62 protein-coding genes (2 of these 62 running past the window's edge) are annotated in these 53154 nt (G+C 63.3%); 23 read left to right on the forward strand and 39 right to left on the reverse strand.

The window, feature by feature from the left end:
• Positions 1-56, reverse strand: the start of a protein-coding gene (gene dnaJ / locus BMY84_RS11160; RefSeq protein ID WP_093083869.1) for a molecular chaperone DnaJ. The gene continues 1093 nt to the left of window position 1, outside the view; the window shows 56 of its 1149 coding nt (coding positions 1-56); it begins with the start codon at positions 54-56; its stop codon lies beyond the left edge, outside the window.
• A 65-nt stretch (positions 57-121) separates the two neighbouring features.
• A complete protein-coding gene (gene dnaK / locus BMY84_RS11165; RefSeq protein WP_093083870.1) occupies positions 122-2020 on the reverse strand; it encodes a molecular chaperone DnaK in 1899 nt (632 codons plus the stop codon).
• A 172-nt stretch (positions 2021-2192) separates the two neighbouring features.
• Between dnaK and BMY84_RS11170 the strand changes: the two genes are divergently transcribed.
• The 4 genes from BMY84_RS11170 to BMY84_RS11185 are packed head-to-tail and all read left to right on the forward strand — an operon-like array spanning position 2193 to position 3712.
• Entirely contained in the window at positions 2193-2660 is a 468-nt protein-coding gene (locus tag BMY84_RS11170; protein WP_093083871.1) for a copper chaperone PCu(A)C, read from the forward strand.
• Complete coding sequence (locus tag BMY84_RS11175) at positions 2657-3130, forward strand: vgr related protein (RefSeq protein ID WP_093083873.1); 474 nt, start codon at positions 2657-2659, stop codon at positions 3128-3130. Before BMY84_RS11170 ends, BMY84_RS11175 begins: the two co-directional genes overlap by 4 nt.
• 40 nt (positions 3131-3170) lie before the next feature.
• On the forward strand, positions 3171-3416 hold the full coding sequence (locus BMY84_RS11180) for a type II toxin-antitoxin system ParD family antitoxin (RefSeq protein WP_093083874.1): 246 nt from the start codon (positions 3171-3173) through the stop codon (positions 3414-3416).
• Complete coding sequence (locus BMY84_RS11185) at positions 3413-3712, forward strand: type II toxin-antitoxin system RelE/ParE family toxin (RefSeq protein ID WP_093083876.1); 300 nt, start codon at positions 3413-3415, stop codon at positions 3710-3712. Before BMY84_RS11180 ends, BMY84_RS11185 begins: the two co-directional genes overlap by 4 nt.
• Before the next feature lie 56 nt (positions 3713-3768).
• Here BMY84_RS11185 and sdhA read toward each other — a convergent pair whose 3' ends face one another.
• The 3 genes from sdhA to sdhC are packed head-to-tail and all read right to left on the reverse strand — an operon-like array spanning position 3769 to position 6355.
• A complete protein-coding gene (sdhA, locus tag BMY84_RS11190; protein WP_093013493.1) occupies positions 3769-5571 on the reverse strand; it encodes a succinate dehydrogenase flavoprotein subunit in 1803 nt (600 codons plus the stop codon).
• Positions 5571-5960: a succinate dehydrogenase, hydrophobic membrane anchor protein gene (sdhD, locus tag BMY84_RS11195; protein ID WP_093083877.1), complete on the reverse strand. Its 390-nt coding sequence runs from the start codon at positions 5958-5960 to the stop codon at positions 5571-5573. Before sdhD ends, sdhA begins: the two co-directional genes overlap by 1 nt.
• Positions 5960-6355, reverse strand: a complete 396-nt coding sequence (gene sdhC, locus BMY84_RS11200) for a succinate dehydrogenase, cytochrome b556 subunit (protein ID WP_056683652.1) — start codon at positions 6353-6355, stop codon at positions 5960-5962. Before sdhC ends, sdhD begins: the two co-directional genes overlap by 1 nt.
• Positions 6356-6554: 199 nt before the next feature.
• Between sdhC and BMY84_RS11205 the strand changes: the two genes are divergently transcribed.
• Genes BMY84_RS11205 through BMY84_RS11215 form a run of 3 tightly spaced genes read left to right on the forward strand, consistent with a single transcriptional unit; the run spans position 6555 to position 9660 of the window.
• A complete protein-coding gene (locus BMY84_RS11205) occupies positions 6555-7889 on the forward strand; it encodes a methyl-accepting chemotaxis protein (protein ID WP_093084069.1) in 1335 nt (444 codons plus the stop codon).
• A 51-nt stretch (positions 7890-7940) separates the two neighbouring features.
• Complete coding sequence (locus tag BMY84_RS11210) at positions 7941-8933, forward strand: 50S ribosomal protein L11 methyltransferase (RefSeq protein WP_093083879.1); 993 nt, start codon at positions 7941-7943, stop codon at positions 8931-8933.
• 22 nt (positions 8934-8955) lie between these two features.
• On the forward strand, positions 8956-9660 hold the full coding sequence (locus BMY84_RS11215) for a dienelactone hydrolase family protein (RefSeq protein ID WP_093083880.1): 705 nt from the start codon (positions 8956-8958) through the stop codon (positions 9658-9660).
• A 10-nt stretch (positions 9661-9670) separates the two neighbouring features.
• Here BMY84_RS11215 and ruvC read toward each other — a convergent pair whose 3' ends face one another.
• From ruvC to BMY84_RS11250, 7 genes are all read right to left on the reverse strand, one after another.
• Complete coding sequence (ruvC, locus tag BMY84_RS11220) at positions 9671-10162, reverse strand: crossover junction endodeoxyribonuclease RuvC (RefSeq protein ID WP_093083882.1); 492 nt, start codon at positions 10160-10162, stop codon at positions 9671-9673.
• Complete coding sequence (locus BMY84_RS11225; protein ID WP_093083883.1) at positions 10159-10560, reverse strand: endonuclease domain-containing protein; 402 nt, start codon at positions 10558-10560, stop codon at positions 10159-10161. The genes ruvC and BMY84_RS11225 overlap by 4 nt, the downstream gene beginning before the upstream one ends.
• 49 nt (positions 10561-10609) lie before the next feature.
• Entirely contained in the window at positions 10610-11353 is a 744-nt protein-coding gene (locus tag BMY84_RS11230) for a YebC/PmpR family DNA-binding transcriptional regulator (protein WP_093083885.1), read from the reverse strand.
• A gap of 73 nt (positions 11354-11426) precedes the next feature.
• Complete coding sequence (locus BMY84_RS11235) at positions 11427-11918, reverse strand: arsinothricin resistance N-acetyltransferase ArsN1 family B (RefSeq protein WP_093083887.1); 492 nt, start codon at positions 11916-11918, stop codon at positions 11427-11429.
• Positions 11918-12244 (reverse strand): heavy metal-binding domain-containing protein, encoded by a 327-nt coding sequence (locus tag BMY84_RS11240; protein WP_177203984.1) that lies wholly within the window; start codon positions 12242-12244, stop codon positions 11918-11920. Before BMY84_RS11240 ends, BMY84_RS11235 begins: the two co-directional genes overlap by 1 nt.
• Positions 12245-12388: 144 nt before the next feature.
• Positions 12389-12631 (reverse strand): DUF2312 domain-containing protein, encoded by a 243-nt coding sequence (locus BMY84_RS11245; protein WP_056683669.1) that lies wholly within the window; start codon positions 12629-12631, stop codon positions 12389-12391.
• 41 nt (positions 12632-12672) lie between these two features.
• Positions 12673-12972: a DUF1244 domain-containing protein gene (locus BMY84_RS11250; protein WP_093083888.1), complete on the reverse strand. Its 300-nt coding sequence runs from the start codon at positions 12970-12972 to the stop codon at positions 12673-12675.
• Positions 12973-13077: 105 nt separating this feature from the next.
• On the opposite strand from BMY84_RS11250, the gene pyk reads away from it, so the two are divergent.
• Positions 13078-14535: a pyruvate kinase gene (gene pyk / locus BMY84_RS11255; RefSeq protein WP_093083890.1), complete on the forward strand. Its 1458-nt coding sequence runs from the start codon at positions 13078-13080 to the stop codon at positions 14533-14535.
• A gap of 204 nt (positions 14536-14739) precedes the next feature.
• Here the strand turns inward: pyk and ykgO are convergent, their stop codons facing one another.
• The gene (ykgO, locus tag BMY84_RS11260) at positions 14740-14865 is read right to left on the reverse strand and encodes a type B 50S ribosomal protein L36 (protein ID WP_004210176.1); all 126 of its coding nucleotides are present in this window, start codon (positions 14863-14865) and stop codon (positions 14740-14742) included.
• Positions 14866-15079: 214 nt separating this feature from the next.
• Here ykgO and BMY84_RS11265 point away from each other — a divergent pair, with 214 nt between their 5' ends.
• Positions 15080-15697, forward strand: a complete 618-nt coding sequence (locus BMY84_RS11265) for a hypothetical protein (RefSeq protein ID WP_093083891.1) — start codon at positions 15080-15082, stop codon at positions 15695-15697.
• Entirely contained in the window at positions 15694-16824 is a 1131-nt protein-coding gene (locus BMY84_RS11270; protein ID WP_093083893.1) for a M14 family metallopeptidase, read from the forward strand. The genes BMY84_RS11265 and BMY84_RS11270 overlap by 4 nt, the downstream gene beginning before the upstream one ends.
• Positions 16825-16866: 42 nt before the next feature.
• Here the strand turns inward: BMY84_RS11270 and BMY84_RS11275 are convergent, their stop codons facing one another.
• The 7 genes from BMY84_RS11275 to BMY84_RS11300 form a co-directional block, all read right to left on the reverse strand.
• Positions 16867-17145, reverse strand: a complete 279-nt coding sequence (locus tag BMY84_RS11275) for a DUF2218 domain-containing protein (RefSeq protein WP_093083895.1) — start codon at positions 17143-17145, stop codon at positions 16867-16869.
• Positions 17146-17148: 3 nt separating this feature from the next.
• Positions 17149-17835, reverse strand: coding sequence for a PadR family transcriptional regulator (locus BMY84_RS11280; RefSeq protein ID WP_371262411.1), 687 nt, complete (start codon positions 17833-17835; stop codon positions 17149-17151).
• An 89-nt stretch (positions 17836-17924) separates the two neighbouring features.
• Positions 17925-18101 carry a hypothetical protein gene (locus BMY84_RS29715; protein ID WP_177203985.1) on the reverse strand — a complete coding sequence of 59 codons (177 nt, stop codon included), beginning with the start codon at positions 18099-18101 and terminating at the stop codon, positions 17925-17927.
• Between the two features lie 27 nt (positions 18102-18128).
• Positions 18129-19370, reverse strand: a complete 1242-nt coding sequence (locus tag BMY84_RS11285; RefSeq protein WP_093083896.1) for a threonine synthase — start codon at positions 19368-19370, stop codon at positions 18129-18131.
• A gap of 162 nt (positions 19371-19532) precedes the next feature.
• Complete coding sequence (gene grpE, locus BMY84_RS11290; RefSeq protein WP_093083898.1) at positions 19533-20087, reverse strand: nucleotide exchange factor GrpE; 555 nt, start codon at positions 20085-20087, stop codon at positions 19533-19535.
• Entirely contained in the window at positions 20084-21127 is a 1044-nt protein-coding gene (gene hrcA, locus BMY84_RS11295; RefSeq protein ID WP_093013549.1) for a heat-inducible transcriptional repressor HrcA, read from the reverse strand. The genes grpE and hrcA overlap by 4 nt, the downstream gene beginning before the upstream one ends.
• Positions 21128-21158: 31 nt before the next feature.
• On the reverse strand, positions 21159-21668 hold the full coding sequence (locus BMY84_RS11300; protein WP_093083900.1) for a DUF6438 domain-containing protein: 510 nt from the start codon (positions 21666-21668) through the stop codon (positions 21159-21161).
• Positions 21669-21802: 134 nt separating this feature from the next.
• Between BMY84_RS11300 and rph the strand changes: the two genes are divergently transcribed.
• Positions 21803-22519, forward strand: a complete 717-nt coding sequence (gene rph, locus BMY84_RS11305; protein WP_093083901.1) for a ribonuclease PH — start codon at positions 21803-21805, stop codon at positions 22517-22519.
• A gap of 127 nt (positions 22520-22646) precedes the next feature.
• Positions 22647-23276, forward strand: a complete 630-nt coding sequence (gene rdgB, locus BMY84_RS11310; RefSeq protein ID WP_093083903.1) for an RdgB/HAM1 family non-canonical purine NTP pyrophosphatase — start codon at positions 22647-22649, stop codon at positions 23274-23276.
• On the opposite strand, the gene BMY84_RS11315 is transcribed toward rdgB, so the two are convergent.
• Together BMY84_RS11315 and BMY84_RS11320 are read right to left on the reverse strand one after the other, a co-directional pair.
• The gene (locus BMY84_RS11315) at positions 23273-24043 is read right to left on the reverse strand and encodes a hypothetical protein (RefSeq protein ID WP_093083904.1); all 771 of its coding nucleotides are present in this window, start codon (positions 24041-24043) and stop codon (positions 23273-23275) included. The two genes, rdgB and BMY84_RS11315, sit on opposite strands and share 4 nt — an antisense overlap.
• Before the next feature lie 66 nt (positions 24044-24109).
• The gene (locus BMY84_RS11320) at positions 24110-24814 is read right to left on the reverse strand and encodes a CAP domain-containing protein (protein WP_093083906.1); all 705 of its coding nucleotides are present in this window, start codon (positions 24812-24814) and stop codon (positions 24110-24112) included.
• On the opposite strand from BMY84_RS11320, the gene hemW reads away from it, so the two are divergent.
• Positions 24813-25988: a radical SAM family heme chaperone HemW gene (gene hemW, locus BMY84_RS11325; RefSeq protein ID WP_093083908.1), complete on the forward strand. Its 1176-nt coding sequence runs from the start codon at positions 24813-24815 to the stop codon at positions 25986-25988. The two genes, BMY84_RS11320 and hemW, sit on opposite strands and share 2 nt — an antisense overlap.
• A 186-nt stretch (positions 25989-26174) precedes the next feature.
• Here hemW and BMY84_RS11330 read toward each other — a convergent pair whose 3' ends face one another.
• From BMY84_RS11330 to BMY84_RS11375, 10 genes are all read right to left on the reverse strand, one after another.
• Positions 26175-27896: a M56 family metallopeptidase gene (locus BMY84_RS11330; protein WP_093083909.1), complete on the reverse strand. Its 1722-nt coding sequence runs from the start codon at positions 27894-27896 to the stop codon at positions 26175-26177.
• Positions 27893-28261, reverse strand: a complete 369-nt coding sequence (locus BMY84_RS11335; protein WP_093013573.1) for a BlaI/MecI/CopY family transcriptional regulator — start codon at positions 28259-28261, stop codon at positions 27893-27895. The genes BMY84_RS11330 and BMY84_RS11335 overlap by 4 nt, the downstream gene beginning before the upstream one ends.
• Positions 28262-28586: 325 nt before the next feature.
• Positions 28587-28781, reverse strand: coding sequence for a hypothetical protein (locus BMY84_RS11340; protein WP_093013576.1), 195 nt, complete (start codon positions 28779-28781; stop codon positions 28587-28589).
• A 31-nt stretch (positions 28782-28812) separates the two neighbouring features.
• Entirely contained in the window at positions 28813-29751 is a 939-nt protein-coding gene (locus BMY84_RS11345; protein WP_093083911.1) for a right-handed parallel beta-helix repeat-containing protein, read from the reverse strand.
• Between the two features lie 199 nt (positions 29752-29950).
• Positions 29951-30244 carry a type II toxin-antitoxin system RelE/ParE family toxin gene (locus tag BMY84_RS11350; RefSeq protein WP_093083912.1) on the reverse strand — a complete coding sequence of 98 codons (294 nt, stop codon included), beginning with the start codon at positions 30242-30244 and terminating at the stop codon, positions 29951-29953.
• On the reverse strand, positions 30241-30501 hold the full coding sequence (locus tag BMY84_RS11355; protein WP_093084072.1) for a CopG family ribbon-helix-helix protein: 261 nt from the start codon (positions 30499-30501) through the stop codon (positions 30241-30243). Before BMY84_RS11355 ends, BMY84_RS11350 begins: the two co-directional genes overlap by 4 nt.
• Positions 30502-30559: 58 nt before the next feature.
• Positions 30560-33160: a methionine synthase gene (gene metH / locus BMY84_RS11360; RefSeq protein WP_093083914.1), complete on the reverse strand. Its 2601-nt coding sequence runs from the start codon at positions 33158-33160 to the stop codon at positions 30560-30562.
• A gap of 119 nt (positions 33161-33279) precedes the next feature.
• Positions 33280-34326 (reverse strand): homocysteine S-methyltransferase family protein, encoded by a 1047-nt coding sequence (locus tag BMY84_RS11365; protein ID WP_093084073.1) that lies wholly within the window; start codon positions 34324-34326, stop codon positions 33280-33282.
• A 140-nt stretch (positions 34327-34466) separates the two neighbouring features.
• Positions 34467-35378, reverse strand: a complete 912-nt coding sequence (gene metF / locus BMY84_RS11370; RefSeq protein ID WP_093083915.1) for a methylenetetrahydrofolate reductase — start codon at positions 35376-35378, stop codon at positions 34467-34469.
• On the reverse strand, positions 35375-36346 hold the full coding sequence (locus BMY84_RS11375) for an ArsR/SmtB family transcription factor (RefSeq protein ID WP_093084075.1): 972 nt from the start codon (positions 36344-36346) through the stop codon (positions 35375-35377). The genes metF and BMY84_RS11375 overlap by 4 nt, the downstream gene beginning before the upstream one ends.
• Here BMY84_RS11375 and BMY84_RS29065 point away from each other — a divergent pair.
• The 3 genes from BMY84_RS29065 (at position 36345) to BMY84_RS11385 (ending at position 37139) form a co-directional block, all read left to right on the forward strand.
• Positions 36345-36578, forward strand: coding sequence for a hypothetical protein (locus BMY84_RS29065; RefSeq protein WP_143075026.1), 234 nt, complete (start codon positions 36345-36347; stop codon positions 36576-36578). The two genes, BMY84_RS11375 and BMY84_RS29065, sit on opposite strands and share 2 nt — an antisense overlap.
• Positions 36575-36790: a circumsporozoite protein gene (locus tag BMY84_RS11380; protein WP_093013587.1), complete on the forward strand. Its 216-nt coding sequence runs from the start codon at positions 36575-36577 to the stop codon at positions 36788-36790. Before BMY84_RS29065 ends, BMY84_RS11380 begins: the two co-directional genes overlap by 4 nt.
• A 91-nt stretch (positions 36791-36881) precedes the next feature.
• Entirely contained in the window at positions 36882-37139 is a 258-nt protein-coding gene (locus BMY84_RS11385) for a hypothetical protein (RefSeq protein WP_177203986.1), read from the forward strand.
• Between the two features lie 68 nt (positions 37140-37207).
• Here BMY84_RS11385 and BMY84_RS11390 read toward each other — a convergent pair whose 3' ends face one another.
• Positions 37208-37642, reverse strand: a complete 435-nt coding sequence (locus BMY84_RS11390; RefSeq protein WP_093083917.1) for a glycine zipper 2TM domain-containing protein — start codon at positions 37640-37642, stop codon at positions 37208-37210.
• A 189-nt stretch (positions 37643-37831) separates the two neighbouring features.
• Between BMY84_RS11390 and BMY84_RS11395 the strand changes: the two genes are divergently transcribed.
• On the forward strand, positions 37832-38827 hold the full coding sequence (locus BMY84_RS11395; protein ID WP_093083918.1) for an esterase-like activity of phytase family protein: 996 nt from the start codon (positions 37832-37834) through the stop codon (positions 38825-38827).
• A 45-nt stretch (positions 38828-38872) separates the two neighbouring features.
• Here BMY84_RS11395 and BMY84_RS30410 read toward each other — a convergent pair whose 3' ends face one another.
• Positions 38873-39271: a helix-turn-helix domain-containing protein gene (locus tag BMY84_RS30410; RefSeq protein ID WP_256215216.1), complete on the reverse strand. Its 399-nt coding sequence runs from the start codon at positions 39269-39271 to the stop codon at positions 38873-38875.
• Entirely contained in the window at positions 39271-39777 is a 507-nt protein-coding gene (locus BMY84_RS30415; RefSeq protein WP_256215217.1) for an AraC family transcriptional regulator, read from the reverse strand. The genes BMY84_RS30410 and BMY84_RS30415 overlap by 1 nt, the downstream gene beginning before the upstream one ends.
• A gap of 177 nt (positions 39778-39954) precedes the next feature.
• Here BMY84_RS30415 and BMY84_RS11405 point away from each other — a divergent pair, with 177 nt between their 5' ends.
• Positions 39955-40686 carry an SDR family oxidoreductase gene (locus BMY84_RS11405; RefSeq protein ID WP_093083920.1) on the forward strand — a complete coding sequence of 244 codons (732 nt, stop codon included), beginning with the start codon at positions 39955-39957 and terminating at the stop codon, positions 40684-40686.
• Between the two features lie 226 nt (positions 40687-40912).
• Here BMY84_RS11405 and BMY84_RS11410 read toward each other — a convergent pair whose 3' ends face one another.
• The 3 genes from BMY84_RS11410 to BMY84_RS11420 form a co-directional block, all read right to left on the reverse strand.
• Positions 40913-41713 (reverse strand): LytR/AlgR family response regulator transcription factor, encoded by an 801-nt coding sequence (locus BMY84_RS11410; protein ID WP_093083921.1) that lies wholly within the window; start codon positions 41711-41713, stop codon positions 40913-40915.
• Positions 41710-42822 carry a sensor histidine kinase gene (locus tag BMY84_RS11415; RefSeq protein ID WP_093083923.1) on the reverse strand — a complete coding sequence of 371 codons (1113 nt, stop codon included), beginning with the start codon at positions 42820-42822 and terminating at the stop codon, positions 41710-41712. The genes BMY84_RS11410 and BMY84_RS11415 overlap by 4 nt, the downstream gene beginning before the upstream one ends.
• Before the next feature lie 209 nt (positions 42823-43031).
• Entirely contained in the window at positions 43032-43514 is a 483-nt protein-coding gene (locus tag BMY84_RS11420) for a winged helix-turn-helix transcriptional regulator (RefSeq protein ID WP_093083924.1), read from the reverse strand.
• A 111-nt stretch (positions 43515-43625) separates the two neighbouring features.
• On the opposite strand from BMY84_RS11420, the gene BMY84_RS11425 reads away from it, so the two are divergent.
• The 4 genes from BMY84_RS11425 (at position 43626) to rplL (ending at position 49934) form a co-directional block, all read left to right on the forward strand.
• Positions 43626-45731, forward strand: a complete 2106-nt coding sequence (locus BMY84_RS11425; protein ID WP_093083926.1) for a RelA/SpoT family protein — start codon at positions 43626-43628, stop codon at positions 45729-45731.
• A 177-nt stretch (positions 45732-45908) separates the two neighbouring features.
• Entirely contained in the window at positions 45909-48650 is a 2742-nt protein-coding gene (locus BMY84_RS11430) for a type I secretion C-terminal target domain-containing protein (RefSeq protein WP_177203987.1), read from the forward strand.
• Positions 48651-48974: 324 nt separating this feature from the next.
• Complete coding sequence (gene rplJ, locus BMY84_RS11435) at positions 48975-49490, forward strand: 50S ribosomal protein L10 (protein WP_093083929.1); 516 nt, start codon at positions 48975-48977, stop codon at positions 49488-49490.
• 69 nt (positions 49491-49559) lie between these two features.
• On the forward strand, positions 49560-49934 hold the full coding sequence (gene rplL / locus BMY84_RS11440; protein WP_093013634.1) for a 50S ribosomal protein L7/L12: 375 nt from the start codon (positions 49560-49562) through the stop codon (positions 49932-49934).
• 438 nt (positions 49935-50372) lie between these two features.
• Here rplL and BMY84_RS11445 read toward each other — a convergent pair whose 3' ends face one another.
• Positions 50373-51812: a porin gene (locus BMY84_RS11445; protein ID WP_093083930.1), complete on the reverse strand. Its 1440-nt coding sequence runs from the start codon at positions 51810-51812 to the stop codon at positions 50373-50375.
• A gap of 142 nt (positions 51813-51954) precedes the next feature.
• Between BMY84_RS11445 and BMY84_RS11450 the strand changes: the two genes are divergently transcribed.
• On the forward strand, positions 51955-53154 hold the 5' portion of the coding sequence (locus tag BMY84_RS11450; RefSeq protein ID WP_093083932.1) for an ABC transporter substrate-binding protein. Its footprint extends 297 nt past the window's final position; the window shows 1200 of its 1497 coding nt (coding positions 1-1200); the start codon lies at positions 51955-51957; its stop codon lies beyond the right edge, outside the window.

Here is a 53154-nt window from a genome sequence, read left to right on the forward strand (position 1 = left end):
CCGTCAGCGGTGCGCTCGACTTCGAGCAGTTCGTAATAATCAACTTCGGTAGTCATAGAGGCCCCCGCCCGCTTCGCCCGTCACTGGCGCTGATAGCGCAATGACGGGCGATGGGCATAGCTTACGCCTTGTTGTCGTCCACTTCGGAGAATTCGGCGTCGACGACATCGTCATCAGCCTTGGGCGCGTCGGCGCCCGGAGCCGCCGCATTGGCCTGCTCCTTCTCGTAAATGGCCTGGCCGAGCTTCATGGCGACCGTGGCGAGTTCCTGCGCCTTGGCCTTCATGGCTTCGGCGTCGCCGCCTTCGATCGCAGTCTTGGTTTCGGCGATCGCGGCTTCGATCTCGCCCTTCAGCGAGGCGTCGACCTTGTCGCCATGTTCGGCCAGCTGCGCTTCGGTCGTGTGGACCAGGCTTTCGGCATTGTTCTTGGCTTCGGCCGCTTCACGACGCTTCTTGTCGTCTTCGGCAAAGCGTTCGGCATCCTTGACCATCTGGTCGATGTCGGAGTCGCTAAGGCCACCCGACGCCTGGATGCGGATCTGCTGTTCCTTGCCGGTGCCCTTGTCCTTGGCGGACACATTGACCAGGCCGTTGGCGTCGATGTCGAACGTGACTTCGATCTGCGGCACGCCGCGCGGCGCGGGCGGGATGCCGAGCAGGTCGAACTGGCCGAGGATCTTGTTGTCCGCCGCCATTTCACGCTCGCCCTGGAACACGCGGATGGTCACCGCCTGCTGATTGTCGTCGGCGGTCGAATAGACCTGCGACTTCTTGGCCGGGATGGTGGTGTTGCGATCGATCATGCGGGTGAACACGCCACCCAGCGTTTCGATGCCCAGCGACAACGGGGTCACGTCGAGCAGCAGCACGTCCTTGACGTCGCCCTGAAGCACGCCGGCCTGAATGGCGGCGCCCATGGCGACGACTTCGTCCGGGTTCACGCCGGTATGCGGTTCCTTGCCGAAAAATTCCTTCACGGCTTCGCGCACCTTGGGCATGCGGGTCATGCCGCCGACCAGAACGACTTCGCTGATCTCGCTGGCCGAAACGCCCGCGTCCGCCATCGCCTTCTTGCAGGGTTCCATCGTGCGCTTGATGAGATCCGCCACCAGACGCTCCAGATCGGCGCGGGTGATGGTCTTCACCAGATGCTTGGGACCATTCTGGTCAGCGGTGATGAAGGGCAGGTTGACCTCGGTCGTCTGGGCCGAGGACAGCTCGATCTTCGCCTTTTCAGCGGCTTCCTTCAGACGCTGGAGGGCCAGCTTGTCCTTGGTGAGGTCGATGCTTTCCGCCTTCTTGAAGTCGGCGGCCAGATATTCCACCAGCTTGGCGTCGAAATCTTCGCCGCCCAGGAAGGTATCGCCGTTGGTCGACTTCACTTCGAACACACCGTCGCCGATTTCGAGGATCGAAATGTCGAAGGTGCCGCCGCCAAGGTCATAGACGGCGATCGTCTTGCCATCCTGCTTGTCGAGGCCATAGGCCAGCGCCGCCGCGGTCGGCTCGTTGATGATGCGCAGCACTTCCAGACCGGCGATCTGGCCGGCGTCCTTGGTCGCCTGACGCTGGGCGTCGTTGAAGTAGGCGGGAACGGTGATGACCGCCTGCGTCACGGTTTCGCCCAGATACGACTCCGCCGTTTCCTTCATCTTCTGAAGGATGAACGCGCTGATCTGCGACGGGCTATATTCCTCGCCACCGGCCTTGACCCAGGCGTCGCCGTTCGGGCCCTTCGCGATGTCATAGGGGACGAGTTCCATGTCCTTCTTGGTCATGGGATCGTCAAAGCGGCGGCCGATCAGGCGCTTCACCGCGAAAATCGTGTTGTCCGGATTGGTGACTGCCTGGCGCTTGGCCGGCTGACCGATCAGACGTTCGCCATCTTTGGCGAAGGCGACGATCGAAGGAGTCGTGCGCGCCCCTTCCGCATTTTCGATGACCTTGGGCTTACCGCCGTCCATGACAGCGATGCAGCTGTTGGTGGTGCCCAGATCGATCCCGATAACTTTTGCCATCTCTTCCTCTTGTAACCCCAAATATTCAGCGGTTGACGGCCCAATACCTCACTAAAGCGCCAAGGCAAGGCCGGTTTGCAAGGGGGGATATAGGCGCGGTTCCGCTTGGCACAAGACGCTGGGACGATTAGCTAGTGGATAGACCGGAAACGAGACAGTTATGGAGTATCGGATGCGCGCCCGCTTTGCCCTCTTCGCCCTGGCCGCGCCGTTGGCGCTCAATGCCTGTGGCGACCCGGCCCCGACCTATATCGATCAGGCCTGGGTGCGGCTGTCGCCCAACAAGGATGCACCCTCGGCCGGCTATTTCGTGGCCCATGGCGGCGACGCAGGCACGCAATTGCGCGGCGTGATGACTGATTATGCGCTGAAAGTGGAAATGCACGAAACCGTCAGCAAGGACGGGATGACGACGATGGAAGCGATCGACAGCGTCGACATTCCGGCCAAGGGTCAGGTCAGCTTCGCGCCGGGCGGCAAGCATCTGATGATCTTTGGCGTCAATGATACGGCGATCAGCCGGGGCAAGATGCAGATGACCTTTCTGCTGGCCAATGGCGACCGGTTGCTGGTGGACGCGGTGATCCGCAAGCCCGACGGCACTGCGCCCAAGCCCGCCGATAACGCCGCCGCGCATTGACCAGCCGACCGCTTACCGGACAGGAAGTTGCGCTGGCCGGGTCGATATTCGGCCGGGCGATCGATTATGGCCGGGTGCGGGTGCATGAACGCAAATGGTGGCCATTCCAGCCGAAGGGCGTGACCATGGCGCCGGATGGCGACCTGTGGTTCCATCCGGAAGGCGGCCTGTTTTGCGCGGACTTCTGCGAAAGTCCGCTACATATTCAGGGGCATTTCATCCATGAGATGACCCATGTGTGGCAGGCCCAGCGATCGGGCAAATATTGGCTGCCGCTGATGCGGCACCCCTTCTGCCGCTATGCCTATGACCTTGTGCCCGGCAAACCGTTCGACCGCTATGGCATCGAGCAACAGGCGGAGATCGTGCGGCACATATTCCTGCTGCGACAGGGCGTTGCGGTGAAGAGCAAGCCGGGGCTGGCGGCCTATACGGGACTGCTGCCGTTCGATCGGTCCGTTACCGAGTGACAGCATTGAAGGCGCCCCGTTTTCTTGATAGCCTACTGCCATGAACGGCAAGTCAGCGCAGGTCGTGCTGGACGACCATTTTTGGGAATTTGCTGAACGCGAGGTCAGCGAGGGTCATTATGGCTCGACAAGCGATGTTATTCGCGCTGGCCTGAAATTACTGGAAAGCGAAAGGCTGAAGCTCGAAGCGTTGCGCGCCGCACTGATCGAGGGTGAGGAAAGCGGACCGGCTGAAGATTTTGATTTTGATAGCTGGCTGGAGCAGCGCTTCCCGGACATCAAATGAGCCGTCGCAAATTGGTCTATCTGCTTACGGCACTTGATGACCTCGACCGGATCGGCCGCGAAAGCGACGCCTTGTGGGGCCGAAGACAAACGCGAACCTATTTGCGATCCATTCGAGATACCGCCAAAAACCTCCTGGCTTTCCCCGGAACCGGAACAGACTGTTCCGATATCCGAGCCGGCTATCGGCGAAAGCGCGCAGGCGTGCATCACATCTTCTACCGATTGACGGGAGACGAAGTTCAGATCGTGCGCATCCTGCACGAACGTCAGGACGCAGCCAGCCAACTGCAATGAAAAAGGGCGGACCCTGCGGCCCGCCCCTTCTGTCTCTCCACCTGTCAGCGCGTCGCTTAGTAAACGCGGGCCTTGGGCTTCACATATTCCGCTTCGTCGGTCATCGTATAGTCGTGGACCGGACGATAATCGAGCGTCACCTTGCCGCTCGATCCACCCCAGCCTTCGAACCAGCTGATGGTGTGCTTCATCCAGTTTTCGTCGTCGCGGTTCGGGAAATCCTCATGCGCATGGGCGCCGCGCGATTCCTTGCGGGCTTCGGCGCCTTCCATCGTGCAGATGGCCTGGCTCATGAGGTTGTCGAGTTCCAGCGTTTCGATCAGGTCGGTGTTCCAGATCAACGAACGGTCCGTGACCTTCACGTCCTGAAGCCGCTTGTTGACGGCCTGCATCTGGGTGACGCCTTCGGCCAGCAATGCGCTGTCGCGGAACACGGCAGCATGCTTCTGCATGGTGCGCTGCATGTCCATACGGATGTCTGCCGTGGGCGTCGAACCCTTCGCATTGCGATAATGGTCGAGACGGCTGAGCGCCAGATCGGCGGCGTCGGCCGGCAGCGCCTTGTGCGGCGCGTTGGGCTTGAGGTTGTCCTTGAGGAACAGGCCGGTGGCGCGGCCGAACACGACAAGGTCGATCAGCGAGTTGGAGCCAAGGCGGTTCGCGCCATGGACCGACACGCAGGCCGCTTCGCCGACCGCGAACAGGCCGGGCACGATCACTTCCGGATCGTCGCCCTTCTTGGTGACGACCTGACCATGATAGTTACAGGGGATGCCGCCCATATTATAGTGGACCGTCGGGGTCACGGGCAGCGGCTGGCGGGTCAGGTCGACACCGGCAAAAATCTTGCCGCTTTCGGTGATGCCCGGCAGGCGTTCGGCCAGCACCTTGGGATCGATATGGTCGAGGTGAAGGAAGATATGATCCTTATGCTCGCCCACACCGCGCCCTTCGCGCATTTCCATCGCCATGGAGCGCGACACGACGTCGCGCGACGCCAAATCCTTCGCCGAAGGAGCATAGCGTTCCATGAAACGCTCGCCTTCGGAATTGGTCAGATAGCCGCCTTCGCCACGCGCACCTTCGGTGATCAGCACGCCCGCGCCATAGATGCCGGTCGGATGGAACTGCACGAACTCCAGATCCTGCAGCGGCAGGCCCGCGCGCAGCACCATGCCGCCGCCGTCGCCGGTGCAGCTATGGGCCGACGTAGCCGAGAAATAAGCGCGGCCATAGCCGCCCGTCGCCAGCACGACCGCATGCGCCTTGAAGCGATGGATCGAGCCGTCTTCCATGCAGATGGCGATGACGCCACGGCACTCGCCATTTTCCATGATCAGGTCGATGGCGAAATATTCGATGTAGAAGTCCGCGTCGTACTTCAGCGACTGCTGATACAGCGCGTGCAGCATAGCGTGACCGGTACGGTCGGCCGCAGCGCAGGTGCGCTGCACCGGCGGGCCAGCGCCCATATTCTGCATGTGGCCGCCGAACGGACGCTGATAGATGGTGCCATCCTGATTACGGCTGAACGGCACGCCGGCATGTTCCAGCTCGATCACGGCGGCAGGCGCTTCACGCACCATATATTCGATCGCGTCCTGGTCACCCAGCCAGTCCGACCCCTTGACGGTGTCGTACATGTGCCAGGTCCAGTGGTCCGGCGAATTGTTGCCCAGCGAGGCAGCAATGCCGCCCTGCGCCGCGACGGTGTGGCTGCGGGTCGGGAACAGCTTGGTGATGCAGGCGGTCTTCAGGCCCGCTTCGGCGCTGCCCATGGTCGCGCGCAGGCCGGAGCCACCAGCACCCACCACGACGGTATCGTAGGTGTGATCGATGATCTTATAGGCTTCGGTCATTACTTGACGATCCCGATGAAGGCGATCTTGGCGATCGCGAAGACGCCCGCGGCCGCGCCGCCAAAGGCATAGAAGTTGAGCAGCAGCATGGAGAGGAAGGCCAGACCCTTGTCATGGACATAATCCTCCAGCATCACCTGCATGCCCAGACGCAGGTGCATGAAGATGCTGACCACCATCAGCATCAGCGGCACCGCGACCAGCGGATTGTGAATCCAGTTGACCACGCTCTCATAGTCGAGGCCGGGCAGGCTGAGCAGGCTGAAGATCAGCCACAGCACCAGCAGCAGATTGCCGACGGCGCTATAGCGCTGCGCCAGCCAGTGATGCGCGCCATGCTTGGCGGAGCCGAGGCCGCGAACGCGACCGATGCCAGTACCGGTACCCATCAGAGCGCCTTTCCGAAGATGGTGAGCCAGACGAAGCCGGTCGTGAGCAGCGACAGGATGAAGGTCGCGATCGACCACATCTTGTTGTTCTTCAGCTCATAGCCGGCGCCCATGTCGAGCACGAAGTGCCGCAGGCCCGAGAAGAGATGCTGGAAAAAGAACCAGGAAAGGCCGATCATCACCAGATAACCGATCGGCGAAGTCGCACACTTCACGAAGGTCGCATAGGCCTCCGGACCGGTCGCGGCGGCCATCAGCCACCAGATGAGGCCCAGCGCGCCAGCGGTCGCCAGACCGTTGCCCGTCACGCGGTGCATGATGGAGACAGCCATAGCCGGCCCCCATTTCCAGATCGTCAAATGCGGCGAGAGTGGCCGGCTGGTGGAACGCGCCATGTCTACCCTAGTCCTTAGATACTTGTCCCTGAGTCCGCTCCCCTTAAGAGCGAAGCGGCCATAGGGCAAGTCGAGGAAAGCGACAGAAAGTTGCTGATGCTTTCGTGGCCACAATCGCACAGCCATAAGAAGTGATTAACCAACCCGCGCTATGGATGACCGGCAACCCGATCATGTTACCAGCAGGGGCCGTTCCTTCATGCCGTCCACCCTTCCCTCCGCCAACACCACGTCGGACTATCTGGCGGAAGTCGATCCCTCCGGCGCGATTGCCCGTACGGCACGCGAAATCGGCGAGCTGATCAGCGATGATCTCGGCAGTGTCGGCGCGATTTTCTTCACCACCTATATGCAGGAAACGGGGCTGCAACAGCAGTTGAACGGCGCCATCATCCGCCGGATCGAGGCGGAAGCCGGCAAATATGTCGAGGAAAAGCTGCTGCATTTCGCCGATGGCCGCTGGGCCGCGTCGGCCGCGGACTGCGTGCGCCATGCCCGCAAGCATGGCGTATCGGTGCGGGCCGTGCTCAATGCCGTCGCCACCGCCAATGCGCGCGTGTCCGACCTGATCTGGGAAAAGTGCAAGAGCGACGATGCGCGTTGCCAGCGCCTGATGCGGATGATGTTGCAGATTGCGATGATCGATTCGGGCTTCATGAGCAATGTCCTGGCCACCGATCAGGCGGAAACCCAGCGGGCCGAACGCCAGCGCTATGGCACCCTGTTCGAACAGCGAATCGTAGGGGAAATTGACGGCGCGTCGAAGCTGGGCGAATCGCTGCGCGAACAGGCCAAAGATGCCTCTGCCGCGACGCGCGGCATGCTGGGCAAAGCCTCCGAAGTCGCTGCCGCCGCCGAACAGTCCGCCCTCGCCATGCGCGAAGCCGCCCGGACCTCGGCCGGTCTGATCCGCGCGATCGAGGACGCCCGGACCGAAGTAGAAAGCTCCGCCGAAGTCGCGCGCCGAGCATCGGCCCAGTCGGGCGATGCCGTGACTATGTCGGCCACCCTGTCCGAACATGCCAAGTCGATCGAATCGATCCTGGGTCTGATCCGCGACATTGCCGGGCAGACCAATTTGCTGGCGCTCAACGCCACGATCGAGGCCGCCCGTGCGGGCGATGCCGGTCGCGGCTTTGCCGTCGTCGCGCAGGAAGTGAAGAGCCTGGCCAACCAGACCGCCCGCGCGACCGACGAAATCGCCAGCAAGATCGCCGATATCCAGGCCTCGACCCGCCAGTCGGTGGAAACCAACGAACGCATCCGCGACACGGTGGGCGAAGTCCGCGCCAGCGCGGACCGCATCCGCCACGCCATGGACGCACAGGCGCAGACGGTCACGATGATCACCGCCGCCGTCGATGAAACCGCGCTGGCGGCCGATTCGATGTCTACCACCATTTCAGCGATCCGTCAGGACACCGAAGTCGTCGCATCGGAAATCGACCAGCTGGAGCGCGGCTTCGTGAGCGTGGAGGGCAAGCTCGCCAGCCTGCGTCATGCGTCGTCCGACTTCGGGCGGCAGGTCGCGTAAAGCACGCAGCCACGCTTCCCCTGCCCCGCCGCCTCGGCTAAAGGCGGCGGGATGAATGATGCCGTAAAGCCCGCCCAGAGCTGGAAAGTCACCCTGCCCTGCACCCGCGCCGAAGCCGAAGCGCTGGACGGGGAGATCGCCGCCTTTGCCCTGATGGACCGGCCGCCGGTGCTGATGACCAGCGAGACGGCGGAGGATGAGAATATCTGGCAACTGGACGCCTATTTCGAGGGCAAGCCCAGCGCCGCCGCAGTCAAATTGCTGAAATCGCTGGTTCCCAGTGCCGCCGGTTCGAAGCCGGTGATCGAGCCATTGCCCGACGAGGATTGGGTGACGTTGAGCCAGCAGGGGCTGGAGCCCGTGACCGCCGGCCGCTTCCATGTCCGCAACATCGCCACCGACCCGGAACTGCCTGGCCATGTGAACCTGCTGATCGAGGCCGGTCGCGCCTTTGGCACCGGGCAGCATGAAACCACCGCCGGATGCCTTGCCATGCTGGACCGGATGCGCCGGGTGGGCATGCGCTTTAACAATGTCGCCGATATCGGCACCGGCACCGGGCTACTGGCCTTTGCCGCCCTGCACCTGTGGCCGCGCAGCTATGCCATCGCATCGGATATCGATCCGGTTGCGGTCGAGATCAGCGCCGAAAATGCGCGCGACAATGCGATCGCGCTGGGCGACGGGCGCGGTCGGCTCGCGCTGGTGACGGCGGCAGGCGCAGACCATAGCGCGATCGTCGGCCGGGCGCCCTATGACCTCCTCATCGCCAACATATTGGCCGGGCCGCTGATCGAACTGGCGCCCTCGCTCAGCGCGCTGGTGGAGGATGGCGGGACGATCGTGCTGGCCGGCCTGCTGAACGAACAGGCCGACGCCGTGATCGCCGCCTATCGCGCGCAGGGCATGCGCCTTGCCGAACGCAGCGACCGGGGCGACTGGCCTACGCTGCGCCTGCGCAAGCGGCCCAGCATCGGCTGGAAGCGCCCGAAGCGGATCAACAGCGCGGCGCGCGGCGAAGCCCCCGGTTTCGGCAGCATCTGACCCCCTAAAAGGAGACACAGCCATGGCGATTACCCGCCGCATCATCCTGCATGACGGATTCGAGAGCGTCGGGGTGGTCGATGCCGCCGCCGCGCCCGCGCCGGGCATCTTGCTCTTCCCCAATATATTGGGAACGAAGGAAGCCGATTTCGCCTATGCCGAAAAGGTCGCAGCGCTGGGCTATTCGGTGCTGGTCGCCGACGTTTTTGGTCAGGGCAAGCGCACCAGCCGGTCGGATGAGAATCCCGGCCTTTACATGGACCCGTTGAATGCCGACCGCGCCCTGCTGCGCGATCGCGTGAATGCGGCGCATGCGGTGCTGAAAGCCATGCCGGAAGTCGATGCCAGCCGCACCGCCGCGATCGGCTTCTGCTTTGGCGGGCGCTGCGTGCTGGACCTTGCCCGGTCAGGCGCGGACATTGCCGGCGGCGTCAGCTTCCACGGCGTCTATCAGGCTCCGCCCTTCCCCAATGCGACGATCAGCGCCAAGCTGCTGGTCTGCCATGGCTGGGACGACCCGATCGCCCCGGCCGAAGCCACCGTGGCGCTGGCGAAGGAACTGACCGAGGCCGGCTGCGACTGGCAGATCCATGCCTATGGGGGCACCAGCCACGCCTTCACCGACGAAGCCGTACATATGCCGGAAAAGGGTCTGGCCTATAGCCCGGACGCCGACCGGCGCAGCTTCCGCTCGATGAAGGATTTTCTGGCGGACCTGTTCGGCTAAGCGAATATGGTCAGCGCGTGGGAATACGCCGCGCGCTGGCCAGATGATGGGCATGGGTGATCGCCACGGCCAGCGCATCCGACGCATCCGGCCCGGCGATCTTCGCGCCGGGCAGCAGGCGCGATACCATGGCATGCACCTGATCCTTTGACGCATTGCCGACGCCGACGACCGATTTCTTGACGAGGCGGGCGGCATATTCGCCCACTTCCATGCCCGCCCGTGACGCATTGAGCAGGATCACGCCACGCGCCTGCCCCAGTTTCAGCGTGGATTGCGGGTTCACATTGACGAACACTTCCTCGACCGCAGCACCATCGGGGCGATGCTCCAGGATCAGGTCCGTCAGTGCAAGGTCAAGCGCCAGCAACCGCGTTGCCAGCGACATGCCCGAATCGGTCTTGATCTGGCCATTGCCGATATGGGTCAGCCGATTGCCGTCTGCGGCGATGATGCCCCAGCCAGTTGTGCCAAGGCCGGGATCGAGTCCGAGAAGGATCATAAACTCTCTGAGCTTAGCCCCTCCCCTTCAGGGGAGGGGTTGGGGTGGGGCCAGCGATCCGGCAGCGTTTCGAGCTGCGCCATGATCTGCACCAGAACGCCTTCGATATTCTCGGTAACATCCCGATTTGAGACGTGCAAAACAGCAACGCCCAAACCGATCAGTTCGGCATCCCTAACAGCCATTTCGTCTGCATCGTGCGTGTCACCATCGACTTCGATCGCGAAAGCTCTGGCAGGGCAGAAGAAATCGACGATCCGATTGCCGATCACATGCTGACGGCGGAATTTATAACCAAGCTGGGATCGAGACAGGTGACGCCAGAGGATCACCTCGAATGGTGTGGCGTCATGGCGCATATTCGCTGCATTTTTCAGCAATTGCGGGTTTTGCGCCATTCCCCACCCCAACCCCTCCCCTCAAGGGGAGGGGCTATGTACGGGCATCTTAGCCCAATTTCTCCATCACCTCGTCGGAAACCTCATAGTTCCCCCAGACGGTCTGGACGTCGTCATCCTCTTCCAGCGTGTCGACCAGCTTCATCAGCGTCGCGGCATTGCCTTCGTCGACTTCGACGGTGGTGGTGGGCTTCCAGGCGAGCTTGGCGCCATCGGCGGCGCCCAGCGTGGCTTCCAACGCCTTGGCGACTTCGTGCAGCGCGTCCATGGCAGTCCAGATTTCATGTTCGTCCTCGTTGGACGACACGTCCTCCGCGCCCGCTTCCAGCGCCGCTTCGAAGATCGCTTCGGCGTCGCCAGCGCTGGCCGGATAGGTGATGAGGCCGAGGCGATCGAAGCCATGGCTCACCGCGCCCGAAGACCCCAGATTGCCGCCATTCTTGGCGAAGGCGGTGCGGACATTGGTGGCGGTACGGTTGCGGTTATCGGTCAGCGCTTCCACGATGATCGCCGTGCCGCCGGGGCCATAGCCCTCATAGCGCACTTCTTCGTAATTCTCGGTGTCGCCCTTGCTCGCTTTGTCGACCGCGCGCTGGATATTGTCCTTGGGCATCGACTGGGCCTTGGCGGCGTTGATCGCCAGACGCAGGCGCGGGTTCATGTCCGGATCGGGCATGCCCATCTTGGCCGCGACGGTGATTTCGCGGCTGAGCTTGGAGAACATCGAGGAGCGCTTCTTGTCCTGCGCGCCCTTGCGATGCATGATGTTCTTGAATTTGGAATGGCCTGCCATAAGTCCTGAATTCTTATCTGCCGGTTGAAAGTGATGGGCGCCCTTACACCAGCGGCCGCCCCAAGGGCAACCTTCAGAGCAGTCGCTGCCACCAGCCGACATCGCGCCAGCCGTCCATCTTCCATCCCACTTCGCGATAGAGGCCGACAGGCGTGAAACCCATGGCCTCATGCAGGGCGACGCTGGCGTCATTGGGCTGGGCGATACCGGCAAAGACGGCGTGGATGCCGCGTGCCTTGAGGATCGGGAAAAGCGAGGCATAAAGCGCCCGCCCCACCCCCTGTCGGGCGAAGGCGGGATCGACATAGATGGCGACATCGGCGGAAGTCGCATAGGCGGCCCGGCTGCGATGGGCACTGCCATAGACATAGCCCGCAATCCGCCCGCCAGCGCCCTGCGCGACCAGCCAGCCGTGCGATGCGCCATGCTCGGCAATCCGGCGCGCCATTTCGACGGCACCGGGCGGGTCGGTTTCGAAACTGACCCAGCTATCCGTCACATAGGGGGCATAGATCGCCGCGCAGGCGACGGCATCATCGACCCGTGCCGGACGGATGCGGATCATCAATAGAGGATCGCCGTGCCGGACGCCGACACCATCAGCATCGATCCATTGGACCCGATGACTTCATAATCGAGGTCGACACCCACCACGGCATTGGCGCCCATGGTCGCGGCGCGCGTGCGCATTTCGGCAATCGCCTGTTCGCGGGCGCGCTGGAGCACATCTTCATAAGCGCCCGATCGCCCGCCCACGATATCGCGGACGCTGGCGAACAGGTCACGGAACAGGTTGGCGCCCACAATCACCTCTCCGGTGACGATGCCGAGATACTCTTTCGCGGGCCTTCCCTCCAGACGGCTGGTGGTGCTGACGATGATCTCGGCCATGGGCGCTCTCTTTCCTGTCTGGGTTACCGCACCGGCCTTCTCCCCCACCCGGCCGCCCAACGACAGTATCATATAGGCGGCCGGGTGGGGGAGAGGGCCGGTGCGGCTCAGAAAATGCGCCTCAGCGCATTTTTCAAAGACTCCCTATTCCATACCCAGAGCCGACAGGTAAGTCTGGAGGATCGCCTCCATCTCCTGCCGGTCATGCGGCTGCATCTTCCGCAGGCGGATGATCTGGCGCATGATCTTTGCGTCGTACCCTGTGGCCTTGGCTTCCAGATAGACGTCCTTGATGTCGTCGCCGATGCCCTTCTTTTCCTCTTCCAGACGCTCGATGCGTTCGATCAGAAGGCGTAGCTGGTCGGCGGCGACGTTGCCCTCGCTCATGTCATAACTCCATGTCAGTGTGAATCGGTTGGCGCTCGCCTCTAATGGGTGTCGGCGTTCTTCGCCACACTCTCCTGCATCTTTGCGATCTGCTGTGGCGTGGCCTCGCCCTGATGCTGCGCTTTCCAGTCGGCAAAGGGCATGCCGTGGATGATCTCGCGGGCCTGATCCTTGGTCAGATTGCCATCGGCCTCGGCTATCCAGTCGGCCAGGCAATTGCGGCAAAAGCCCGCGCTGCCCATCAGATCGATATTCTGGACGTCGGTCCGGTGCTGCAAATGCGCCACCAGACGGCGGAAGGCGGTTGCAGCAACCGCATCTGTGAGTATGCTATCGGTCATCGGCGATCCTTTTCGCTGATCTACATCATCCTGTCGTGCAGCACGGATAACCCATAACGACGCCCTGACAAGATTCAGGAGCGATCATGACGGCCAGGAGAAGACATGACTCAGTTACCGCCCCGCTCACGCAAGGTTCGCATCCTGGCGACGCTTGGCCCTGCCAGCGATACGCCGGAGATGATCCGCGCCCTGTTCGTCGCCGGGGCCGACGCCTTTCGCATCAATATGAGCCATGGCGCGCATGAAGATCATGCCGCGCGCATCGCCACCATCCGCACGCTGGAAAAAGAATTCAGCCGCCCGACCACCATTTTGGGCGACCTTCAGGGGCCTAAGCTGCGTGTCGGCACCTTCGAGAAGGGGCTGGCGATTCTGGAAACCGGCGCGAAATTCGTGCTGGACCGGGATGAAACGCCGGGCAATGCCCGCCGCGTCAACCTGCCCCACCCGGAAATCTATGCCGCGCTGGTGCCCGAAACCCGGCTGCTGCTGGACGACGGCAAGCTGGTGTTGCGGGTGAAGGCGATCGTCGACGACCGCATCGAGACGATCGTCGAGGTCGGCGGCACCCTGTCCAACCGCAAGGGCGTGAACGTGCCCGACGTGGTGGTGCCGGTGCCGGCACTGACCGACAAGGATCGGCGCGACCTCAGCTTCGCCATGCAGCAGGGGTGCGACTGGATCGCGCTCAGCTTCGTGCAGCGGCCGGAGGATCTGGCCGAAGCCCGCAAACTGATGGGCGGCTATGGCGCGCTGATGGCCAAGATCGAGAAGCCTTCGGCCGTACAGCGGCTGGAGGAGATTATCGAACTGGCCGACGGCGTGATGGTCGCGCGTGGCGATCTGGGCGTGGAACTGCCGCCCCAGGCGGTGCCGCCGCTCCAGAAGCAGATCGTCGCCACGGCCCGCCGCATGGGCCGCCCAGTGGTGGTCGCGACCCAGATGCTCGAATCGATGATCAAGTCCCCCTCCCCGACTCGCGCCGAAGTGTCGGACGTGGCGACGGCCGTCTATGACGGCGCCGATGCGATCATGCTGTCGGCGGAAACGGCGGCGGGCGACTGGCCGGTCGAGGCGGTGGCGATGATGGACAGCATCGCCCACAGCGTGGAGCGTGATCCGGGCTATTATGGTCGCCTCCATTACACGGAGACGCGCCCCGACCCGACCACGGCGGACGCACTGGCCGAAAGCGCCGGCAATATCGTCGATGTCGTGGGGGCCAGCGCCATCACCTGCTTCACCTCATCGGGCAGCACGGTGCGCCGCGTGGCGCGCGAGCGGCCCGCCGCGCCGATTCTGGCGCTGACGCCGCGTGCCGACACCGCACGCAAGCTGGGCCTGACCTGGGGTGTGCACGCCATCCGCACCAAAGATATCGGGACGTTCGAGGAAATGATCGGCAAGGCGCGACGCATGGCGCTGCGCCACAATATGGTCGAAAAGGGCGGCAAGATCGTCGTGCTGGCCGGTGTTCCCTTCGGCACGCCGGGATCGACCAACGTGCTGCATGTCACCACGATTCGCGGCGACGAACTGAAGGGCCGCGACGAGGGATAAGCCTTCTCCTCATCTCCGTTCGTTTCGAGCGAAGTCGAGAAACGGGAAGTGCTGCGCTGGCCGCTTCTCGACTTCGCTCGAAGCGAACGGCTTCTGAAAGCGATTCGCCAGTCCATTTCCGTATCAACGCAGAAAAGCGCCCGATCATCGACCGGGCGCTTTGCGCAATATCAAGACCTGCTCCCGAAGGAGCAGCCTTCGCTATCAGCCCTGACGAGCCTTGAAGCGACGGTTGGTCTTGTTGATGACGTAGGTACGGCCGCGACGACGGATCACGCGGTTGTCCCGGTGGCGTCCCTTGAGCGACTTGAGCGAGTTGCGGATCTTCATGGCTAGGCCCTTGATGGAATCTGAATGTGTTCGAAAATCGAAGCGCAGCCCCTATGGGCCGGACGGCGCAAAGTCAAGGGCGGTGGCCGGTCTTTTGCTTCCATTCATCTTTCATGCAGCATGAGGGTAGCTAGAGAGGCGTGAGGGTTTTACACCCGCCGCGCCGTGTAATCCGTATCTTATCTGTCCGGCAAATGTCCGTTGGAGTGACCCCATGTCGATGCGCCCCCTTCTCGCCGCCGCCCTCGCCCTTCCCCTCGCCGCCTGCGCAGGCGGCGTGCCGCCGGTGGAAGTGACGCGATTCCATGTCGACAATCCCGCTCGGTCGGGCAGCATCGCGGTGGAGGAAATGCCGGGAAATCCGGACATCAGCCTCGAATTCCGCACCTATGCCGGAGTCGTGACCCAGGAATTCCAGCGCGTGGGCTTCACCCCCGCCAGCGATGGCGCGCAGAGCGACTATGTCGCGCTGATCAGCTTCAACCGCAGCTTCCGCCCGTCAGGCGTCGACCGCAGCAGCGACAAGCCGGTCAGCGTCGGCATGAGCGGCGGCATCGGCAGCGGCGGCGGGCGCCGGGGCGGCACCTTTGGTGGGCTGGGCCTTGGCGTGGGCATCAACCTGTCGGGCAAGCCCAAGGACATCGTGACCACCCAGATGCATGTGCAGTTGCGCCGCCGGTCCGATTCGTCGGCCGTGTGGGAAGGCCGCGCCTCGACCGAAGCGCGTCAGGGCACGCCCGCCGCGCAGCCGGTTGCGGCGGCACAGAAACTCGCCGCTGCGTTGATCGGGGGCTATCCGGGGGAATCGGGCCGCACTATAATGGTCAAATGACCATCAGCATTTCCAGCGGCTTTGATAGCGGCAATATTCGCGTCCTCTCCATCACCGATACTCCGGCCGGCGTCAGCGCCGATCTGGAGATCGTGACCGATCATCAGAGCGACTTTTATCAATGGTTCCATTTCCGTCTGGCCAATGCGGCCGGGCGCGAGGTGGAACTGAAGATCGTCAACGGGGCGAACTCCGCCTATCCCGGCGGCTGGCCCGGCTATAGCGCGCGCTTCAGCGAGGATCGCGAAAGCTGGCTGCTGGCCGACACCGACTATGCCGACGGCACGCTGACCATCCGCCTGACGCCGGACAGCAATGCGGTGTGGATCGCCTATTTCGCGCCCTATTCGATGGAGCGCCATCATGACCTGATCGCCTGGGCGGCCAGTCAGCCGGGCGTCGAGCATCGCGAACTGGGCCTGACGCTGGACGGCCAGCCGATGGACCTGCTGACGATCGGCGACGGCCCCAAGCAGGTGTGGCTCTATGCCCGCCAGCATCCCGGCGAATCGATGGCCGAATGGTGGATGGAAGGCGCGCTGGAGCGACTGACCGACGAAGAGGATGCCGTCGCCCGCCTGCTGCGGCAGAAGGCAACGATCCATCTGGTGCCCAACATGAACCCGGACGGCAGCCGTCGCGGCCACCTGCGCACCAATGCGGTCGGCGTGAACCTGAACCGCGAATGGCATGAGCCGACCGCGGACAAGAGCCCCGAAGTGCTGCTGGTTCGCAATGCGATGGACGAAACCGGCGTCGACTTCGCCATGGACGTGCATGGCGACGAGGCGATCGCTGCCGTGTTCATTGCGGGCTTTGACGGCATTCCGTCGATCACGGCGAAGCAGAGCGAACTCTATCACCGCTATCGCGACACGCTGGCCGTGCGCACGCCCGATTTCCAGACGCGACTGGGTTATCCGATGGCGGCGGCTGGCAAGGCCAATCTGTCCATGTCGACCAATCAGGTCGCTGAACGCTTCGGCGCAGTGGCGATGACGCTGGAAATGCCGTTCAAGGATAATGACGACCTGCCCGACGCCGATTTCGGCTGGTCGCCCGCACGCTCCATGCAGTTGGCCAAGGATTGCCTGGCCGTGCTGGCGGAAATGATTGACGATATTTGATCAAGTCCGTCATCCCAGCGAAAGCTGGGATGACGAAAGGACTTACTTCCAGTCGAAGGGCAGCGGCGCTTCGCGGAAGGCGAAGCGGTCGAGATGATCGGCGACCACCTGTTTGAACCGCTCGACATCGGCGTCCGCATTGGGCTCCAGCGTCACGACCAGCGCTTCCGGCTCGGCCGTCATGCGGATCGGCCCCATCGGGAAAGCGATCTCTCCCTGTGCGGGATCGAAATTCACCTCGAACTTGTGGCTCCAATGCTTGCAAAGCTGCTGGAGATAACGGCTGCCGCTGGTGGTCGGCACGGTTGCAGTCACGGTCATGGGTTACAGCCTTTCGATCTTGGTAACGGCTTCGTCGATCAGGGCGGCGACGTCGAACATGGTCTGGCTATCCGCACCTTCTTTTTCAAGGCGTTGCTGGATGGCGAAGCGCAGATTGTGCATGGCGCGACGAACCGGACCACCATCGACCCGCTGTGCCTGCTGCGCCAGTGAGGCGAGCCGGGCCAGCGCCAGTTCCAGCGCCGCCTTGCGCTCCTCGATCTGGGCCGTGCCCGCTTCGGTGATGGCGAAGCGCTTGCGGCTGCCTGAGCCAGAGTCTTTTGGGGGCTGTTCGACGATCAGGTCCATCTCGGCCAGCAAAGTGAGCGTCGGATAGACCACGCCGGGGCTGGGTGCATAGGCCTCGGCCGTCAGCGCCTCGATCGCGCGGATCAGTTCATAGCCGTGGCGCGGTTCATCGGCGATCAGCTTCAGCAGGATCAGCCGCAGCGTTTCATTGTCGAACAGCCGCCGACGACCACCGCCGCCACCGCGCCCGCCCCGGCCGCCGCCGCGCGGACCATCCTCGCCGAACGGATCGCCACCAAAGGGACCACCGCGCCCCCGGCCGAAGCCGTCAGGAAAGGCGAAGCGGCCATGTCCCAAATGGGGGCCGCCCCGACCGCCGTGCATTCCGCCGTGATGACCAAAGCCGCCATGACGGCCGTGAGAGGGATGAAAATTTCGCATCAATTCTTCTTTCATATGCTTCATGATGCTTTGTGATATATCTTAAAAATTCCGATCGTCAAGACTTACGATATATCTTTTTATATCTTTCAGTTTGGCGGGCGCCTTATCCGCATGCCCTTGGTCCGACTGGTCAGGTGGAATTTGCGACACAGGGCACAGCGATAGGGGCGCAGCACAATGGCCGCCCGGGCGATCACCGCCCAGGCCTCGTCTTCCGTGTCATAGCAAGCCTTCTTGCGGCAGATGCCCAATGTCGTGCGCATACCCCCTCCGGTTCGCGCCCCGATCGCCTAGAGCGACGCGAAATCGATCGGCGCGTGCCGGTCGAGCGTGCGGCTCTGGTCCTCCAGCGGATATTTTAGGCCGCTCGCGCAGTTGAACAGCACCGCGCGCTCGTCACGCCCGATCAGCCCCTCGTCCAGCGCCCGTTGATAGGCGGCCAGCGTCGCCCCGCCCTCCGGACAGAGCAGCAACCCGTCGTCGCGCGCCACGTCCCGCACCGCCGCCGCGATCGCCGCGTCCGACACCGCCAGTGCCGCGCCGCCGCTTTCCCGTACCGCGCGCAGGATCAGGAAGTCGCCCACGGCCTTTGGCACGCGAATGCCCATGGCGATGGTCTGCGCATCCTCCCAACGTTCGGCAAACTCCACGCCCTGCTCGAAAGCGCGGACCATCGGCGCGCACCCCTCGGCCTGCACCGCGAACATCTTGGGGCGCTTGGAGCCGATGAAGCCGATCTTCTCAAGCTCGTCGAACGCCTTCCACATGCCGATCAGGCCCGTGCCGCCGCCAGTGGGATAGAAGATCGCATCGGGCAGTTCCCAGCCAAGCTGCTCGGCCAGTTCCAGCCCCATCGTCTTCTTGCCCTCGATCCGATAGGGCTCCTTCAGCGTCGAGAAATCGAACCAGCCGCGTTCCCTGGCGCCCTGCCCCACGATCGCGCCGCAATCGTCGATATAGCCGTTGACGCGATAGACCCGTGCGCCCTGCGCCGCGATCTCGCGCACATTCACTTCGGGCGTGTCGGCGGGACAGAAGATCACCGATTCCATGCCCGCGACGGCGGCATAGGCGGCCAGCGCCGCGCCGGCATTGCCGTTGGTGGGCATGGCGACTTGCGTCACGCCCAACTCCTTGGCCATGGAGACGGCCATCACCAGCCCGCGCGCCTTGAAGGAAGCCGTGGGCAACCGCCCCTCATCCTTGGCGAGCAGATGCGCGCCGCCCAACCGCCTGGCCGTACGCGGCAGCGGGATCAGCGGCGTCGCATTTTCGCCCAGACTCACGATGTTGGACGTCTGCCGTACCGGCAGCAATTCACGCCAGCGCCACAGGTCCATCGGCCGCGCCGCCAGCGCCTCCTTGGTCAGCGTGGCCCGCACGCCCTCCAGATCATAACGCACCAACAGCGGCTTGCCCACCGCCGACAGCCCATGCAGCCGATCCGCCTCATAACGTTCCCCGGTCAGCGAACATTCGAGATGGGTGACGAAGGTCGGACGGTCAGTGGTGAGGTTGAGGTCGTGGCGCAAAATCGTCTCCGTCAGGCTGAACCTCCTGACTCCCCCTCCCGCTTGCGGGAGAGGCGCGAGACTTGCCGAGCCGAAGGCGAGGTTAGTCGCAGCGGGGTGGGCTGTCGCTATGTCCAGCCCACCCCCGGCCCCTCCCGCAAGCGGGAGGGGAGAAGAAATATATTAGTCCGGCTTCTTCGCCACGCTGACCATGGCGGGGCGCAGCAGGCGGTCCTTGATCATGTAGCCGGCCTGCATTTCGACCAGCACGGTGCCCGGTTCGGCATCGGCCGAGGGGAGTTCCATCACCGCCTGATGCTTGTTCGGGTCGAGCGGCTGGCCGACCGACTCCAGCTTGGTCACGCCGTTGCGGCCGAACACGCTGTCCAGTTCGCGGCCGGTGGCTTCCAGGCCGACGACCAGCCCCTTGAACTTCTCATCCTCGCGCAGGTCGGCGGGGATGGCGGCCAGCGCGCGGCTCAGATTGTCGGCGACCGACAGGATATCGCGGGCGAAGGCGGTCGATGCATAGGAACGGGCATCCGCCAGTTCCTTTTCCAGCCGGCGACGCACATTCTGCGTGTCGGCATGGGCGTAGAGAATATCCTGCTTCGCGGTGGCGAGTTCCGCCTCCAGCGCGGCAATCTTCTCGGCGACGGGGTCTGCTGCGGGCGCTGCATCTTCGGGCAACGCATCCACGACTTCGGTGTTTTCGATAGTGTCTTTGTTTTCGCTCATCTCATCAATCTCGATAGCGTCTGTGCTGTGAAATCCACCATGGGGATCACCCGCGCATAGTTCAAGCGCGTGGGGCCGATCACGCCGACCACGCCGACGACCCGGCCGTCTGCGCCCCGGTAGGGCGCGGCTATGACCGAAGAACCCGACAGGGAAAAGAGCTTGTTTTCCGAGCCGATGAAGATTTTGGTCGCGCTGCCCGCCAAGGCGCCGCGCAGCAGGTCCAATATTTCCTGCTTGCCCTCCAGTTGCTCCAGCAATTGGCGGGCGCGTTCCAGATCGGCGGCGGCACTGTCATCCAGCAGATGCGACTGGCCGCGCACGATCAGCACCGGCCGGTCGTCGGCATCATGCGACCAGATGGCCAGGCCCCGCGCCGCCAGATCGCGCGCGCTGTTGTCGAGCGCATGGCGCTCCGCCTCCATCTCCCGCGCCAGCGCCTCGCCCGCCTGCCGCAGGGTCAGGCCGCCAAAGCGCGCCGACATGAAATTGGCCGCTTCGTTGAGCGCGATCGGGCTGACCCCTTCGGGCAAATCGAGCACGCGATTTTCGACAGACCCGTCCTGCCCGACCAGCACGGCCAGCGCCTGCCGCGCGTTCAGCGGCACAAAGCCGAACTGCCGCAATATCGGTTCGCGCTTGGGCACCATGACGATGCCGGCACAGGCGGACAGGCCGGAAAGCGTGGCGGTGGCGGCGGACAGCGCTTCCTCGATCGGCCCGCTTTCCGATATTCCAGCCTCGATCGCGCGGCGCTCCTCGGGCGAGGGTTCGGCCGCCTGCATCATGCCGTCCACGAACAGGCGCAACCCCGTTTCGGTCGGCATCCGCCCGGCCGAGGTATGCGGCGCGGCAAGCAGGCCGAGTTCCTCCAGATCTTGCATGACGTTGCGGATCGAGGCGGGCGACAGGCTGAGCGACGCCATCTTGCTGATGGTACGCGACCCCACGGGCATGCCGGTGCCCAGATAGCTTTCCACCACCAGGCGAAACACATCGCGCGCGCGATCATTCAGTTCGGAGATGGGCGTGACCGACATGCGCCTTATCTAGGCAAGACGGCGGACAGGCTCAAGGCGCGACTGCCTTGGGATTGAGCATATGCTGAACGTCGAGTATCTTGGGCACGGAGGCGATCGCCACGCGCAGCTTGCCATATTGCGGGTCCATGCAGCCGGATTGATAGTCCAGCCGCGTCGTCGCCTGCCCCGGTCGCGTCCATTCGACGCTATAGCTCGGCATATCCGTGGCGAAGCGCTCGCAATTCTTGCCATGGGCGATGGTCTGGGTCGTACCCGCCGCCGGACGATGCGGGGCAAGGGCGGCGACCAGCTTGCGATATTGCACCCTGGTCACGGTGAAGCGGGTCGGGCCCGGCACCGATGTATAGCGTTCGGGCGTCAGCAATCCCGATCCGTCGGGCGACACCTGCACCGTGTAAGTCGGGCATGCGCCAAAGCAGCGCCCGGCGGTGAAGCGGATCACGTCCCCCGGCGCCTTGGGCGGTTCCAGCCCTTCCTGCTCTGCCATACACCCCGCCAGCGCGAACAGCGCGGCCAGACCCAAGATTTTTATCGTCATAACGCCTCTTATCGTCCAATTCCCGCGCTGGACACTGGCAAGTGTCTCCGTCGGACGCTAAGCGCCGCTTTAAGTGCGCTATTGGGCGCATTGGTGGCCATGGCCGCCATCAGACCGTTTTTCGGAGAAATATTATGCGTCCTTCCGGCCGCGCGCCCGACCAGATGCGCGACATCACCATGGAACCCGGCTTCACCATCCATGCCGAGGGTTCGTGCCTCGTCAGCTTCGGTGACACCCGCGTCCTGTGCACCGCCTCGATCGAGGAAAAGGTGCCTCCCTTCCTGCGCGGCAAGGGTTCGGGCTGGGTCACGGCCGAATATGGCATGCTGCCCCGCGCCACTCATACCCGCGGCAGCCGCGAAGCCGCCAAGGGCAAGCAGTCGGGCCGTACTCAGGAGATTCAGCGCCTGATCGGCCGCTCGCTGCGCACGATCGTCGACCTCAAGAAGCTGGGCGAACGCCAGATCGTGGTCGATTGCGACGTGATCCAGGCCGATGGCGGCACCCGCACCGCTGCCATTTCGGGCAGCTGGGTTGCGCTGCGCATCGCCGTCGACAAGCTGCTGGCATCGGGCGCCCTCACCGAAGACCCGATCATCCAGAAGGTCGCGGCGATCAGCTGCGGCATCTATAACGGCACCCCCGTCCTCGACCTCGACTATGCCGAAGACAGCAATGCCGAGACGGACGCCAACCTGATCCTGACCGGCGACGGCAAGTTCGCCGAAGTGCAGGCGACGGCCGAGGGCGCCGCCTATGACGAGGAAGAGCTGCTCCGCCTGCTCCGCCTCGCCCGCATCGGCTGCGCGAAGATCTTCGCGGCGCAGGATGTGGCGACGGGTCGCTGAACCAAAACACAAAATGCCGTCATGCCAGCGAAAGCTGGCATCTCCCTTTTCTTTCGGCTCTAACGTCAGAAAGAAGTGAGATCCCAGCTTCCGCTGGGATGACGGGAAATATGTGCAGGGTAGAAAAATGAGCGACGAATTCGGACAGGAACAGGCGATCCGCAAGCTGAAGCCGGGCAAGCTGGTGATCGCCAGCCATAATGCCGGCAAGGTGCGGGAAATCGCCGCTTTGCTCGGCCCCTATGGGATCGAACCGATTTCCGCCGGGTCGCTCGACCTGCCCGAGCCGGAAGAGACCGGCACCACCTTCATCGCCAACGCAGAGCTGAAGGCGATGCAGGCCGCCGACCTTTCCGGCCTGCCTGCGCTGGCCGACGACAGCGGCCTGTGCGTCGAGGCGCTGAATGGCGATCCGGGCCTCTTCTCCGCCCGCTGGGCCGGGCCGGACAAGGATTTCGGCATGGCGATGCAAAAGGTCTGGGACGGCGTGGAGGCCAAAGGCCCCGACGCCGGCCATGGCGCCCATTTCATCTGCGCCCTCGCCCTTGCCTGGCCGGACGGCCATGTCGAAGCGTTCGAAGGCCGCGTCGACGGCACGCTCATCTGGCCGCCGCGCGGACAAAATGGCTTTGGCTATGACGCGATGTTCCAGCCGCTGGGCCACGACATCAGCTTCGGCGAGATGGACCCGGACGCCAAGCACGCCATGAGCCACCGCGCCGATGCCTTCGCGCAACTGGTGAAGGCGGTTTTCTAACCCGCCGGCACGGCCTTCAGCTTCGCCTGATCGATATGCCAGCGCAATTGCGCTGGTGACGCGCCATCCACATCATTGACCCGTCGCACGATATAGTCGCCGGTGAAGCGCTGGCGCGTGCCGTCCGACAGTTGCGAATCGACCGTCACCGGCACCGTCTGATAGATTGATCCCGCGCCGCCATCGCCCGGCGCCAGCCTGCCGATCGTCACGCGCGTCGACCTTGTATGGGCGAATCCGCCTTCGAACTGCGCCAGCGTCTGGCCGGGGCGGCCATTCTCCCCCCATTGCGTCCATGCCGTGCCATAATCGCGGGCGTTGATCGCAGAATAGTAACGCGACACCACCGCAGCGGCCGCGGCCATGCTCTTTGGGGCGGGCGTGCACCCCGCCATGGACGGCCCGTCGCCATCGAACAGCGCGCAACTGCGCGCAATCTCATCCTCGATCATCGCGCAGCTATTGGCGGCATTGCACGGCGGATGGGTGGCCGGGGACACATCGCGGCACAGCTTCACGCGCCTGGCCGCAGCGGCCGATCCGATCTCCGCCGCGCAGGACAAAGGCTGCGCCATCGGCGTTTCGGCAGCGGCGGGTGGCGTGGACATCGGGCTTTGCGCCGCATCATTGCCCTGAGCCACAACATTCGCCGGGGCTACATTGTTGTTCGTTACCTCATCAGCCTTCGGAGCGGTCGGCCCACCGCAGGCCGCCAGCCCGATCAAGGCCGTGCCCGGCAATATCCATGACAGCAGCGGCAGGCGCATCCTCTTTCCTCCTCCGGACCAGCATGGATACCCAATGCCCGACGGCTGTAAAAATATCCGTGCGGCTTATTTGGCGGCGCTCGCCACGATCGTTTCCGCGACGTCCGGCGTAGCCACCGCAGGCGGCGCATCCTCCGCGTCCAGCGGTCCCTTGCCGTAGCTATTACCGGCCGGGAAATAGCGGCAGACCAGATAGTCATATTGCGCGCCCTCACCCAGCGCGCAGCCGACCTTCTTCGTACCGCGCCAGATCATCTGGGTATAATGGCCGACATCCTGCCAGCGCCCGGTCGTGCTGATATCGGGCAGCCTGCCACCGGTGCGGAACAGCTTCCCCTCTTCCAGAAACGATCCCACCATGACCTGATAGCCATAGAGCCGATGCGGTCCCATCCACAGATTTTCGCCGCTGGGGATCGCCCGGTTGCCGCGCGGCGAATGGCGGAACAGACCGGTCTTTGCCATCTCATCGGCATAGCGCGCAGCATCAGCCGCCAGCGCCTCGTCCCAGTCCAGCGCCGCCACGCCCAGCGCCTCGCGCGCGCCATTATGCAGGTCCAGCACCACCGCCCGCAGCAGGTCCGGCCCGCGCGGCGCTTCCTCCATGCCGTAAAAGGCCGCCGGCATGACCGCGCTGGCGGCCACGTGTGCGGCTGACGGAGAGGTGGGTGCCTGCGTATCCGCCGCCCAAACCGGGGCGCCCATCGCTACCAATATCGGCGCAGCCCATAGCGAACCGCGCAAAAAGCCTCTAGAGCCGCCCCCAGCCATGTCGTCTCTTATCCCCGCATCTCCGCCGCCCCCCGGCGACGCTCAGGCCTTATACATTCATTGGCCTTTTTGCGTATCCAAATGTCCCTATTGCGATTTTAACAGTCATGTCCGCGACAGCGTGGACGTGGAGGCATGGCAGGTGGCTTTGCTGGCCGACATGGCGCATGAGGCCGCGCTGACCGGCGACCGGCCGCTGTCCTCCATCTTCTTCGGCGGCGGCACACCATCGCTGATGCCGCCCGCACTGGTCGAAGCGCTGCTGACGGCGGCGGAGCGGCATTGGGGCTTCACCCCCGACATGGAAATCACGCTGGAGGCCAATCCCAATTCGGTCGAGGCGGCCCGCTTTGCCGATATCGCCGCTGCCGGGGTCAATCGCGTGTCGCTCGGCCTTCAGGCGCTGGAGAATGAGGCGCTGCATTTCCTCGGTCGGGCGCATGATGTGGAGGAAGGGCTGGCGGCGCTCGCCACCGCGCAATCGGTGTTCGACCGGGTCAGCTTCGACCTGATCTACGCCCGCCCCGACCAGAGCGAAGCCGACTGGGAAGCCGAACTGGCCCGCGCCCTCTCCTTCGGTACCGGGCATCTCTCGCTCTATCAGCTCACGATCGAACCGGGGACGCGCTTTGCAACACTCGTGGCGCAGGGCAAGCTGACCCCGGCCGATCCGGACCATGGCGCTACCCTCTATGAACTGACGCAGGCGATGACCGGCGCGGCCGACATCCCCGCCTATGAGATCAGCAACCATGCCCGGCCGGGGCAGGAAAGCCGCCATAACCTGACCTATTGGCGCTATGGCGACTATGCCGGGATCGGGCCGGGTGCCCATGGTCGCCGCGGCGGCATGGCGACGATGCGCCACAAGAAGCCGGAAAACTGGATGGGTGCGGTCACCCGCAACGGCCATGGCATTCAGAGCGAAGAGGCGCTGGTCCCGGAGGATCGCGCGCGCGAGGCGCTGCTGATGGGATTGCGACTGGGCGAAGGCGTGGACCTGTCCCGCATCGCCGCCCAGTCCGGCGTCCGCGCCGACCGGCTGGTCGATGAACGAGCGATCCTGCAACTCACCGACCTGGGCCTCATCCGCCTGACCGGCACCCGCTTGCAGGTGGCGCCGGCCGGGATGCTACTACTGGATGCGATCCTGCCGGAAGTGGTGGCGATTTAGCGGCCGTTTAGTGAATTTCCCGCCGTTCGTCCTGAGTAGCCCCTTCGACTGCCTGCCAAGGCAGGCGCTCAGGACAGGCATTGAGCGAAGTCGAAATGGCGTATCGAAGGACAGGTGCTTCGATACGGGTCTTCGACAAGCTCAGCCCCTACTCAGCACGAACGGTTCAAGGTAAGTCTTAAACGGTCAAGGCTGCTCGCTGCGCAGTTCGGCGATGGAGCGGTCGATTTCGCGCAGCGCCTCGGCACGGGCATCCCTGGGCATCGACGTGTTCGCCGCAATCTGGGCGCGGGCCGAGCGCAGGCCGCTGATCGCCGCGACATGGGCATTGCGGGCGGCGCGATCGGCGCGGGCCGCATCCATGTCAGCCTGACGTTCAGCACGATCCGCCTGAAGCTCCGCCCGCCGCGCGGCGCGATCCGCCTCACCCTGCGCGCGTTCGGCTGCCATCTGCGCCTGCCATTCCGCCTGACGCGCCGCCCGCTCCGCCTGTTGCCCGGCCTGCTGGGCAGCGCGCTCGATCCCCGCCTTGCAGATGCGGACCCGGATATGACGGCGGCCATTGGCGTCCACCGTCTCGCTGCGCGTCGTGCTCTGCTTGCCGGCATCGCAGCCTTCGCGCACATCGACCACCGGCACCATGCGGGCGATTTCCGCTTCGGTTGGGATGCGATGGGTTTCGACCCGGCCATTGGCATGGGTCACGACGATGCGCCCCTTTTCGCTGCGCACGCTGACAGGCGGCACCGGGGGAACGGGCGGGATCGGCGCGGTCATGTCGACCGTTGGCGGGACGGGAGCGACCGGCGCCATCGGCGCGGGCACCGGCACAGGATCGGTAACGGCATGGGCGACGGGCGCAGCCGGAACTGCTGGCACAGCCGGGACGGCGGGCACGGCGGCGACAGCGGGAATGGACGCTTCGGCCGGCTGGGCGACCAGATCGGTCAGGCGGGCGAAGTCGGCTCCGTCCACCTTGTCGGTGAGCGCCGCCATCTGCTGCGCGGCACGGCTGCCCGATGCGGTGAGCGCCAGACCGGTGGCGGTGACGAGCGCGACGGCGGCCATGCCCCAGCTGATACGGCGGAGCGACATGTCATGATTGGACAGCATTTTCAGCCTCCCCTTGAGAGCGTTGATGCGGGTAAGATGGCAGGCGGCGGCAAACTGGCGGCCACCGGCGGCCTTCAATATGGCGCGGCCATAGGCATGGGCCTGTTCCCGGCCGTAAAGCGACAGGACGCGCGCGTCGCAGGCCGTTTCCTGATCGGCGCGATAGGCACGATAGGCGATCCAGGCGATCGGATTGCACCAGTGGACGGCCAGCAACAGCAGGGCGATCATATTGGCAGTCAGATCGCCGCGCTCATGATGCGCCCGTTCATGGGCGATCGCCATATCCTGTTCCTGCGCGTCATAGCGCAGCGCAAAATCGGCGGGCAGCACGATGAAGGGGCGGAAGATGCCGAAAGCCAGCGGCCCCGACGCCTGCGGGCTGGTGATGATGCGGATGCGCCCTTCTTCATCGATGGGCGTCATGCCGTGCAGCATGTGCCGACGAAAGCGGACATAGCCCACCGCCTGCACGATCAGGAAGGCGACCATGCCGACGAACCAGATCGCCAGCCCGATTTCCAGCCAGGGCATGGCGGGTGCGGCAGCCTCCACCGGCGCGGTGGCGGGCATGGCCAGCAGATCGGTCAGCCCCGCCTGATCCACCGCCTGATGCAGCGGTGAGGGATCAAGCTCTTCGGGCAGCGCGGGCATCAGCATCCGGGCCAGCGGCAGCGCCCAGAGCATATAGGCCGCCCCCGCCCCCAGCCAGCGCGCCACCGGGCGGCGCAGCATCATCACCAATGCCATCAGCAAGGTCGTGGCGATCAGCGTTTCGGCGATCCAGACGCTCATGATTTCAGCCCTTTCAGGATTTCCTCAAGCTCGGCGATATCCTCCGCCGTCAATTGATCCTGGCTCGCCAACTGGGCGACCAGCGGCGACACCCGGCCGCCGAACAAGCGGTTCACCAGCCGCCCCGATTCGCCCGCCACATAGTCCTCACGCGCCACCAACGGGCGATAGAGGAAGCGGCGGCCATCCTGATCGGCGGCGATCACATCCTTGGCCATCAGGCGAGACAGCAGAGTCTTGACCGTCTGGAGGCTCCAGTCGCGGTCGGCGGCGACCCGATCGGCGATGTCATTGGCGGCCTGTGGCGCGGCTTCCCACAGGGATTCCATCACCACCAGTTCCGCTTCGCTGATCTTCTCGCTCACCTGACCACACCCGACTCGATCGTTTAACAACTACAGCTGTAGTCGCATCGATTACGAATGTAGTCAATAACGATTCGCAGGCGTCGATCGCGGACGGCGCGCGCCATTCCTGCCGCCTTTTCACGGAGATGGCCGAAATCGTCGGAATTTTTTACAAATCGCAAGGGCGGGCTTGCGGCGTTAACCTTTGCACCCCTCGATTTCCCGTGCCCGTCGCATATTGGCACGGCGATTGCGTCCTGATCGCCGTTCCCACCGTTCTACTACCCGGGGGATGCAGGCAGGTCTCCGCCACGCATCCCCCACCCGGTGGCTTTCCCTAAAATCAGCTTTCGATCAGATCCAGATAGGCGACGACATCATTGTCCGTCGCCAGGAACAGGCCGTCCTGCACTTCGGCCGGCTGCTGTTCGGCGACATGCAGCGCCTGACTGAGCGGGCCATACATAATGGTCATGGCCGCCCCATCATCGCCCAGATGATAGAGGCGGACGGTCGCGCTGTCATAGGTGGTTCGCATGACGCTTTCCTATCACAACAGCACAGCCAAGTCAGCGCCGGTCCTTGACCTTCATCGACGGCGCCAACTCGTTCGCGCCGATCTTCACCGCATCGTCGGTGAAATTGGCGACGAAGGTGGAGCCGCGCGCCAGCCCCGGTACGAAGCCCGCCTTGTTGCCCTCGATCACCAGCCCGGCGCTCGAATGTTCGCGGCCTTCCGGCGCGACGGTGATGAAGGCGGACCAGTTGTCCTTGTCCTTGCCCTGCACCATTTCATTGCCCGTGATCGTACCGGTCGCGCCGTTGGACAGGTCGATCATATAATTGGTCAGCTTGCCGCCACTGTCGTCGAAGCTGTTGCCGCTGATGGCGACGCGCGCGGTGCGGGTCTTCAGATAATGGCCGCCATCACCCTGATCGAAGCGGCTGTTGGTGACGGACAGGGTGGCGAGCCGCCCGATATAGATGCCATGCGCGCAGTCGAGATCGCGGTCGCACCGGCCCAGCTTGCGGAAGGTCGACTTGTCGATCGCCACCTGCCCGCCATCATAATCGCCCGTGAGGATGCCTTCCTCGCTATTGCGGAACAGGCTGTTGCGGACGATCAGATTCCCGCTTTCCAGCCGGATGCCCGCGCCATTGCCATCGGGCACGCGGATATTCTGGAAGATGATGCCGTCGACCGTGCTGGCCTGCCCGCGCAGCACCAGCGCGCCCTTCCCCTCGCACGGCACCCCGTCGAAGATCACCGTGCCGGGCGTGGCGGCGCGGATGGTGACGTCCCCGCCCTGCTGCACGCCGCACTGATGATAGGTGCCCGGCGCCACGACCACCGTGCCCCGCCGGTCCCCGATCGCCGCCAGCGCATCACCGATGGAGGCAAAGCCCTGCCCCGTCTCGGCGACGGTAAAGGGCGCGGCATTCCCCTGCGCCAGCGCGCTCGAAGCGATCGCGGCGGAGACGAGGAACGTGGTGGAGAGGATGCGCATGGGGGCAGAATAGGCCCGGCGGCGTGCGGGACCAAGCGGCAATAACGCGCTGCCCCGCTATGGGACAGATGTGGAGCGGGTCGAGTGTCAGGGATGGATCGAAAGAAGGCCTGCTAGGAGGGAATGGAGATGGTGCAACAATTGCACTATCTTCCCCATGGTTACGTTATATCGCAGCAGTGAATGCCGCCACGTCCTCCTATTTCGGCCATTCATCTGTGGTCCAGTCGCGGGACGCGTGCATGACGCGAACAATGGTCAGCACATCATCGCCCAAAACATAGGCGAGGATGTAGGGGAGGCGGCGGATGGATTTTTCGTACGTGCCGCTAACACGACCGGGATGGCCCGTGGCGAAATCGGCCAATGCATCGCCCGTTTCGCGAATCCGGATCGCGATCCGGCGTGCGGCGACGGGGTTGTCTCGTGCAATGTGGATGACCTGCGCCTGTATGTCGGCGAGCGCGTCCTCCGACCATTGCACCTGCCTCATGCGGCGTTTTTACTTGCCGCAGCGATAGCGGCGTCAAGCCGGTCCATCGCCTCCTTGTGCGGAATGACCCTGCCCGCCTTCATGTCGGCGATGCCGCGCTCTACGCCTGCGATGATATCCAGTTCGCGGTCGACATAGGCTTCAAGTGCCTCGGCCGCGAGGAAGGATCGGGAGCGACGACTGCTCTGCGCGAGGCGACCGAGTTTTTCCTTGAGATCGGTGGTCATGCGGATGGTCATCGTCGTGCTGGCGGTCATCGCGCGGTCCTTCATCATCTGTGTACATTGTAGCACAGGATGATGTGGCCTGCACGGGTCAATCCAGATTAGGTCGCAGATAGCGCTCCGCCGTCTCCAGATCTATGCCGCGCCGCTGCGCATAATCTTCCAGCTGGTCGCGCCCGACCCGCGCAACGCCGAAATATTCCGCCTGCGCATGGCCGAAATAGAAACCGCTGACCGCTGCCGTGGGCAGCATGGCAAAGCTCTCCGTCAACGTCGCGCCGGTCGCATGATGCGCGTCGAGCATGTCGAACAGGATCGGTTTCAGGCTATGTTCCGGGCAGGCGGGATAGCCCGGCGCCGGGCGGATGCCGCGATATTGTTCCTTGATCAGCGCCTCGTTGGTGAGTTGCTCACCCTCCGAATAGCCCCACAAAGCCGTGCGGACATAATGGTGGAGCCGCTCAGCAAAGGCTTCGGCCAGACGATCGGCCAGCGCCTTCAATAGGATATCCGAATAGTCATCGATCGCGTTCTTGAAGCGGGCCAGATGCGGTTCGATGCCATGGATCGACACGGCAAAGCCGCCCATCCAGTCGCCATCATGGCTGATGAAGTCAGCGAGGCACATATTGGCACGCCCTTCCCGCTTCTGAATCTGCTGGCGCAACATCGGCAGAGTATAATGTTTCTCATCCTCGACATGGACGATGATGTCGTCGCCATCCCGGCGGCAGGGCCACAGGCCCGCAACGCCCCGCGCGGTCAGCCATTTGTCGTTGACGATCTTGTCGAGCATCTTCTGCGCGTCGGCGAACAGGCTGGTCGCGCTTTCGCCCACCACCGGATCGGTCAGGATCGCGGGATAATTGCCCGCCAGTTCCCAGGCGCGGAAGAAGGGCGTCCAGTCGATATACTGGACCAGATCCTTCAGATCCCAGTCGGGGAAGCGATGCACGCCGGGCAGGCGCGGACGCGGCGCCTTCAGGCTTTCGTCGATCTCAAACCCGTTGTCGCGGGCGTCGGCGATGCTGATCAGCGCGCTCTGCCCCTTGTTGGCGCGGGCGACGCGGACATGCTCATAATCGTCCTTGGTCTTCTGGACGAAATCATTCTTCTGCGTTTCGCTGACCAGCGCCGTCGCCACACCCACCGCGCGGCTGGCGTCCAGCACATGCACCACCGGCCCGGTAAAGGCCGGGTCGATGCGCAGCGCCGTGTGCACGCGCGAGGTGGTCGCCCCGCCGATCAGCAACGGCATCACCATATTGGCGCGCTGCATTTCCTGCGCCACCGTCACCATCTCGTCCAGCGAGGGGGTGATGAGGCCGGACAGGCCGATCATGTCCGCGTCATGATCGTTCGCAGCCTTGATGATGTCCTGCCAGGGCACCATCACGCCCATGTCGACCACTTCGAAGCCGTTGCACTGGAGCACGACGCCGACGATATTCTTGCCGATATCATGCACGTCGCCCTTCACGGTCGCCATGATGATCTTGCCCTTGCCCTTGGCGCCCGGTTCCTTGGCCGCCTCGATATAAGGCAGCAGATGCGCGACCGCCTTCTTCATGACGCGGGCGGATTTGACGACCTGCGGCAGGAACATCTTGCCCGCGCCGAACAGGTCGCCGACCACGTTCATGCCGTCCATCAGCGGACCTTCGATCACCTCGATCGGCTTGGCGGCGGCGAGGCGGCACTCTTCGGTGTCCTCCACCACATACATGTCGATGCCCTTGACCAGCGCATGTTCCAGCCGCTTGGCGACCGGCCAGCCCCGCCATTCCTGCGCGGCCTTTTCGGTCGCCGCATCCTTGCCGCGATAGCTTTCCGCCAGCGTGACCAGCCGCTCGCCCGCTTCGGGATCGCTGTTCAGCAGCACATCTTCGCATGCCTTGCGCAGCGCCGGATCGATCGTGTCATAGACGTCGAGTTGCCCGGCATTGACGATCGCCATGTCCAGCCCCGCCGGAATGGCATGGTACAGGAACACGCTGTGCATCGCCCGGCGCACCGGTTCGTTACCGCGGAAAGAGAAGGAGAAATTCGACAGTCCGCCCGAAATATGGACATGCGGGCAGCGCTTCTTGATCTCGCGGCATGCTTCGATGAAGTCGACGCCGTAATTATTGTGCTCCTCGATCCCCGTCGCCACCGCGAAGATATTGGGATCGAAGATGATGTCTTCGGGTGGAAAACCGATGGTCATCAACAGCTTGTAAGCGCGCTCGCAAATCTCGACCTTGCGGGCCTGCGTGTCCGCCTGCCCGGTTTCGTCGAAGGCCATGACGACCACCGCGGCGCCATAGGCCATGCAGAGACGCGCATGATGCAGGAAGGCTTCCTCACCCTCCTTCATGCTGATCGAATTGACCACCGGCTTGCCGGACACGCATTTCAGACCCGCCTCGATCACTTCCCATTTGGAACTGTCGATCATCACCGGCACGCGGCTGATGTCCGGTTCCGATGTCATGAGCTTGAGGAAAGTGGTCATCGCCTCGACCGCGTCGAGCAGACCTTCGTCCATGTTGACGTCGACGATCTGCGCGCCATTTTCGACCTGCTCGCGCGCGATGTCGATGGCGGCGGCATAGTCGCCGGCCATGATCAGCTTCTTGAACTTGGCCGATCCGGTGACGTTGGTGCGTTCACCGATATTGACGAAGGTGGCGGTGGATTGGGTGGTCATTTTGCTTCTCTTCTCCCCTCCCGCAAGCGGGAGGGGCCGGGGGTGGGCTTTCCTGGAGCAGCGCCTGGACAGGCCCACCCCCTAGCCCCCTCCCGCAAGCGGGAGGGGGAACATTCTTTTTATGCCGCGATATGCATCGGCTCCAGCCCAGCGAGGCGCGTCACGACCTGCAACTCCGGCACCACGCGCGGCTTGTGGCCCGCCAGCGCCTTCGCCACCGCACCGATATGGGCGGGCGTCGTGCCACAGCAGCCGCCAACCATATTGACCAGCCCTTCGTCCACCCAGTCGCGGATCAGCTTCGCGGTGGTTTCCGGCAGTTCGTCATACTGCCCCAGTTCGTTGGGCAGGCCGGCATTGGGATAGGCCAGGATCAGCGTGTCGGCATTCTTCGACAATTCCGACAGATAAGGCCGCAGCAAATCCGCCCCGAAGGCGCAGTTCACGCCGATGGTCAGCGGCTTCAAATGCCGCAGCGAATACCAGAAGGCGTTGATCGTGTGGCCCGACAGGTTCCGGCCGGACATGTCGGTGATGGTGAAGCTGAGCATCACCGGCACCGGACGGCCCGAAGCAACCTCGGCTTCCCGCGCGGCCATGCCGGCGGCCTTGGCATTGAGCGTATCGAAACAGGTTTCGATCAGCAGGAAATCCACCCCACCCGCGATCAGCGCATCGCACTGCTCACGATAGTCGGCCTTCAACGTATCATAATCGACTTCGCGGAACGCAGGGTCATTCACGTCAGGCGATATCGACAGTGTCTTGTTCGTCGGGCCGATGGAGCCACAGACGAAGCGCGGCTTGCCGTCCCTCGCCGTCGCCTTCTCGCAAGCCGCACGGGCGATCTTCGCGGCGGCGACATTGATGTCCCACACCAGATGCTCGCAGCCATAATCAGCCATCGCGATCTTGGTCGAAGAGAAGGTGTTCGTCTCGATCATGTCGGCGCCATTGTCGAGATAGGCGGTGTGGATACCCTCCACGATGTCCGGCCGGGTCAGGCAGAGCAGGTCGTTATTGCCCTTCTGGTCCTTGGCCAGATCCAGATCGCCGCGATAATCGGCTTCGGTCAGGCCATGTTTCTGGATCGACGTGCCATAGCCGCCGTCGAAAATCAGGATCTTTTCCGCCGCCAGGGCGCGCAATTGTGCTTCGGCGCTCATCATCAAAACTCCGCCTATCAAAAAATTACCGTTCGTCCTGAGTAGGAGACTGAGCTTGTCGAAGACTCCATATCGAAGGACCCTTCGATACGCCATTTCGACAAGCTCAATGGCTACTCAGGGCGAACGGGGGAAATCTGTCATGCTGCTGCGTCCGCCATCACTTTGGGCCGCAACCCAAGCAGATGACAGATCGCATAGCTATGTTCCGCCCGGTTGAGCGTATAGAAATGGAAGTCGCGCACGCCGCCTTCATACAGCTTCCGGCACAATTCCGCCGCGATCGTCGCCGACACGAGCTGGCGCGCGGACGGATGATCGTCCAGCCCTTCGAACAGCCGCGCCATCCATTGCGGCACGTCGGTATTGCACATGGCGGCCATGCGCTGGGTCGCGGCGAAATTGCCGACCGGCATGATGCCCGGCACGATGTCCGCGCTGATGCCCGCCGCCAGCACCTTGTCCATGAAGCGGAAATAGGTGTCGGGCGCAAAGAAGAACTGCGTGATCGCGCGGGTCGCCCCGGCATCCAGCTTGCGCTTCAGATTATCCAGATCGCTCTGCGCGCTCGCGGCTTCGGGATGCACTTCCGGATAGGCGGAGACGGAAATCTCGAACGGATGGCGCTGCATCAGCCCTTCGACCAGATCGGCCGCGCCGGTATAGCCATCGGGATGCGGTTCGAACGTGCCGCCCACTTCGGGCGGATCGCCGCGCAGGGCGACGATATGGCGCACGCCCGCTTCCCAATAAGCGTCGGCAATCTCGCCGATTTCCGCTTTGCTCGCAGCGACGCAGGTCAGGTGCGCGGCGGCCGCCAGCGGCGTTTCCTTCGCGATGCGGGCGACCGTATTATGGGTCCGCTCCCGCGTGGAACCGCCCGCGCCATAGGTCACGGACACGAATTTGGGCGCCAGCGGCGTCAGCGTCTCGATCGCCGACCAGAGCTGCGCCTCCATCTTCTCCGTCTTGGGCGGGAAGAATTCGAAGCTCACCTGGCAGTCGCCGGCCAGATCCGCATACAAAGGTGCGGCAGGATCATTCAGGGTCATGCGGAAATCCGTTCTTCGATGGGCAGGATGCGCGCCGTCCTGCGCCGCCCCAGCCAGAGTTGTACCGTCAATTGCTGGCCGGGCAGCGTTTCCACCCGTTCCAGCGCCAGTCCCGCCGCAGCGAACCAGCCATCCATCTGTTCGTCCGAAAAGCCCAGACGCGCATGCTGGTCGCGCGTGCGCAGTTCCTCGCGTTCATGCGCCGCGAAATCGACGATCAGCACCCGCCCGTCCTGCGCCGTGACGCGCGCGGCCTCGGCGATCACCATTTCAGGCGCCTGTGCATAATGCAGCACCTGATGCAGGACGACCGTGTCGGCGCCACCCGGCGCCAGCGGCAGTTCCAGAAAATCGCCCAGCAACAGCGCATATTTGTCGCCTGCGTCGGCCGGCAGCTTGGTCCGCGCCAGACGCAACATGTCGGGGCTGCGGTCGATCGCCGTCACCTGCCGCGCGGCGTCCCCGAACAGTTCGATCATCCGCCCGGTGCCGGTGCCGATATCGAGCAGATGGCCGATCGGCTCGCGCGTCAGCAGCGCGGTCATCGCCGCCTCCACATCGGCTTCGGCGACATGGAGCGACCGGATCGCGTCCCATTCTTCGGCATGTTCCGCAAAATAGCTTTCCGCCGCCTTCGCCCGGTCGGCCCGCACCGCCGCCAGCCGGGCAAGGTCGGCCGCCTGCCACAAAGCCTCGCTGTCAGAGGCTTCCAACTGGTCGAACAGGGTCAGGAAAGGCACAAAGGCGGCGTCCCGGCTCAGCCGCAAAAACACCCAATTGCCTTCCTTGCGCCGTTCCACCAATCCGGCTTCGGCAAGGATGCGAACATGGCGCGAAACGCGTGGCTGGCTTTGCCCGACAACCTGCGCAATTTCCCCGACGGCCAGTTCCATCGCCCGCAGCAGATGGATCACGCGCAGCCGCGTCGGATCACCAAGTGCCCGGAAAATGTCGAGTGCCGCATGCATGTCCATGCCATATAAAGAATTCTTTATATACGTCAATGCCAGTGAATTTTCCGTGCATTTTTCATCCATGATCCGGCAAAACGACGGTAACTCAACCTTTCAGCTTTATGAATGGGATTGCCTTGCTCTTTCCAAAGCATTAGGAATCAAAGGGCAGGCGCAATGGGGGGTGAGCTTTTCTCCGAGAGTGGTCTGCATTTTGTTTTTCTCAGAGAGGGGTTTTAACCCATGACCAAGTCGATTGCTCTTTCGCTCGTTCTCGCTGCTTCGCTCGGCCTGGCCGCTTGCTCGGGTGGCCATGAAAACGCCGCCAACAACGCTGCCAACGCTGCTGAGAACGCTTCGAACGCTGCCGACAACGCCATGAACGCTGCGCTGAACGCCGCCGACAACGCCGCTAACGCTGCGTCGAACGCGACCAACAACGCCGCGAACGCGATGTAATTTTCGCTTCTGGCGAAATATTCGAAAGGGGTCGCACCGGCAACGGCGCGGCCCCTTTCTTTTTGGCCCCTCTTCCCGGAAGACCATGCGCATGAAGCGGACCGCCCTGCCCCTGATGGCTGCACTGATAGCTTCACTGATGCTGGGCGCCTGCGGCAGCTCCGGCGATCAGGATGGTGTGGGGGGCGTCAGCGCCGGGGAGGCAAGAGCGCTCAACGAAGCCGCCGCCCGTCTGGATGCGCAGGCCGGCGCCGCGCAGAGCGACGATGCCGGACTGAACCCCGCCGCGACAGCCGCAGCGCGGGCGGACCGCAACCGCGTCCCGCCCCAGCCCGCTCCCCACCCCTGACCGGCGCGGGCATGAAAAAAGGCCGCCCCTTGCGGAGCGGCCCTCTTCGTTACGCGATCCTTGCGGGATCAGCAGTTGCGATCGATCGCCCGGCCGGCCAGCGCACCCACGCCCGCGCCGACGATGGCACCGGTCGTGCCGTCACCACGGCGACCATAGCGGCCCGATCCCCTGCCGATTTCATTACCCAGCAGACCACCGGCGATCGCACCGATGATGGTGCCGCCCGTGCCATTGTCCCGGCAGCGATAGCCACCCCGATAGCCACGATAACGATCACCGCGATACCCACGGTCATAACCGCCGCGGTAATAATCACCGCGATAGCCACGATAGCCGCGATCATAGCCACGATAACCCCGGTCATATCCGCCGCGATAATAGTCGCCCCGATCATATCCACGATAATGATCGCGCGCCTGCGCGGGGGCGGCCGAAACGGCCAGCGATGCCACGCCCATGGCCAGGGCGGCTCCCATATTCACAAGAAACTTCATCTTCATGGCTCTGCTCCTCAATTGCCATCCTCTTGGGCGGCCGCTGAAAAGAAACGGGATTGCCCATCGATTGACGCCCTTATGCCGGAGTCGCGTTGAGCCAAGCCTGAATGGGGGTGACAGCCGCCGTTCAGGTGCGCGCCGCCCGTCACTGTTCTGCTGCACCCTGCCGGATTATCCCCTATGGCCGGTGCGATGCAGCGAATCCTGATCGTCCTGGCCCTTGCGATTTTGCTGCTTCCCGCGCCGCATCCGGGGAAGCCCGAAAGCGTGCAGGCCGGCACGCTGCTGGTGCGGGCACAGCCATTGCCACTCAGCAGCGTCGATCCCGCGCTGCGCCATGTGGGCGCGCTCGACTATCTGGGCGGATGGGTGGTGGAAAGCGCCAACCCCGGCTTTGGCGGCATTTCCGCCCTGATGGTGACGCCGCCGGGCGACGTGCTGGGCCTCAGCGATTCAGGCCTATTGATGGGTTTCCATGTGGGGCCCGGCGAAGCTGCCCGCCGCCCCTTCATCGCCCCGCTGCCGATCCGCGCGCAGGATCGCTATCGCCCCTGGTGGGCCTGGGATTCGGAATCGCTGGCGCATGATCCCGTCAGCGATCGCTACTGGGTCGGCTTCGAACTGCAACAGGCGGTGTGCCGCTATGGTCCCGGCTTTGCGCGGGTGGAGGCGTGCCGCACCTGGCCGGAAATCATGGCCTGGCCCAAGACCGGATCGATCGAATCGCTCGCCCGCCTGCCCGACGGCCGCTTTCTGGTGATCGGCGAAATGGGCATGACCGCCGATGGCAAGCATGACAGCCTGCTCTTCGCGGGCGACCCGGCCGAAAAGGACACGCCCGATCCGATCCACCTGCGCTACACCCCGCCCAAAGGCTATCGCCCGACAGATGCCGTGGCGATCGACGCGCATCATCTGCTGGTGCTGAACCGGCGGCTGACGCTGGAGGATCTGTTCACCGCGACCATCGCGATCGTCGAGCTGCCCGACAGGCTGACGCCGGGAACGGAACTCAAAGCCCGCACCCTCGCCCGGCTGGCGCCGCCGCTGCTGGCCGACAATTTCGAGGGCATCGCCGTGACGCGTGAAGCGGGCCGCACGATCATCTGGGTCGTGTCCGACGACAATCACGAATTCTTCCAGCGCACCCTGCTGCTGAAATTCCGATTGCCGGACGGAGAAATGTGATGGCAATTGCGGTCAGAGCACGACCCAAAGCCACCCCACCTCCCCTCAAATCGCCAGTGCCACCTGCGGCAGCGCCCTTAACCGCCCCATGTCCCGCTGCGGCGGGGCGCCGAACAGGCGGCGATATTCGCGGCTGAATTGCGAGGGGCTGTCATAACCGACGCGATAGCCCGCCTCCGCCGCGTCCAGCCGGTCTGCCAGCATCAGTTTGCGCGCTTCCTGCAACCGCAATTGCTTCTGATATTGCAGCGGGGTCATCGCCGTCGCGCGGCGGAAATGATCGTGGAAGCTCGATATGCTCATGCCCGCCAGCCCCGCCAGATCGGGGCCGCTGAACGGCTCGCGAAAATGCGCCTTCAGCCAGCCGATGGCGCGGGCGATCTGGCCTGTGCGACTTTCCCCGCTGGCGATCGCCCGGATGATGCTGCCATTCGGCCCGGTCATCAGTCGCACCAGCAATTCCCGCTCCACCAGCGGCGCGAGCAGCGGCGCGCTCTCCGGCTACCCAGCAACGCCGTCAGCCGGGTAGCCGCGTCCAGCAGTTCGGGCGTGATCGGATGCAGCGACAGCGCGCTCCCCTCCGCCACCGGCGCGACCGGCGGCGCAATTGGCGGCAGGGCGATGGCGATGTCCGACAGCATCGCCGGATCGAGATAGAGGCAGAAGCAGAGATAAGGCGCGTCCTGCTGCGCATCCGTCACGACGCCGGTGATCGGCAGGTCGAGCGACGCGACCAGATAGCTGGCCGGGCCATAGGATAGCAGGCCGTCACCCAGCATCACCGTCTTGGCCCCCTGCGCAATGATGCACAGCGCAGGCCGTTGCAGCATATGCACTGGCTCCCCGGCATGCGACCAGCGCACCAGCGTCAGGCGCGGGATGGCAGTATCGATAATGCCATCACCATCGGCATATCGGGCAATCTGCTGACCAAGGGCCTGATGCGACATGGGGCATTCTCCATGCCCCTCCTTCTACGCCAAAGCATGCCGTGCGAACAGGGCCGCATCGCCACATTGGAATATTATGCAATCCTTCCGCAAGCCTGTTCTACCGCTCCAGCCCCATCATGCCGCATCCATGGCCCATCGGATCGATCGTCGATCCGCCGGACAAGGAGACAGGACATGGCTATCGAGAACAAGGTTATCGCGATCACTGGCGCCAGCAGCGGCATCGGTGAAGGCACGGCACGCTTGCTGGCGGCGCGCGGCGCGAAGCTGATGCTGGGCGCACGGCGCACCGACCGACTGGAAAGACTGGCGGACGAACTGAACGCCGCTGGCGGTACCGTGGCCTTCCGCGCGCTGGACGTCACCGACCGTGCCGATGTGGAAGCGTTCATCGCCGCGACGGAAGCGGAATTTGGCCGGGTGGACGTGCTGGTCAACAATGCGGGCCTGATGCCGCTATCCCGCTTCGACAGCCTGAAGGTCGACGAATGGGACCGGATGATCGACGTCAATATTCGCGGGATGCTGCACGGCATTGCGGCCGCCCTGCCCCGGTTCAAGGCACAGGGGAGCGGCCATTTCGTCAATATCTCGTCGATCGGCGGCTATCGCGTCTGGCCGACCTGCGGCGTCTACAGCGCCACCAAATATGCGGTCCGCGCCATTTCCGACGGGCTGCGCATGGAGCATGACGATATCCGCGTGACCGTGGTGTCGCCCGGCGTGGTCGAATCCGAACTGGCCAGCACTATCACCGAAGTCGGCGCCGCCGCCGCGATGGAGGATTTCCGCGCCATCGCCCTCACCCCCGACGCGATCGCCCGCGCCATCGCCTATGCGCTGGAGCAGCCGGACGATGTGGACGTCAACGAACTGATCGTCCGCCCGGTGCGGACGATGGATTGATACCAACAAGCGACGATATGAAGTTTTGCCTCTGCGTTCGCCGGCGCAGGCCGGGGTAAAGTTGCACGGTCTGATCTGGGCCCCGGCCTGCGCCGGGGAACGCTTCATAGGAAACAAGCTGTCGCGTCTTGGATTGCACCATAGAAAAAGGGTCGCTTCTGATGAAGCGACCCTTTTTCTATAACCAAGTCATTCCAGCCTACGCGGGCATGACGATTGGCTCAATTCAATGCACGAACCGCGCCACCACGTCGCGGTACGACCGGCTGACCTTCACCTGCGCGCCGCTTTCCAGCACCAGGAAACATTCGCCATTGGTATGGGGCTTCACCTGCCGCACCTGGCTCAAATTCACGATGGTCGAACGGTGCACGCGCTGGAAATTGCGCGGGTCCAGCCGCTTTTCCAGATCCTTCATCGTCTCGCGCAGGATCAGGCTATTGTCGGCGGTATAGATGCACATATAGTCGCCCGCCGCGTCGATCCGCTCGATCGAATCCACGTCGACCCGGAAAATCTGCCCGCGATCCTTGATGTTGATCAGCTTTTCGAAGCGATTGGAGGCGGGCGCATCATCGTCAGACGCAAAATCGCTCATGGCCTGCGGCGCGACCTCGGCCAGCACTTCGCGCAGCTTTTCGACTTCCTGCACCTGCTTCTTTTCGCTCAGGCGCTGGCGCACGCGATCCAGTGCATCGGCCAGACGCCCTTCATCCACCGGCTTCATAAGATAATCGACCGCCTGCGCCTCGAACGCGCGGATCGCATAGTCGCTATAGGCGGTGCAGAAGATGACGAGCGGCGGTTCCACCTCCATCAGGCCCTGGACAACGGAAAAGCCGTCGAAACCGGGCATCTGAATATCCAGGAACACAAGGTCGGGTTTATGCGTCTTGATCGCGCGGATCGCTTCGCGGCCATTGGTGCAGGTTTCGACGATTTCGACATCCTCATGCGCTTGAAGACGCAGTGCAAGGCCCTGAATAGCCAGGCTTTCGTCATCGACGAGGATTGTTCTGATGGTCATGCGGCCACTTTCGATGTTTCATCCATGTTAAGCGGAATTTCGATGATGACCGAAAATCCGCCCGGCGTGGAACGCGTTTCGAAGCTCTGTCGTTCCCCGAAGGCCTTAATTAAACGGTCCCGGATGTTCGGCAGGCCGATCCCGGTCCCCTCGCTCATCGGGATGTGCGGTCGTATTCCGCCTTCATTCAATCCCGGCCCGCTATCTGATACGACGATCCGGACATTATCCCCGGCAGGCTGCGCCGTGACGGAGATTTCCGCTCCCTCCTCCTTGGGCGTGACCGCATATTTGATCGCGTTTTCCACCAGCGGCTGCAACAAAAGCGAAGGCAGGCGCGCCCGCGCGACTGCGGGATCGATGCTGAAGACCGGGCGCAGCCGCTCCTCGAACCGCATCTTCTCGATCTCCAGATAGAGTTTCAGCGTCTCGATCTCCTGCTCGATCGTCACCTGCGCGGTCGGCTCGTTGATCAGCGTATAGCGCAGGAAGGAGGAAAGGCGCGACAGCATCGCATTGGCGCGATCCGTCTGCTTGAGCAGCACCAGGGTCGAGATGCTGTTGAGCGTATTGAACAGGAAATGCGGATTGAGCTGATAGCGCAGCATCGCTAGTTGCGCATTGGCCGCCTGATTTTCCAGCAGCAGCAACTGGTCCGCCTGCTCCTCCACCGTCAGGTAGAAGTTGATGGCGTAATAGAGCGAGGACCATGCCCCCAGCAACGTCATCGACAGATAGAAGGCGCCCAGAAACAGTTGCAGCCCCGCCGTTTCGCTCGCGCGATTCTGGGTGGAGAAGACCCAGGCATCGATAAAGGCGACCAGCCCCGCGGCCAGGACCACCGTCACGATCGACACGCCCCAGCGGATGATCGGCCGTTGCTTCAGCAAAAACCGGAACATGACCGCAATCAGCAGCGTCACCGAATAGCCTGTGACGGTCGATATGATCACCGGCACCAGACTGGAGAGTGGCTGCCCGTTGGCGATGGTCGACGATCCACGCAGCAGGAAAGCGCCGGCCCATCCGACCGACTGCAAATTCCAGAAGGCGCGATTCTTGTCAGCGAAAAAGGGCTGCGGCTTGATGCGGGGCACGGATACGGACATTGCAGTCAGACTTAGGCGATTTGATCCCATGGTCAAAGACGCTTTACGGCATAACAGCCGAGACTCTAACCGTCATTGCGAGCGCAGCGGGCCGAAGGCGGGCAATGCCCAACCAATTCATGAGTGCGCCAGTGGATTGCTTCGCTGCGCTCGCAATGACGGCAACGAATAATCCAACAGCCTTGAAGCCGGAAACCACTGCGCCATCGTCAGGCCGCGACGGCCGGAGCCTCCGCCATGGGCGTCACCTCGTCGGGGCACACCCATACCAGATCGGTCAGTTCCAGCAGACGGCCGTCATGCGCCTGAATGGCGATGCTGCGGATCGGCTGGCCGTCGCGCTTGTCGGCCAGAACCTGGCAGGATGCGGGAGCGCAGCCCCATTTTTCGCCCCACTGGCGCAGCGCGATCATGGCAGGCGCCAGATCCTGCCCCTTTTCGGTCAGCCGATATTCCACCTTGCGCCGGTCGCACTGCATCGGCTGGCGCAGCATGATGCCATTTTCGACCAGCCGGCTCAGCCTGTTGGCCAATATGTTGCGGGCGATGCCCAGGGTAGACTGGAATTCCTCGAAATGTCGGATGCCCGACAGCGCACCGCGCAGGATGAGGAAGGACCAGCGCTCACCCATCGCCTCCAGCGCGGCGGGGAGCGCACATTGTTCCAGATCCTGGGCAAGATTATGTTTCATGGGTCTATCGCATAGCGCAAAGCGCCGGTTGTTGCAAAAGTGCCGACTTATTCCATCGATATGGGATTTTTTTGTTGCACGACAAGGCTCTTCCAACACAATCGGGAAACGATGCTACGCCAATATGAACTTGTCGAACGGGTAAAGCGCTACGATCCGGATGCGGACGAAGCGATGATCAACCGCGCCTATGTGTTTTCGGTCCAGAAGCACGGCTCGCAAAAGCGCGCCAGCGGCGACCCCTATTTCAGCCACCCGATCGAAGTGGCGGGGATCCTGACCGATTTCAATCTGGACGACCAGACGATCGTGACCGCGCTGCTGCACGACACGATCGAGGATACGCTCGTCACCTATGAGGAGATTGAAAGCGCGTTCGGCAAGGATGTCGCGCGCATGGTCGATGGCGTGACCAAGCTCTCCAAGATCGAGGCGATGAGCGAGAATGAGCGGGCGGCGGAAAATCTCCGCAAGTTCCTGCTCGCCATGTCGGACGATATCCGCGTGCTGCTGGTGAAGCTGGCCGACCGGCTGCACAATATGCGCACGCTGCACTTCATCAAGAATCCCGACAAGCGCCGCCGCATCGCGCGCGAGACGATGGATATCTATGCCCCGCTGGCCGAACGGATCGGCATGTATGATTTCATGCGCGAGATGCAGCTCCTCTCCTTCCGGGAGATCGAGCCGGAAGCCTATGACAGCATCACCAAAAGGCTGGAACAGCTCAAGGAAGGCGGCCATGACAAGGTCGACCGGATCGGCGCGGAACTGCAATTGCTGCTGGCGGGTCAGGGCATGTCGGTCAGCGTGTCGGGCCGCGAAAAACATCCCTATTCCATCTTCAAGAAGATGCAGGAACGTCATATCAGCTTCGAACAGCTGACCGATGTCATGGCCTTCCGCGTGATCACCGCCTCGACCGAGGATTGCTATCGCGCGCTCGGCATCATCCACCAGACCTTCAAGATGGTGCCGGGCCGGTTCAAGGATTATATCTCCACGCCCAAGCGCAACGGCTATCAGTCGCTGCACACCACCGTCATCCATCAGGACAATGCCCGGATCGAGGTCCAGATTCGCAGCCGCGACATGCATAATGACGCGGAACTGGGGCTGGCTGCGCACTGGGCCTATAAGCAGAAGGGCGACGCCACCGACCAGCATGCCGCATGGCTGCGCGACCTGGTCGAAATCCTGGAGCAGAGCCAGGATGCGGACGAACTGCTCGAACATACCCGCATGGCGATGTATCAGGATCGCATCTTCGCCTTCTCGCCCAAGGGCGAACTGCATCAGTTGCCCAAGGGATCGACCCCGGTCGACTTCGCCTATGCGGTCCACACCTCGCTCGGCAACCAGACGGTCGGCGCGAAGGTGAATGGCCGCGTCGTGCCGCTGCGCACCAATCTTGAAAATGGCGATCAGGTCGAAATCCTGAAATCGGAGGGACAGGAACCGCAACCGGGCTGGCTGACCTTCGCCATCACCGGCAAGGCCCGCGCCGCGATCCGCCGCTATATCCGCCAGAAGCAGCGCGGCGAGGAAATCGCCCTGGGCGAGAAGCTGTATCAGGAAATCATCGGCCGCTTCTCCCCGGACCTTGCCAAGGAACTGGGCGACAAGGCGCTGAACGCCGCGCTCAAACGGCTGAAGCTGGACGATCGCGCCTCGCTGATGGTCGCCATCGCCACCCATCGCGTGCTCGATTCCGAAGTGATGGAAGCGCTGATGCCCGGCTCCACCACCGCCGAGGGGGTGGAGGAAGCGCATCCGCGCCAGCATGAACCCGTGTCGATCCGCGGCCTGACGCCGGGCATCGCCTATAATCTGGGCGACTGCTGCCACCCGGTGCCCGGCGACCGCATCGTGGGCGTGCGCCGCACCGGCGAGCCGATCGAGGTGCACACCATCGACTGCCGATCGCTGGAGGTGGATCAGGACGACGACTGGGTCGACCTGAGCTGGGACAGCAAGTCGAAGGGCGGCACCGCCCGCCTCTCCGTCATCGTCAAGAACCAGCCGGGTGCCCTCGCCGCCGTCGCCAATGTGTTCGGCGCGACCAAGGCGAACATCCTCAACCTGCAACTGGTGAACCGCGAAGGCCCCTTCCACACCGACATCATCGACCTGGAAGTGGCGGATGCGCAGCATCTCAACCGCATCTTGCAGGCCCTGCGCGCGATCGACGTTGTGGTGCAGGCGGACCGGGTCTAACCCAAAATCATCCGACTGTGCCGGGCGCTTGGCCCTGCACAGTCGCTGCATGATTGATTTCCCGTTGCATCTATGCTCACTTCGCCCTGCGCCACGCAGCGGCAGGCGCAATTCCGGGTCGCACTCACCATGCTCGACGTCGCTATCGACGTCGGACGAACGAAGGAGTGCACTGCGATGGTCAGCGAAACCTGGTCCGATGTCGAAGCGCTAAGCTATATCGCCTCCTATTCCGATCTGATCCGCGCCTTCGGCACCAATGCGCAGGCGGGACGCGATCATTATGAATCGACCGGCTGGTGGGAATTTCGCCGAACCAGTTTCATTCCCTATGACTATCTGGCCACCTATCCTGATGTGGTCGCGGTCTATGGACTGGATCCGCTTGCAGCGGTGCGCCACTATATCAACCATGGTTATGCCGAAGGCCGCACGGTCAGTTTCAGTGCCTACGCCTATCTGGCAGCTAACCCGGACCTGATCGACGTCTATGGCTCCGATCCGACGACGGCCGCCCGTCACTATATCAAATATGGGCGAGCCGAAGGACGCAACACGACATTTGACGGCTATGAATATCTGGCCGCCAACCCCCATCTGTTCGCCTATGGCTATACGACCGTTGCCGATGCGGCTTACCATTACGCCACGGAAGGGCATGATTATGGCTATGCCACCCGCTTCGACGGGCTGCATTATGTCGCCGCAAACCCCGATCTGATCGCCAGCATCGGCACGGACAACCACGCCGCCGCGCGCCATTATGTGCTGAGCGGATTCGACGCGGGGCGACCGACCGAATTTGACGGACTGCTCTACCTCGCCTCCAATCCCGATCTGATCCCGGCGATCGGCCTGAATGAAAAGGCGGCGACCCGGCATTTCGTCGAACATGGCTATGGCGAGGGACGGTCCCTCCATTTCGATTCGACCGCCTATCTGCTGAGTTATGCCGATCTGGGTCAGGCCGGACTGGATGCCGACGCGGCGCTGGTCCACTGGATCAGCCATGGCTATCGCGAAACCCGCGATTCTGACGGCGCCTTCGGGCTGGAACAGGCGGATCATGCCTTGTTGCTGGAAGGGGCGACCACGGGCCTGATCGATGGTGCCGGCGACCGGGACTGGTATGCCCTCAATCTGGAGGTCGGCGCGCGCCTGACCTTCCTGCTGTCGGGCAACAGCGCCGCGACGCTGACCTTGCACGATGCCTTCGGCATCGAAATCCAGCCGGTCGAAACCGCGCCGAATGGCCTGCTGACCTTCGAAGTTCCCGAAGGCGGCGCTTATTATCTGGTGGTCGGCGGCACCGTTGCGGGCAGCTACACCATCACCACGGACTTCCTCTACGGCGTCGTTATCGGCACCGAGGGTGACGACAATTCCCTTTACGGCTCCTCCAATGACGACCTGATCCAGGGTCTGGGCGGCAACGATTATATCGTCGGCTATTCCGGCAACGATATATTGGAGGGCGGGGCCGGAGACGATCAAATCTATGATGATGACGGCGATGACCAGTTGCTGGGCGGCGATGGCAATGATCGCCTGACTGTCAGCGATAGCTGGTATTATCGTCCATCGGGCCGAACAGTCCTTATGGATGGCGGCAATGGTGACGATGTCCTGACGTTCGAGGGATATGATTACAGCCCGATCCGGGATGTAGTGACCGCCCTTGGCGGCGATGGCGACGACCGGATTGCTGTTTCGCATGCCTTGGCCGCGACGGTGCTGGCCGGTGCGGGCAATGATGAAGTCGCTATCGACATTTCCGGTGGCAACCAGACGATCACGCTGGGCGCGGGACAGGATGGCCTGCGACTGGTCAACGACTGGGTCGGCGTACCGACCGTCGTGACCAGCGGCAACCGCGTCACCGATTTCACCTTCGGCGCCGATTATCTTCTGACCGAAGCGTTCATGCGCGAACTCGTATGGAATTGGGACGGCAGCAATCCTTTTGCTGCTGGTTATCTGACGCTGGAACAGGTGGGCGTGGATGTCGTTCTGTCAATCGATAGAGATGGCAAGGCAGGAAACCTTGGCAGTCCGGTTGCGGTCCTGACCTTTGAAAACCGACTGCTCTCCAGCTTCACCGCCGCGGAACTGGGCTATAATCCCGATGGCTCGACAACCGTTGGCATGTTTCAGCCCGGAACGGCGGCAAACGACAGGTTGTACGGTACGGCGGCCGACGATCTGATCCTCGGTTCGGGCGGCGACGATGTGCTGAACGGTCGCCTGGGCAATGACCGGCTGGACGGCGGCGATGGCAACGACCATCTGATCAGTGACATGGGTGGCATCGACTATCTGCTCGGCCGGAATGGCGACGACCTGCTGGAAGTCCATCTCGTCGACGCATCCCAGCCAAACAAGGCGGTGCTGCTGGACGGTGGAGCAGGCGATGACCGGATCGTCCTGACCTATGCGCTCGATTATTATGACCGGAATGAAGCGAAAGACCATATTGTGATCGTCGCCGGAGGAACGGGCGACGACGTCATCATTGTCGACGATGTCGCACTGAGCATCATCGATGCCGGCGCGGGCGACGATCATATCACGGTCGATCAGTCGCCCAGATCTGTCATCACGCTGGGCGCTGGCAGCGATCTCGTGACGCTGGCTGGCTATGGCTGGTCCGAATATGAAGGCATAGACATCACCGATTTCGATGTAGCATCGGACCGGGTCGACCTCAGCGCGGTCCTGAGCCATCTTGAAGACTTCAACCCGTTCGACATCGGCTATATGAAACTGGTGCAATCGGGTGCCGACACATTGCTTCAGGTCGATCGGGACGGGTCCACGTCCGAATATTATCAGTTCACCACCCTCCTCACCTTCAAAAATATGGCCGCCACCAGCCTGACGTCGGCCAATCTGGGCTATGAACCTTATGTCGTCGCCTGACACCCGGTCGCACCCCGATTTTCTCCGTGACAAAGGGCCGCCGCGCCTGTAAGGGGCGCGGCAGCAGGTCATCGGCAGCAATGCCGGCGATCTTCCGTCCGAGACAGTTGGTGAAGGGAATTTGCCCTTCTTAATCTCCAGCCTAGACGGGGAAAAGTTCTTACCGGACGGGTCATGCATCCGATTCGGGTCTGCCTGTTTCCTTTTGAGGATAGGCCAGTCGATCTCTCCCCTTCGGACTTAGTGCCCCATGCCGTCAGGCGTGGGTTTTAGCCGTTCGCTTGGGCCTGTCCAGGCGAAGCGAACATGAAGTGGAGTAATGGCATGGATCGTAATCAGAAAGCTGAGGTCGTTTCCGCGCTGAACGCAGAGCTGGCAGAAGTTGGCGTGGTCGTCGTGACCCGCAACCTCGGCATGACCGTCGCCCAGTCGACTGTCCTGCGCCAGAAGATGCGCGAAGCCGGTGCGTCCTACAAGGTTACGAAGAACCGCCTCGCCCGTATCGCCCTTGATGGCACCAGCTACACCGGCCTGAGCGACCTGCTCACCGGCCCGGTTGGTCTGGCCACCTCGGTCGACCCGGTCGCCGCCGCCAAGGTTGCGATCGATTTCGCCAAGACCAACGACAAGCTTGAGATCGTTGGCGGCGCGATGGGTGAAGTGCTGCTCGATGCGGAGGGCGTCAAGGCCCTGGCATCGATGCCGTCGCTGGATGAACTGCGTGCGAAGCTGGTCGGCCTTCTGGTCGCCCCGGCTACCAAGCTCGCAACCGTCACCCAGGCACCGGCTGCGCAGCTTGCGCGCGTCTTCAACGCCTATGCGGAGAAGGAAGCGGCCTGAGCCGTCCCTCCTTCGTTTTTTTGACCCTCATCTGACGGGGCATTTTCGCCCCAAAAAAGGAAATATATCATGGCAGACATCAACGCTCTGGTCGACCAGCTCTCGGCCCTCACCGTCCTCGAAGCCGCCGAGCTGTCGAAGGCTCTGGAAGAAAAGTGGGGCGTTAGCGCCGCTGCTGCCGTCGCCGTCGCTGGCCCGGCCGCTGCCGCCGCCGCTCCGGCTGCTGAAGAGCAGACCGAATTCGACGTGATCCTGACCGGCGACGGTGGCAAGAAGATCAACGTCATCAAGGAAGTCCGCGCCATCACCGGCCTGGGCCTGACCGAAGCCAAGGCTCTGGTGGAAGCCGCGCCGAAGGCCGTCAAGGAAGGCGTGAACAAGGACGAGGCCGAGAAGGTCAAGAAGCAGCTGGAAGAAGCCGGCGCGACCGTCGAGCTGAAGTAATCGGGCCAGCCCCGGAGCTTCACGCTTCGGGGCGAACCGATCCGGTCCAGCCGGACAAAGAGGCGGCACCTTCGGGTTGCCGCCTTTTTTGTGTTTGATTGGGGTGGGGACCTTTGGCCTGTGCGTGAGCGGCGCGCGCATCAGACTTTGCCATCATGGAAATTCCCCGCACGCCGTTCCTGCCCGGCGCTGGAGAAGACAGCGGGCTCCCGGATCAAACCCGGCGTGAAGAAAAGGAAATGATGGCTTACGGCCAAAAGCCGACCTTGTTCCCCCTCCCGTTAACGGGAGGGGGTTAGGGGGTGGGCCTGCGCAACGTTGCAAATGCCCACCCCGCTGCGACTAAATTCGCTACGCTCATTAAGTCTCGCCGTCCCTCCCGCCTGCGGTAGGGGCAACCGAAACCCGACAGTCACCTAACCGCCCAAATCAGCCCGCTCAATAATTCCACTGCACCTGCGTCCGGATCAGGTCGCCTTCCGCGCGCCCCGTGCGGCGTTCATCCGCTTCCGCGCGCTTCATGCGGGCATAGGCGAAGGTGAATTCCAGCGCCTTCCACGGCTGCCATTCGACGCCTAGTTCGAATTCGTCCGTCTCCAGACGGGGCGCATTGGTGCTCGCCTTCCACCCGCCGCGATAATGTTGCCACCGGCCATAGGGCATCAGCGCGCCGATCGAGTCGGTCGGCAGGCGATACATCATCTGCACATAGCCGCCGCGCAGCTTCTTCGTTTCGATCGACTGGCTGCCAAGGTCGAACTCCGGCCCCTTGCCCCAATTCCATTCCGCCTGAATGCCGAAAGGCTGGGGATAGAGCATGGCGTGGAGGCCGACGCGGTCATCGTCATAGGCGATGGCGCTCACCCCGCCGCTGCGCAATTCGGGCTGCACATCGTTCATCATCGCCGATCCGCCGATTTCGAACACCTGCCCCTCGAATGCGTCACCCAGCCCGTCGAGTTCGAACGGCCAGGTCGCAAAGGCCACCTTCATCAGCCCGCGATTCTGCTCGGTTCGGTTGGTGCCCTGACCGTTGAAGACGCCGACGCCGAAGGCGCCATAATTGCCGAACAGCTTTTGCCCGTCATGCCCCAGCCGGTCCCAGATCTTCTGCACCGACGGCGGCGTATAATAGCCGACAATCCCTAGATCGCGTTCGCTGGGCACCGCGCTGTTGATCGCGTCGCTGCGATCCAGCGTCAGGCGATTGGACGAGGATTGCATATTTTCCCAGCCGAACGGAACCTTCGACTGGCCAAAGCGCACGCGCCAGCTCTTCGCATCGTCCAGAAAGACATCGGCATAGGCATCGCGCAACTGAACGAAGCCTTCGCGCCGCTCGCTGCCCGCCTGATTATTCACCGCCGAGGCGAAATCGGACTGAAGATAGAGCGACACCCGATCGGACACATCACCCTGCAACACCAGCCGCGCCCGGCGCAGCGAGAAGCCGCCCCGGTCCGATATCGAACCGTCATGCACGGATCGCAGCCGGGACTGGCCCGAAGGCGCGCTATCGTCGCCTGACAGGAACGCATTATAGCGCATCTGGGTATAGCCGCGCAGCGACAGCTTTTCATACCAGGCCTTGGCCTTAGGCGCCGCCGATACCGGGGTAGCCACTGGCGGCGCAGGCGCGGCGGCGAGCGCAGCCGGTGCCGCTTCCCCGGCGGGCGCCGGCGCAACCGCAACTGGCGACGCAGCCTTATTGGCAGAGAGCGCAACGGTCAGCGCCTGCACCTGCGCCTTCAGTTCATCGATCTGGCGTTGCAGGGCGGCATTGTCCGGCGCCTGTCCCTGCACTTGGGCGGCAACCGGCGTGGATGTCATCAGCATCGCCAGCGCGGTGCCGGCGGCCAGTCGCGTTTGCAGCGTCATTTCCGTCTCTTCCCCTGTTCGACGACGCCAGTATGAATTTTCTGTTACAGTCAGGCGTCTTGTGGATGGCAGTTTTGTGACATCAGCAAATGATCCGATCCCGGTTGGCGGCAGGCTCCCGCCGGGCTAAGCCTGTTCCTGCATGTTCGCCCCCCTGCCTTTCCTGCGCCGTCGCGCCGCCCTGATCGCCGGAGCCTGCCTCAGCCTCGCGCTCGGCGGATGTTCGGACGAAGGCAGCGGCCCGGTTGTCGTCAGCGTAGTCGGCGATCGCGACGATTTTGCGAAACCGCTGCAACATCTGCCCGATCCCGGCGCCAAGCTGATCCTGGAGGCGACGGCGCAGGGCCTCGTCGCCTTCGACGCCAGCGGCGACATATTGCCCGCCCTCGCCCAGCGCTGGATCGTGCAGGATGATGGCCGCTCCTATATCTTCCGGCTGCGCCGTGCCTTCTGGGCCAATGGCACCCGCGTCACCGCGCCCGATGTCGCGCGCATGCTGATGGCGCGAATCGAAGCGCTGCGCCTGCTCGATCCCGATGGCCCGCTGGATGCGGTGCAGGCCGTCATTCCCATGACCGGCGAAGTGATCGAAATCCGGCTGGCCGCGCCCCGCCCCTATGTACTCCAGATGCTCGCCCAGCCGCAGATGGCAGTCCTCTCCCGCGATGGCGGCACGGGCCCCTATCGCCGGACGAAACAGGATGGCGCCGTCGTCCTGACCCCCATCGACCGCAGCAGCGGCGACGATTCAGGGGCGGATCAGGACGATGCCCTGCCCCCGTGGCAGACCCGCGTTGTGCGCGCCGAACGGGCCGCGCTGGCGATCATCCGCTTCCGCGAGCGGGATTCCGCGCTGCTACTGGGCGGGCGCTTTACCGACCTGCCCCTGCTGGTCCCGGCGGGGATAGACCGGGACAATGTGCGCATCGATCCGGTGCAGGGCCTGTTGGGGCTGGCGGTAACGGGGGACGGCAAGCTGCTGGACGATGACGGCATTCGCGCCGCGATCAACATGGCGATCGACCGCAGCCAGTTGCCGGCCATGTTCCCGCTGGGCGGCTGGGCGACCAGCGACCGGATCGTACCGGACCAGATGGACCTTGGCCGACCACCCACCGCGCCCGACTGGGCCGCCCTGCCGCTGGAGGAGCGACGCGGCAACGCGGCCGCCAGCGTCAAGCGCTGGGTAGCGACCAATGGCCCGCCGCCGCCGCTGCGCATCGCTCTGCCCAAGGGGCCGGGCGCCACCCTGCTTTATGCGATGCTGCGCCGTGATCTGGGCGCGGTCGGCCTGCCGACGCAGCGCGTGGCAATCACCGCAGAGGCCGACCTGCGGCTGGTG

The sequence above is a fragment of the Sphingobium sp. AP50 genome (assembly GCF_900109095.1).
Taxonomy (GTDB): Bacteria; Pseudomonadota; Alphaproteobacteria; order Sphingomonadales; family Sphingomonadaceae; genus Sphingobium.

Excerpts from the sequence above, each read along its gene's own strand:
- BMY84_RS11300 (WP_093083900.1), bottom strand. The coding sequence starts at position 21,668 with ATGACGATAAAAATCTTGGGTCTGGCCGCGCTGTTCGCGCTGGCGGGG.
- BMY84_RS11345 (WP_093083911.1), bottom strand. The coding sequence starts at position 29,751 with ATGCGCATCCTCTCCACCACGTTCCTCGTCTCCGCCGCGATCGCTTCG.
- BMY84_RS11315 (WP_093083904.1), bottom strand. The coding sequence starts at position 24,043 with ATGCGCCTGCCGCTGCTGTCATGGATATTGCCGGGCACGGCCTTGATC.
- BMY84_RS11265 (WP_093083891.1), top strand. The coding sequence starts at position 15,080 with ATGTCGATGCGCCCCCTTCTCGCCGCCGCCCTCGCCCTTCCCCTCGCC.
- BMY84_RS11410 (WP_093083921.1), bottom strand. The coding sequence starts at position 41,713 with ATGACCATCAGAACAATCCTCGTCGATGACGAAAGCCTGGCTATTCAG.
- BMY84_RS11430 (WP_177203987.1), top strand. The coding sequence starts at position 45,909 with ATGGTCAGCGAAACCTGGTCCGATGTCGAAGCGCTAAGCTATATCGCC.
- BMY84_RS11245 (WP_056683669.1), bottom strand. The coding sequence starts at position 12,631 with ATGAGCGAGGGCAACGTCGCCGCCGACCAGCTACGCCTTCTGATCGAA.
- BMY84_RS11390 (WP_093083917.1), bottom strand. The coding sequence starts at position 37,642 with ATGAAGATGAAGTTTCTTGTGAATATGGGAGCCGCCCTGGCCATGGGC.
- sdhD (WP_093083877.1), bottom strand. The coding sequence starts at position 5,960 with ATGGGTACCGGTACTGGCATCGGTCGCGTTCGCGGCCTCGGCTCCGCC.
- BMY84_RS11415 (WP_093083923.1), bottom strand. The coding sequence starts at position 42,822 with ATGTCCGTATCCGTGCCCCGCATCAAGCCGCAGCCCTTTTTCGCTGAC.
- BMY84_RS11280 (WP_371262411.1), bottom strand. The coding sequence starts at position 17,835 with ATGCGAAATTTTCATCCCTCTCACGGCCGTCATGGCGGCTTTGGTCAT.
- BMY84_RS11330 (WP_093083909.1), bottom strand. The coding sequence starts at position 27,896 with ATGAGCGTCTGGATCGCCGAAACGCTGATCGCCACGACCTTGCTGATG.
- BMY84_RS11235 (WP_093083887.1), bottom strand. The coding sequence starts at position 11,918 with ATGATCCGCATCCGTCCGGCACGGGTCGATGATGCCGTCGCCTGCGCG.
- BMY84_RS29065 (WP_143075026.1), top strand. The coding sequence starts at position 36,345 with ATGTCCATGCCATATAAAGAATTCTTTATATACGTCAATGCCAGTGAA.
- hrcA (WP_093013549.1), bottom strand. The coding sequence starts at position 21,127 with ATGTCGGTCACGCCCATCTCCGAACTGAATGATCGCGCGCGCGATGTG.
- pyk (WP_093083890.1), top strand. The coding sequence starts at position 13,078 with ATGACTCAGTTACCGCCCCGCTCACGCAAGGTTCGCATCCTGGCGACG.
- metH (WP_093083914.1), bottom strand. The coding sequence starts at position 33,160 with ATGACCACCCAATCCACCGCCACCTTCGTCAATATCGGTGAACGCACC.
- rph (WP_093083901.1), top strand. The coding sequence starts at position 21,803 with ATGCGTCCTTCCGGCCGCGCGCCCGACCAGATGCGCGACATCACCATG.
- BMY84_RS30415 (WP_256215217.1), bottom strand. The coding sequence starts at position 39,777 with ATGTCGCATCAGGCCCTTGGTCAGCAGATTGCCCGATATGCCGATGGT.
- BMY84_RS11385 (WP_177203986.1), top strand. The coding sequence starts at position 36,882 with ATGAAGCGGACCGCCCTGCCCCTGATGGCTGCACTGATAGCTTCACTG.
- BMY84_RS11350 (WP_093083912.1), bottom strand. The coding sequence starts at position 30,244 with ATGAGGCAGGTGCAATGGTCGGAGGACGCGCTCGCCGACATACAGGCG.
- metF (WP_093083915.1), bottom strand. The coding sequence starts at position 35,378 with ATGACCCTGAATGATCCTGCCGCACCTTTGTATGCGGATCTGGCCGGC.
- BMY84_RS11320 (WP_093083906.1), bottom strand. The coding sequence starts at position 24,814 with ATGGCTGGGGGCGGCTCTAGAGGCTTTTTGCGCGGTTCGCTATGGGCT.
- dnaK (WP_093083870.1), bottom strand. The coding sequence starts at position 2,020 with ATGGCAAAAGTTATCGGGATCGATCTGGGCACCACCAACAGCTGCATC.
- BMY84_RS29715 (WP_177203985.1), bottom strand. The coding sequence starts at position 18,101 with ATGCGCACGACATTGGGCATCTGCCGCAAGAAGGCTTGCTATGACACG.
- BMY84_RS11270 (WP_093083893.1), top strand. The coding sequence starts at position 15,694 with ATGACCATCAGCATTTCCAGCGGCTTTGATAGCGGCAATATTCGCGTC.
- BMY84_RS11375 (WP_093084075.1), bottom strand. The coding sequence starts at position 36,346 with ATGCATGCGGCACTCGACATTTTCCGGGCACTTGGTGATCCGACGCGG.
- BMY84_RS11275 (WP_093083895.1), bottom strand. The coding sequence starts at position 17,145 with ATGACCGTGACTGCAACCGTGCCGACCACCAGCGGCAGCCGTTATCTC.
- ruvC (WP_093083882.1), bottom strand. The coding sequence starts at position 10,162 with ATGATCCTTCTCGGACTCGATCCCGGCCTTGGCACAACTGGCTGGGGC.
- BMY84_RS11250 (WP_093083888.1), bottom strand. The coding sequence starts at position 12,972 with ATGACCGATAGCATACTCACAGATGCGGTTGCTGCAACCGCCTTCCGC.
- BMY84_RS11340 (WP_093013576.1), bottom strand. The coding sequence starts at position 28,781 with ATGCGAACCACCTATGACAGCGCGACCGTCCGCCTCTATCATCTGGGC.
- BMY84_RS11420 (WP_093083924.1), bottom strand. The coding sequence starts at position 43,514 with ATGAAACATAATCTTGCCCAGGATCTGGAACAATGTGCGCTCCCCGCC.
- rdgB (WP_093083903.1), top strand. The coding sequence starts at position 22,647 with ATGAGCGACGAATTCGGACAGGAACAGGCGATCCGCAAGCTGAAGCCG.
- grpE (WP_093083898.1), bottom strand. The coding sequence starts at position 20,087 with ATGAGCGAAAACAAAGACACTATCGAAAACACCGAAGTCGTGGATGCG.
- BMY84_RS11355 (WP_093084072.1), bottom strand. The coding sequence starts at position 30,501 with ATGACCGCCAGCACGACGATGACCATCCGCATGACCACCGATCTCAAG.
- BMY84_RS11170 (WP_093083871.1), top strand. The coding sequence starts at position 2,193 with ATGCGCGCCCGCTTTGCCCTCTTCGCCCTGGCCGCGCCGTTGGCGCTC.
- sdhC (WP_056683652.1), bottom strand. The coding sequence starts at position 6,355 with ATGGCGCGTTCCACCAGCCGGCCACTCTCGCCGCATTTGACGATCTGG.
- BMY84_RS11240 (WP_177203984.1), bottom strand. The coding sequence starts at position 12,244 with ATGGCCGAGATCATCGTCAGCACCACCAGCCGTCTGGAGGGAAGGCCC.
- hemW (WP_093083908.1), top strand. The coding sequence starts at position 24,813 with ATGTCGTCTCTTATCCCCGCATCTCCGCCGCCCCCCGGCGACGCTCAG.
- rplL (WP_093013634.1), top strand. The coding sequence starts at position 49,560 with ATGGCAGACATCAACGCTCTGGTCGACCAGCTCTCGGCCCTCACCGTC.
- BMY84_RS11445 (WP_093083930.1), bottom strand. The coding sequence starts at position 51,812 with ATGACGCTGCAAACGCGACTGGCCGCCGGCACCGCGCTGGCGATGCTG.
- BMY84_RS11210 (WP_093083879.1), top strand. The coding sequence starts at position 7,941 with ATGAATGATGCCGTAAAGCCCGCCCAGAGCTGGAAAGTCACCCTGCCC.
- BMY84_RS11425 (WP_093083926.1), top strand. The coding sequence starts at position 43,626 with ATGCTACGCCAATATGAACTTGTCGAACGGGTAAAGCGCTACGATCCG.
- BMY84_RS11180 (WP_093083874.1), top strand. The coding sequence starts at position 3,171 with ATGAACGGCAAGTCAGCGCAGGTCGTGCTGGACGACCATTTTTGGGAA.
- BMY84_RS11205 (WP_093084069.1), top strand. The coding sequence starts at position 6,555 with ATGCCGTCCACCCTTCCCTCCGCCAACACCACGTCGGACTATCTGGCG.
- rplJ (WP_093083929.1), top strand. The coding sequence starts at position 48,975 with ATGGATCGTAATCAGAAAGCTGAGGTCGTTTCCGCGCTGAACGCAGAG.
- sdhA (WP_093013493.1), bottom strand. The coding sequence starts at position 5,571 with ATGACCGAAGCCTATAAGATCATCGATCACACCTACGATACCGTCGTG.
- BMY84_RS11230 (WP_093083885.1), bottom strand. The coding sequence starts at position 11,353 with ATGGCAGGCCATTCCAAATTCAAGAACATCATGCATCGCAAGGGCGCG.
- BMY84_RS11365 (WP_093084073.1), bottom strand. The coding sequence starts at position 34,326 with ATGAGCGCCGAAGCACAATTGCGCGCCCTGGCGGCGGAAAAGATCCTG.
- BMY84_RS11380 (WP_093013587.1), top strand. The coding sequence starts at position 36,575 with ATGACCAAGTCGATTGCTCTTTCGCTCGTTCTCGCTGCTTCGCTCGGC.
- BMY84_RS11395 (WP_093083918.1), top strand. The coding sequence starts at position 37,832 with ATGCAGCGAATCCTGATCGTCCTGGCCCTTGCGATTTTGCTGCTTCCC.
- BMY84_RS30410 (WP_256215216.1), bottom strand. The coding sequence starts at position 39,271 with ATGACCGGGCCGAATGGCAGCATCATCCGGGCGATCGCCAGCGGGGAA.
- BMY84_RS11215 (WP_093083880.1), top strand. The coding sequence starts at position 8,956 with ATGGCGATTACCCGCCGCATCATCCTGCATGACGGATTCGAGAGCGTC.
- BMY84_RS11185 (WP_093083876.1), top strand. The coding sequence starts at position 3,413 with ATGAGCCGTCGCAAATTGGTCTATCTGCTTACGGCACTTGATGACCTC.
- BMY84_RS11405 (WP_093083920.1), top strand. The coding sequence starts at position 39,955 with ATGGCTATCGAGAACAAGGTTATCGCGATCACTGGCGCCAGCAGCGGC.
- ykgO (WP_004210176.1), bottom strand. The coding sequence starts at position 14,865 with ATGAAGATCCGCAACTCGCTCAAGTCGCTCAAGGGACGCCACCGGGAC.
- BMY84_RS11225 (WP_093083883.1), bottom strand. The coding sequence starts at position 10,560 with ATGGCGCAAAACCCGCAATTGCTGAAAAATGCAGCGAATATGCGCCAT.